We start from the raw sequence: 57,671 nt of genomic DNA, 5'->3' as shown, positions 1-57,671 counted from the left end.
ACGAGCTCAAGGCCCGCTGGACCAACGAGAAATCCGCCATCGACAAGGTTCGCGGCGCGAAGGAGGAACTGGAACGACTGCGCCAGGAATCCGAGATCGCCGAACGCGACGGCGACTACGGGCGCGTCGCCGAACTGCGCTACGGCCGCATCCCCGAACTGGAGAAGGAGGTCGCCGACGCGGAAAAGAACGTCGACAACCCCGGCGAGAACCAGCTCCTCACCGAGGAAGTCACCCCCGACGTCATCGCCGAGGTCGTGTCCGCATGGACCGGCATCCCCGCAGGCAAGATGATGCAGGGCGAGACCGAGAAACTCCTCGCCATGGAGAGCGTCCTGGAGAATCGCGTCGTCGGGCAGCCCGAAGCCGTCGAAGCCGTCAGTGATGCCGTGCGCCGCTCCCGCGCCGGGGTCGCCGACCCGAACCGGCCCACCGGCTCGTTCCTCTTCCTCGGCCCCACCGGCGTCGGCAAGACGGAGCTGGCGAAATCGCTGGCCGAGTTCCTCTTCGACGATGAACGCGCCATGGTCCGCATCGACATGTCCGAATACGGCGAGAAGCACTCCGTCGCCCGGCTCGTCGGCGCACCCCCCGGATACGTCGGTTACGATGCGGGAGGCCAACTCACCGAAGCTGTCCGCCGTCGCCCCTACACCGTCGTACTCTTCGACGAGGTGGAGAAAGCGCACCCGGACGTGTTCGACGTGCTGCTCCAGGTCCTCGACGAGGGCCGGTTGACCGACGGCCAGGGCCGCACCGTGGACTTCCGCAACACACTGCTCATCCTCACCTCCAACCTCGGTGCGGGTGGCACGAAGGAACAGATGATGGACGCCGTGAAGCACGCCTTCAAACCCGAGTTCATCAACCGCCTCGACGACGTGGTCACGTTCAACCGGCTCTCGGAAGAACAGCTCACCCACATCGTGGAGATCCAGGTCCGGCAGCTCGCCGCCCGACTCGCCGCCCGCCGCCTCGTCCTCGAGGTCGACGACCCGGCGAAGGCGTGGCTCGCCGAACGCGGCTACGACCCGGCCTACGGTGCCCGCCCACTGCGCCGCCTCATCCAGCAAGCCATCGGCGACCAGTTGGCGAAGGAACTCCTCGCCGGCACCATCGTCGACGGCGACACCGTGCAGGTCACCCTCGCCGAGGACGGGGAGACGCTGAAGGTCAGCCCGCAGCGGTAAGTGCATTGGTGGTGCCCCGGCCGTTTCAGTGCGGCCGGGGCACCGGTATGAGATGCACTATTCTGTGGCTATGACCTCGGCTCCCGACAAAGAACCCGACGCCAGCGGAGATGGCGTCCAGTCGGAGAATAAGACGACCAACCGCTGGAAAATGTACGCGAAACTGCGAACTGTTCTCGTCGGTACGCCCTTCGTTCTTCTCCCCGCAGGGCTCATCGGAACCGGGTGGGGCCGAATAGTCGACGGGATTCGGGAGATCGGGGAATGGAACGGTGGACTTTACAGCTTCGGGTTCGTGGTTGTTGTCTTGGGTTTGGGATTGTTGCTGTTTGAACCCATTGAACCGAACGACAAATACGGTGCTTCGGGAGCCTCCACGGAGACGGCCCATCCCTCCAGGTTTTCGTGGATCGAGCTCGTTTTTGTTCTCTTCTCCCTTTTGTCAATGGCCGGAGGAATACGCGTACTCACAGTCATGCATGAGGAGGGCAAAGCGCAGCTCGCTGCGGGACTGTTTGCCGCAGGTGGCCTCGCGCTGTCTGTCTGGGCGACCCAACGCCGCTCCCTCGAACAGCAAGAGCGGGAAGACAAGAGACAGAACGATCGACTGGAATCCGAATCACTACGGGAGGGTCGGCAACTCTCTGTCCAGCAGCGTATGGACATGTCGAAGAAGCTGCAGACCTCCATTGATCACCTATCCAGTGGGAGTGAAGTTGTCTGTGCAGCCGCCATCTCCGAACTGATGTTCCAGATTGATGACTGGAATGCCCTCATTCAAGGAGAGATAACGGAAATTGAAACCCGGAAACCCCACGACGCGGAACGGCGGGTGGAGGAGTTCAAAGCTGAGGGATTACGCCGGAGGCAGGAACTCTTCGATCTGGCGATGAAAGACTACGCGGAAAGCAGTGAGGATTCTCAGGAGCCCTCATCAAGTGACAGCGCGAATCACAATGAGAAAAGGGAATTTCGCAAAGGGATCATTGCTGCTCGCCGGAGAGGACTGAAATCAGCCCAGAAGGGATCGTTCGAGGGGGTGAGCTTTGAAGGAGTTAGGCTTCCAGATATTCGTGACAAAGAGGAATGTGAAATGGGGGAAGAAAAGGACGAAGTAAAGAAAAGCCTCGGATCAACATACCTACGAGGAGTTGATTTGGTGGGTGCCCATTTGGAGGGGGCGAACCTGCGGGAGGCGAACCTGGAGGGGGCGGGCCTGTTGCGGGCGAAGCTGGAGGGGGCGAACCTGCGGGGGGCGAAGCTGGAGGGGGCGAACCTGCGGGGGGCGAAGCTGGAGGGGGCGAACCTGAAGGGGGCGAACCTGTGGGGGGCGAACCTGCGGGGGGCGAACCTGCGGGGGGCGAACCTGCGGGGGGCGAAGCTGGAGGGGGCGAACCTGAAGGGGGTGAAGCTGGAGGGGGCGAACCTGCGGGGGGCGAACCTGCGGGGGGCGAACCTGATGGATGCTCGTTTGGAGGGGGCGAACCTGGGGGGTGCTCGTTTGGAGCGGGCGAACCTGGTGGAGGCTCGTTTGGCGGGGGCGGACCTGGTGGCGGCTCGTTTGGAGGGGGCGGACCTGTGGGGTGCTCGTTTGGAGGGGGCGATGCTCGCTTTCAAGGGTGGCGATGGGACAGTGACTGACCCTTGTAGCTTCGATGAAAACACTCGATGGCGGGGTGCCTTTTATAGTTCTTCGACGGTTTTCCCGGAGGGGTTCGATCCGCAGGCCCTCGGTATGATTCTGGTTGATGACCCGGAGCCGAAAGAGGCCTTGGAGGGGGGTGGCTAGTGCTTAAGCTGTGACGCGGCCTGGGTGAGCGCCCGATCCACGACCAGATGGGTTCCTCGACCCTCCACTTGTTGTACCTGTGCCTCACTATTCCGGCTCGTACGCTGGTTGGTTTGTTATCTCCACTCGGCTTCCCTTGTGCTGGAATTTGACTACTGTGTGGGGTATGAGCCTGTTGATTACGCCTACGGAACTTGCTGATGGGATGAAGACTGGGGTGAAGACGACGCTGTTGGCGTCGATGTGGTTGCCTGGTCGGGAGGATGCTGGGTTTCAGTATTATCGGGGGAAGCATATTCCGAATTCGTTGTTTTGTGATCCGGCGCGGGCGTTGACGTCGGCTCCGTCGAGTAAGTTGGGGCGGAATCCGTTGCCTGATCCGGTGATTCTTCAGAAGTGGTTTGAGCGGTGGGGGTTGAATCCGGATCATCGGGTTGTGGTTTATGACGGTGGTCGTGGTTTGATGGCGGCGCGTGCGTGGTGGGTGTTGACGTGGGCGGGTATTCGGGGTGTGCGGATTCTTGATGGTGGGTTGGCGGCGTGGGTTAGGGAGGGGCGTCGTCATGCTGGTGGTCCGGGGAATTTGCCGCAGACGTGTACGTTGAGGGTGAATCCGGGGCAGTTGCCGGTGGCGTCGATTGATGATGTGAAGGGTTTTGATGGTGTGCTTCTTGATGTGCGTCAGGAGAATCGTTTTGCGGGGCGTAAGGAGCGTCTTGATTTGAAGGCTGGGCATATTCCGGGGGCGGTGAATCTTCCGGCGGGGCGTTTGTCGAATGAGGATAAGACGTTTCGGAGTCCGGGGGAGATTCGTGCGGAGTTTGAGGCTGTGGGTGTGGTGGATCCGTCGAGGGTGATTGTGTATTCGGGGTCTGGTTTGCATTCGGCGCGTGCTGTGGCTGCGATGCATTATGCTGGTTTGCCGGGTGCTGCTGTGTATGTTGGGGGTTGGTCGCAGTGGTGTGCTGATCCGAAGAATCCGGTGGCCACAACCGTCTGATCCGCTAGTTTTTCGGTGGTGCCCCGTAGGTCCTTCTTGTAGGGACTGTGCGGGGCATTTTTATGTCTGGGTCTTCCTCTGGGGTCGACCTGGTGTGGAGATGTGGTTGTTTGGGCGGGGCGGTGGGTGTCGATGATGGGTGGCTCGGTGTCGGAGAATTTTTCCGTGGAGCGCCGCCAGCGGGGGGATCTGGGATGCTGTGGTGCCGCAATTGCTGATGCTCGTCCGGAGTGGTCCGGGTATCTCTTTCTCGATCTTCCGGGAAGTGGGCGCGTCACATGGCATATAAATAATATCTTACAGTTAAGTTTTCTATTAAAATGTGCAGCCTTGATTACTCTTTATAGTGCTTAATAAAGTGTGAAGCATGTAACATTAGTAATATTTTACACATCATGTATTTGTCATGAATTGCGGGCTTCTGACCTGCAGGTATCTCCGTTTTATCCTTTTTGTTTGATGTATCACACAAGGGGCAATGTCTATTTGTTGTGAATGGGGTGACAGTAGTGTCCAGTTTCAATTTTTGAATGGGGGGATCTTTTTTGTGAGGGGAATCTCGTTAGATATATTACCTATGTAGGAAATCTGCTCCCGGGTGCTGTGGGTTTTTCCGGTGTCGTGTATCCGGGAATGGATTTGGCGACGAATAGGGACCAGAGGTCATATCCATGTCAATAGTTAATCCACCCCCACCATCTTCTGCGGTGCCCGGCGCTTCATGGCGACTGGTCCGGAGGAATATCGCGGCGATAGTCGCTGCAATATGTGTGATGTTTTCCGTCCTTTCGGTGCCGCCGCGATCCGTGGCGGAGCCGGTGGTGAACCCGGATGCAGTGAGTACTACTGAAGATTCAGCCGGTGATGACGCAGATGCCACCGATGTACGGCCCGGAGATGATGGTGAAAGTGATCGGGTGCCTGCGAGAGAGGTATCGCTGAATGAGGAGACGTCAGGTGCTTCAGATGAATCCCCACTGATCTCCGGTGGTGATTTCCGGGTTCCGGCACCACTCATGACCGGCGAGCAGCCGGAGGGAACCACCGTCGTTCCAGGGGAGAACGGTGCGGCCCTTGGCGTGACCCTCACCCAGGTCTCCGCAGGTAAAGGGCAAGAACCGGGTGTTTCGTATCCCTGTGGTGTCAACGTGAAACACGGTTTCCCCGCAGAGGAATCCGATGAGACGAGGACTGATGGCAACGTATGTGCAGGTGACTCGGCGCAGTACGCTCTCGCGCTGAGCAAGACGGCATCGAATGGCCCCGCGACGTTCCGCATCAACCTGAACTGGATCGATGTCAAAACAGGTGGACCTGCATCGATGCGGAACATACCGACCCGAATTGTGACGACTTCTGGACAGAACGGTGTTGTCATCAGGCCCATCTCACCAAGTCAGGTGGAGGTCACCTTTGAAAACAGTGAACCCTATTCGGTGACGGTACTGGTCAACGTCAGTGCGAGTCCTTTCGACCACACGGAAACATACAGGTTGAAGGGTAGATTTCATCTGATCGGTACAGTGACGCCGGTCGTTTCAGGTGATGATGCCGCTGTTCCCCCGGCCTCCACTGAGCCCGTCCCGCTTGACTCCGACAAGGACCTGAACATCCTCAGGATTGAGCGCTTCGACCTCGGCGTCGCGGCCACCAGTGTCGCGCCCTCCGACGTGGTCATCAACGGAAAGTCCTACCGGGCGATCAGCGCGCAACCCGGTATCACCCATCTCTACTACCCCGGATACAGTGCAGCCGGTCTGAATGGCAAGAACGGTGCGAAGCTTCCGAAGCAATTGTTGAAGTACGTTCTCGACGCCGATTCGCTTCCGGAAGGGGTTGATCCCGGTCAGGTACTGACCTCCTTCGCTGGGAGTGATCCGGTTCCCGCCAACCTGGATGAGAAGGACCCCTACGTCATCGGTGAGATCAGCGGCTCCTACTTCCTGCCTAATGTTCCCTCCCGGTATCCTTCTTTCCGGTTTTTCATCCCCACCGAGAACTTCCCCAAGGAGGATGGAATAGAGGTCTCCTCGAAGTTCCTTGTGGTCGACGATGAACACAACCCCATGAAGGTCAGGGGCCCATCCGGAGAAGAGTCGGTGTTCCCCGAGTTTGAGGGCGACGAAGGCTTCGGAAATAACGAGGTTGATCCCGGATCGAACCAGGGGAAGGACTTCGCCACGGAGAATAAGGAAGCGGGGATCAGGAACGGTAGGTTCTACCCCAACAACAACTGGGTCAGGCACACGCTGAATCTCAGTGAATACGAGTGTGCTGAGGGGCAGGACTGCATCTCGACCAAAGTTGACCAGAACTATGGTCGGGGCCCGGTGGACGAGGCCACCGGTAAGCGGGCTGCACTCGGTAAGGCACCTGTTCAGCTTAAGATCAATCCTCTGCAGGCTCGGGACAACCCGCGAATCTGTGTGGCATGGAAACCCGGTTACCAGATTTTCGGGGGCGACAAGAGGATCCACGTCGGCTGGAGCACGAAGAGTACACCTCGGCTGAACGAGGTGTACCCGAATGCGCGGGTGTACTTCACGAACAGGGACCTGGTCGGGGATGGTGCCGGTGAACCGGACTGCTCGAAGGACAACTTCGTTCTCCCCAGTGACGAAGCCCTGAGTTCCTGGCTACTGGCCGATGTGTTCGGCCCGGGGACAGATTACCGTGACATCAGCGGATTCCTCATTGAGATCGACGGCGACGGGATCTTCACCAATCCGACAGCCCTCACCTATGATGCCGCGGGATTCAACCCGGACAAGATCGTGGGAAATGAAGAGAAGATCAACGGTGGCCGCTACTACGTGACCCGGAACTACCTGCGGGTGGCGTCCGGTGATGGGGAGTACTCGAAGGCGGTCAGTGACATCATCTATCAGTCGACGAAGTCGGCGGTATCTGTGGGGCAGATGAATATGCCCGGCTGGTACGGTCCGCACGACAACAAGAAGAAGAACGCTCCCGGGCGGGGCAGGCAGTCGGTCGAAGTCCGTTCCTACCCGAGAATCAACTTCACCGATGGTGTCACATCTGCACTCAACGGTACCGATGAGAACGGGGAACCCAACCGTTTCTACACCCGCGTTTTCCTGTCCAAGTGTCTCAGCGCGAACGCTGACGATCTCCCGCCGGGGGTTACCTACGTCCGCAACATCGATCTCTCCGAGGACTACAGTGACTGTGGGATCAGTAAAGACCACTACCTCGAACGGTCCTGGTTGCTTGGGGACAAGGAGAACACCACCGGTGACCCACTGAACGATCCTGCGCTTCCCGTCGGTTTCGGGGAACGCATGAAACGGGAGTCCGAGCGGCTCGTCTGGCGGAACAACGAGCCTCCCGTGATGACGGCCAATGTCGAGACCCCGGTCTGGGCTCTGCCCGGGCAGGAGTTTCCCATCCTGGTGGAATCCTTCGGTACCGGTATGAGACACCTGAAGGACCCTGCCGCCGAGTCATCAGACAGGTGGGTACCTCGGAATTACATTGATCCCGAGGCGTACTACCCCGGGGACGGGAACTCCATCAGGGGCACGATCCTCGTGCCGCGCATCGATGTCCTCAGCTCCGATAAATCCGTGGTGGAAGGTGAAGTTTCGCTCAACTCGGACGTAGCGTTCATCACTACGGTGTCGAACAACAGTGAATTGTCTTATCCGGCATTCGAGTACATCGATGTCCTTCCGTACAACGGAGACGAGCGGGGCACGAACTACCACGGAACCTACGCACTGAAGTCTGCGGAACGGCTCGCCGGTGACCAGTCGGATGTGGAGATTTACTACACGACCGATGATCCAGCAAAGGTTTCGGGGTGTCCGGAATCGGTCACGCATACCAATGAGCGTGACGCCTGCGTGGCTTTCTCACGCCAGGACGGTGGGCGTGCGATCGACGCCCAACCGAGTGCAGATACCACCTGGAACATTCTCACTCCTGATGCCATTGCGGCGCAGCATGCTCCCGGTGGTAAGCGGATCACGGCGCTGAAGTATCGGGGTGGGGCGCTTAATTCGGGCGATTCCTCCCAGATCAAGGTGATCCTCGAAACCGAGGGGAACCACAATCGAGACGTTTACGTTAACGCCATGGGTGTGACTATCCTCCCCGGCGAAGGTAAAGCCAATCCGCCGATCCCTGGCCCGGCTTCGGTGCGCGCGGAGGTCTATTCCGGACAGATTACTGGTGTCGTTTACAAGGACGTTGAGAACACCGGCGGCAGAGCGCCCGGGGATGATCCTTACACGGGTGTCACCGTCAGTATCCTCCGAGACGGGAAAACTGTCGCCACCACGACGACAGATGAAGAGGGTGCCTACGATTTCGATAATCTGGTTCCCGGCGACTACACAGTCCGGATCATGCGGCCTGAAGGCACCGTGGTCACTCAGTCTGGCCCGAGCCCAGCCAACGCCGGGCAGGATGAGGTCCGTGATCTCGTGGTGCCCGCCGATCATCGTTCCCTGATTGAAGGTATCGATTTCGGTCTGTTTGAACCCCATCCTGTGATCACCCTCAAAAAGACTGTCAATGACGCGGACACGGTGAAGATCCCTGTCGGGGGCACAGCATCGTTCACCGTCACGGGCGGCAACGTCGGCGACACCGTGTTGAACAACGTCAGATTGACCGATGATTGGAGCGCCGGTGATCTCGAAATATCTTGTGTCATCTCGAATGAGTCAGGAGAAGAGTACACGGGTGACGCTGCAGTATCGCGGGGGGATCTCCTCTCTCCGGCCGGGGCAACCCTCAGTCCGGGTGACACCTACACCTGTGCAGCAACCTATGTCGTGACGCAGGCGGATATCGACGCCCGGGAGAGCCTGATCAACCGCGCAACGATCACCGGTGACTACAATGGGATCTCCGCGTCAGCGGACGACGCAGTCACGGTAACCCTCCCCGACGATGCGGAGATCACCATCGTCAAGTCCGTCAGAGACCAGAACGAGCTGTACGTCGCTGGTGACGAGATCATCTACGAGTTCCGGCTCTCCAACACGGGTTCGTTAACACTGCACGACGTCACCGTCGCTGATCCACTCCTCGGTGACACCCCGAACGACTGCCCGGATACTCTCGACCCCGGTGCTGAAGTGACATGTTCAGCACAGCAGCCCTACATCGTCACCGAATCTGATGCCACCGCGAAGAAGGTGGAGAACACGGCGACGGTGACGGCGAAGAAACCCGTCGACAACGCTACCGTTCAGGATGAATCAACCGTAGAGGTTGCTACAGGTCAGCCCGGACTGTCCATCACCAAGGAAAGTAACATCGCGGAGGGCACGGAACTCCGGGCCGCGGATACCATCGTCTGGACTGTCACGGTCACGAACACGGGTGACACCCCGGTCGAGAACATCCATCTCAGTGATCCCGACCTCGGCGATACCACGCTCACCTGTGGTGTCCCCGGACTCGTGGACACCAATGGAGGAAAGCTCGACGTCGGACAGAGCGCAACCTGCACGGCGGAAACCACAGTCAGGCAGGAACAGGTCGACGCGGAGACCGATATCGTCAACACGGCAACCGTCACGGGTGGATACAGAGCCGCCCGGATCGATGAACTCTCCGCGAGGACCACGGTGCCGGTTACCTCTCGTACGGGACTGACCGTCGACAAAACCGTGCCCGGATACGAGCCCGGAACGATCTACCGTGCGGGTGACGAGGTCACCTACGCGTTCACGGTGACCAATACCGGGGATGTGTCGCTGCGCGACATCACCGTCGTCGACACCAAGTTGGCGAACGCTGGTGGGAAGATAACCTGCGAGAACTCCACGTTGCTTGCACCCGGCGAGAACCGAGTGTGCTTCTCAGGCGTGTACGTCGTCACGGCGGAGGAAGCGGCTGCCGGTTCCGTGGTTAACACCGCCACGGTACGTGGCACGACTCCGATCAGGGGGACTGAGGTCACTTCTGAGGAGTCGGTGGTCTCCGTACCCGCCGCTGATCCGCGCCTGGTGGTCACCAAAACTGCAGATTCCGAGGGGCCCGTCGCGGCTGGTGAATCTGTGACCTTCACGGTGCGTGTACAGAACAGCGGTAACGCCGACATTGAGAATCTGACGGTGACCGATCAATGGCTGCAGGAACGAGGCATTGCACTCGACTGTGGAGACGCCGCCGCACTCACAGGGAAAGGAATCACCCTCCCTGTCGGTGAGGAACGCTCGTGCACCGCGAAGGTTCCCGTCACCACCACTGACATTGTCGGCGACGGTGACCTGGTCAACACCGCCACCGCAGCCGGAACCGTTGGCGGACGCCCCGTCCAGGGTAACGATGCCACCGCTACGGTCACACTGAAGAGGGAAACCTCGATCACGGTGAACGTGGACGTCATCGACCCGCAGGACAGCTACAACGTCGGTGATTCGGTGTCGTTCACCTCCACCGTCACCAATACCGGTGACGTTCCCCTGACTGATATCACCGTCACCGGTGATCCCGGCAATACGATCACCTGCCCACAGACGACGCTCGCTCCGGGTGAGTCGATGGTGTGCACATCCGAGCACGTCATCACAGCGGAAGACGCGAAGAACGGTGTCCACCGTACTTCGGTCACAGCCACCGGGACGATCCCGCAGTCGATGGATCCTGGCCGGGACGACCGCACGGTGTCGGACTCTGATTCTGCTGAAGTCAAGGTGAAGAAGGAAGATACCGGTTCGACCGGCTCTTCTGAGGGGGGAATGATCATCCCGATTCCGGTGCCGGTGCCCGTGCCTGGTGGTCAGCCGGAAGCCGGTGCCACAGAGCCGGTTGATCCTGTCGACACTGTTGGAGGTGTTGATTCGGAGCAGTCGGTCAAGGAACACAGCGCCAAGGACGGGTCCGTGCCGGGTAAACGGCAGCACTCGGTGGGTGGACTACCGGTGACGGGTGCGAATGTTGTGGTCGCGCTCGGGATTGGTGCGTTGCTGTTGCTGGTTGGATTCGGTCTGGTTGTGGTGGCGCGCCGCCGTCGCCGCAATGAGTGATCGGTGAGTGTCTGTGACCCGCCCACCTGATGTTTGGGGTGCGGCGGGTCACGTCATGTTCGGGGGTTGTGGGGCGATTGTCCGGTGCAGTGGCGCGGGCGGCGGCATACCGGGAATGCTGACGGCTAGCCCGCAGCAGTAGCAGGTTTCCGATGGTGATGGCCCCGCCCATCAGGAACCCGGGTGAACAGGGCCATTGTGCGGTTAAAGTGAAACCCATGACCACGGGTGAACAGTCCAGTGCGGCGGACTCCGCTGATGAGCGTGACTCCACGCATCGAAGGATCACGCGCCGTGAGTATTACCTCAGTTGGCGGAACCTCTTGCTGGGGCTTCCTTTCCTGCTTCTTCCCGCAGCGCTGATCGGCAACGGATGGGAGAGCATCTTCGACGAAATGAAGCAGGGCTGGTGGTGGCTTTTGTACGCCGCTGCGGGACTATCTCTCATCGTCGGGCTCCGCACCTGGTTGTCTACGACGATTCCCGTGGAGGCGGACGCGCAGGAGGCATCAGAGGAACCTGGCAGGAGCATCAATGGTTCCGAGCTCGTCTTCGTGCTACTCGCACTTCTTTCCCTGGCCGGAGGGATCAGGGCGGTAGCCCTGAACTATAGTTCCGGCGAACTGGCGGCGGGTCTGTTCGCGGGTGGCGGAGTCGCACTATCCGTGTGGGCCACCCAACGCCGATCGTTGGAGCAACAGGAAAGGGAGGATAAACGACAGAATCGGAGATTGGAGTCCGAGTCAATTCGGGAGAATGAGCGGCTGGAGGCGGAATCGCTGCGGGAAAGTCGGCAGTTGTCGGTTCAGCAGCGTCTTGATCTGTCGCAGAAGCTCGCGATGTCGATCGGTCATCTTGCTCATGATGATGTCACGGTTCGTGCGGCGGCGGTGTCGGAGCTGATTTTCCAGATTGATGACTGGTCGTCTCTCGAAAGGTCCGAAAGAGCGGTGATCGAGGCTTCTTCCGACCAACAAAAAGAGCACAAGGTCAAAGAGCTGGAAAATGAGAGTCTTCGACGGCGCCAGGAGTTGTTTGATCTCGCGTTCAAATCGGATATCCGTGGGCAGTCGGTCTCAGAAGTCAGAACCAGGGGTGCGGGGCCGCGTCTGGTGGATGGTGATCGGGGTTGTTTTGCTGGTGTGGATCTTTCCGGGATGGTGGCCCCGGGGGCTCATGCGCCGGAGGCTCGCCTGAAAGGGATGAAGGCGCGGGGTGCTCGTTTGGAGCGGGCGAACCTGCAGTGGGCTTGTTTGGAGGGGGCGAACCTGCGGGGTGCTCGTTTGGAGCGGGCGTACCTGGAGAATGCTCGTTTGGCGGGGGCGGACCTGGAGAATGCTCGTTTGGAGGGGGCGAACCTGATGGATGCTCGTTTGGAGCGGGCGTACCTGCGGGATGCTTGTTTGGAGGGGGCGTACCTGTTGGGTGCTCGTTTGGAGGGGGCGAACCTGGATATCGCTTGTTTGGAGGGGGCAAACCTGGGGGCCGCTCGTTTGGAGGGGGCGGACCTGGAGGGTGCTCGTTTGGAGCGGGCGGACCTGCGGGAGGCTCGTTTGGAGCGGGCGAACCTGCGGGGTGCTCGTTTGGATGGGGCGTACCTGATGGAGGCTAGTTTGGAGCGGGCGGACCTGCGGGAGGCTCGTTTGGAGGGGGCGAAACTCGCCGACGGGGATCACGATTGGTTTCTGTTCGGTCCCTGTACCTTCGATGAAAACACTCGATGGCGGGGTGCCTTTTATAGTTCTTCGACGGTTTTCCCGGAGGGGTTCGATCCGCAGGCCCTCGGTATGATTCTGGTTGATGACCCGGAGCCGAAAGAGGCCTTGGAGGGGGGTGGCTAGTGCTTAAGCTGTGACGCGGCCTGGGTGAGCGCCCGATCCACGACCAGATGGGTTCCTCGACCCTCCACTTGTTGTACCTGTGCCTCACTATTCCGGCTCGTACGCTGGTTGGTTTGTTATCTCCACTCGGCTTCCCTTGTGCTGGAATTTGACTACTGTGTGGGGTATGAGCCTGTTGATTACGCCTACGGAACTTGCTGATGGGATGAAGACTGGGGTGAAGACGACGCTGTTGGCGTCGATGTGGTTGCCTGGTCGGGAGGATGCTGGGTTTCAGTATTATCGGGGGAAGCATATTCCGAATTCGTTGTTTTGTGATCCGGCGCGGGCGTTGACGTCGGCTCCGTCGAGTAAGTTGGGGCGGAATCCGTTGCCTGATCCGGTGATTCTTCAGAAGTGGTTTGAGCGGTGGGGGTTGAATCCGGATCATCGGGTTGTGGTTTATGACGGTGGTCGTGGTTTGATGGCGGCGCGTGCGTGGTGGGTGTTGACGTGGGCGGGTATTCGGGGTGTGCGGATTCTTGATGGTGGGTTGGCGGCGTGGGTTAGGGAGGGGCGTCGTCATGCTGGTGGTCCGGGGAATTTGCCGCAGACGTGTACGTTGAGGGTGAATCCGGGGCAGTTGCCGGTGGCGTCGATTGATGATGTGAAGGGTTTTGATGGTGTGCTTCTTGATGTGCGTCAGGAGAATCGTTTTGCGGGGCGTAAGGAGCGTCTTGATTTGAAGGCTGGGCATATTCCGGGGGCGGTGAATCTTCCGGCGGGGCGTTTGTCGAATGAGGATAAGACGTTTCGGAGTCCGGGGGAGATTCGTGCGGAGTTTGAGGCTGTGGGTGTGGTGGATCCGTCGAGGGTGATTGTGTATTCGGGGTCTGGTTTGCATTCGGCGCGTGCTGTGGCTGCGATGCATTATGCTGGTTTGCCGGGTGCTGCTGTGTATGTTGGGGGTTGGTCGCAGTGGTGTGCTGATCCGAAGAATCCGGTGGCCACAACCGTCTGATCCGTAACAATCATCCTTGGACAGGGCGGGGTGATTATTGGGGTGCTGCTCGCGGGTGCGGAAAAGAACCGCTGTGCTCTCTGTTGGACACCGCCGCGCATGTACCCGGGCGCGGGGCGAGAGGGCGCTAGACTTGGAGTCAAATGTTAAGTGAAACTCTCATCCTGCTCGCGGCCGCCTCCGCCGCCGGTGCCGTCGCCCTGACTCTTGCCGCGAACCGCCGGGACGCGGTGGCGAGGCGGGCGGCTGCCGCCGAGTCTGGCGCTGTCGGTGCAGCGGATTCCGATGACACCGACGAACAGTCGGTCGGGTGCCCCGTGGACTCTGACTCGGCGCCGGGAGACGGGATCGGTGAGTCTGATTCCATTCCGGGTAGCCGACCCTCCGTGCCTGACCGTGCGGAGCCGCCGGACTCTTCCGTGGAAGCGGACGGCGAGGTCGCTGGTGTCATTGACGTTGAGTCGGAGGCACAGTTACGGGACATTCCCGTCATCAGTGCAGCGGAACGGGAGAACCTCGTACGGGACACGGAGACTCCGGAGGAGATTCCCACCGGTCGGGAGGACCGGAAGGGAGAAAAACTGGGTCCCGGGGTGGCAAACACGATTCATGGAGGCCTGCATTTCCCGGGGTCCGCGCGGCGGCAGCGTCGTCGCTGGGCATCCGTCAACGGGTACAACTACAGCAAAGGTGACGCCTTCCTCACTGATGAATGGACGGGCGGCCCCGCTGGTGCGGGAGCAGCGGCGAAAGACGTCGTCAGTGGTATGGCGTCCAGGTACGAGTTCCATCTGGCGGACCTGGGACAGGATACGGTCCTCGCGTTCAGGAGAGTGACAGGTAGTGCGGTCGTCGTTCAGATGATGCGCGGGGCGGAGAACGGGGCCTCCATTCTCCGGCTTGGGGATTTCGATGTGTTCTGTGGGGAACCCGATGTCGCTCGCCGGTTCGTGGATGAACGGGTCACCGCCGCGCTTGAGGCACTTCCAGTGTCGGTCACGACTGTGTGGACGGAATCCCGCTGGGTCATCGCACAGTTGGCCCGGAGGAGTACCCCGGAAGACTGGGATGCGGCTCTTGAACCGATGGCCCTGCTGGCTGATGCCGCATGTACTCTTCCACCGCGTGAGGGGGACGCCCTGTTCCGTGATGTGGAGGGCCTGGATCCCTCTCGCCCGATGCCCACGCGGCATGAACCATCGGAGGACCCTGGGATGTCCGATTCAGAGCTGGAGCAACCTGGGGTTCAGCCGCAGGTCCGGCGGCCGGATGAACCGGTGGAACTACCCAGTCGTGTCCGTACGGAGCAGCGCGGTACCGTGGAACTGCGCCCGGTGGGTGGAGACGAGGTCGATGCCATCGCCGACGGACGGGACGTGGAGCCGCAGCCCGGTGGGGTGCGGGTGCCGCGGACCTTCCGCAGTGGCCCGAGCATCTTCACCGATTCCGGGAGTGAGGCTGATCCCGATACCCCGGACACCGATAATCCGACTACACCTGAGGAGCCCTGAACCGTCGTGCCCACCCCATCTGTCGAAGCCCGTAAAGAACTCGCTGAACTGGTCAAGGAACTTGCCATCGTACATGGCCGGGTCACACTCTCGTCCGGTCGGGAGGCCGACTACTACGTGGATCTGCGGCGGGCGACGTTGCACCACAGGGCGTCGAAGCTGATCGGTGAATTGCTGCGTGAACTCACCTCCGACTGGGATTACGTCGCCGTCGGTGGGTTGACGCTCGGGGCTGATCCCGTTGCCACGTCGGTCATGCACGCGGAGGGGCGGCCGATCGACGCATTCGTCGTGCGCAAGGAAGCCAAAAAGCACGGAATGCAGCGTCGGGTCGAGGGGCCGGACATCGTGGGCCGGAAGGTTCTCGTCGTGGAGGACACCACGACCACCGGAAATTCCCCGCTCACCGCGGTGGAGGCGCTGCGGGATGCGGGTGCGGAGGTCGTGGGGGTGGCGACGGTCGTGGATCGTGCGACGGGTGCGGACAAGGTCATAGCCGACGCCGGACTCGAGTACCGCTACCTGCTGGGACTGTCGGACCTCGGCCTTGAGTGAGGACGTGACGGCATCGGGAGTGGGGAACGTTGACCGTCCCGGTCCCACTGAGTGGGGCGAGGGACGTGTCGGCGTCGGCCCCTGGGTCGAGGAGCATCCGGGGCTGCCACTCCCGACCGATGAGCGTTTCGATCAGCGACTGCTCGCGGAGGGGGACCGGCGTAACGTCGTCGACGCCTACCGGTACCTCACCCGCGAAGCCATCGTCGCGGACATCGACACCCGCAGGCACCCGCTGCACGTCGCGATCGAGAACTTCGAGAACGACGCCAACATCGGGACCGTCGTGCGCACCGCCAACGCCTTCGCGGTGGACACCGTCCACATCGTCGGTAGACGGAGGTGGAACCGGCGTGGTGCGATGGTGACCGACAGGTACCAGCACCTGCTGCACCATCCGGACGTCGATACGCTCCTCTCCTGGGCGGAGGAACGGAACGTCACCGTGGTTGCGGTGGACAACACCCCCGGGTCTGTACCGCTTGAAACAGCAGACCTGCCCGAGCGGTGCCTCCTGTTGTTCGGGCAGGAAGGCCCCGGTGTCACGGAGGCCGCCCGTAGAGGTGCCCTGATGACGTGTTCCATCGCGCAGTTCGGGTCGACCCGTTCGATCAACGCCGGTGTCGCCGCCGGGATCGCGATGCACAGGTGGATCACCCAGCACGCGGACCTGGGGCGGGCCTGGTAGCGAATCAGGTATGTGAACCTATCCTGAGATGGGATAAGTAACACCTTGTTGAACGCGGGAGATGAACCAGAACGTGGAAGAAAAATGGGCGCACCGTGCTGATCTGGCAGAGGCGGCGATCAATGAGCGGCACGCGAGCCGACTCTGGATGCTCCCGCGCACCAATCTCGCGGTGGTCGCCTGGCCCCCGACGACGCGGGACCGGGTCTTTCTGCGCTGGCACTACTGGTGGCAGGCGCATTACCTGGACTGCCTCGTCGATGCCGCCATTCGTCGGCCGACGCAGGCCCGGCAACAGCGGATACGGCAGACACTCAGGGGAATCCGGCTCCGAAACCTGCGTGGACTGACCGCCAACCGTTACTACGATGACAAGGCTTGGCTCGCTCTGGCCGGGGCCCGCGTCAACGAGGTTAAGAAGCTCCGTACCCCGAAATCGATTGCACCGCTCGAGTGGAACATCATCGCCGGTGCGGACAATCTCACCGGTGTACTGCCGTGGCGCAGCAACGAGACCTTCTACAATGTGCCCACCAATGGCCCGGCGGCGATCATGATGGCCCGGACAAACCGTCTGGAGGAGGCCATCGGCCTCATGAACTGGGTGTTCGACAATCTCATCAACGAGCAGGGCCTGGTCATGGACGGTGTCCGGTTGAGGATGCACGGGCCTGAGATCGTTCGTGACATCCACCCCTACTGTCAGGGAGTCACGTTGGGGGCCTGCCTCGAAATCTCTGAGAAGCTCCGTGAGCGTGCGGGCCTCGATCCGGACCAGTCGATCACGGGTATCGACGACGCGGAGAAGGCCCAGCATCTGATGCTCTGGATCACGCGCCTCCGCGAACTGGTGCACGCAGTGGCCAAGGACATGGCGACACCGGCCGGGGTGATTGACACCCACACGGGTGGTGGCGACGGCGGACTGTTCAAGGGTATTCTCGCCCGCTACCTGGCGGAGATCGCGGTTCGGCTTTCGGAGGACACCCCGTTGAATAGAGCGACGCGGAAAATCGCGGCGCGTCTGGTGCTTGCCTCGGCGGAGTCGGTGTGGCGTCACCGTCTGGAAATCGACGGCCTTCCCGTGTTCGGCGCGGATTGGACGACGGACGCGAACCTGCCCCGGAATGCCGGGGTCGTGGGCACCTCCATAGCGGGTGCGGTGCGGAGTTCCGAGATTCCGGAGCGGGATCTGTCGGTCCAGTTGTCCGGCTGGATGCTCATCGAGGCTGCGGCGAAGGTGTCGGCGGCAGGGTATGAGCACCGGCGCTGATCCGGTGCCTGGAGTAGATTTCCCGACGCCGGTGGTGCACGGGAGGGGTACCGCCCGGACATCCGTTCGGTCAGTGGCGGATCTCACGTCCGGTCGTATCACCTGGGCCTGGTCTCATCACCTGCGGATTTGTCTGGAAACGGAATATAAAGACAGATAATCGGGCGCGAATGCACAGAATCGGGCGCGAAGGGCGGCGGGAAAGCACCGGTGAGGGCATAATTGAGGGTAGGACGACCGCACCGCGGTCCCGGGCCGCTTCTGCGGTCGTGGCCTGACGGTGTGGTCGGCGTACTGAACGTCGCACCACGAAAAGGAGAGCACATGCCCATCGCAACCCCAGAGGTCTACGCCGAGATGCTTGACAAGGCCAAGAAGGAAGGTTTCGCCTTCCCGGCCATCAACTGCACCTCTTCGGAGACCATTAACGCAGCACTGAAGGGTTTCGCTGAGGCGGAGTCCGACGGCATCATCCAGTTCTCCACCGGTGGTGCGGAGTTCGGTTCCGGCCTGGCCGTCAAGAACATGGTCAAGGGCGCCGTCGCTCTGGCCGCCTACGCGCATGAGGCCGCGAAGAACTACGGCATCAACGTCGCTCTGCACACCGACCACTGCCAGAAGGAGAAGCTGGACACCTACGTGCGTCCGCTGATCGCCATCTCGCAGGAGCGCGTCGACCGTGGCGAGGCCCCGCTGTTCCAGTCCCACATGTGGGACGGCTCCGCCATCCCGATCGACGAGAACCTCGAGATCGCCCAGGAACTGCTGAAGAAGGCGCACAACGCGCACATCATCCTGGAGCTGGAGATCGGTGTCGTCGGCGGTGAAGAGGACGGTGTCGAGGCCAAGGCCGGCGCCCAGCTCTACACCTCCCCCGAGGACTTCGCCAAGACCGTCGACGCCATCGGCACCGGCGAGAACGGCCGCTACCTGCTGGCCGCCACCTTCGGCAACGTGCACGGCGTGTACAAGCCCGGCAACGTGAAGCTGCGCCCGGAGGTGCTGCTGGAGGGCCAGCGCACCGCCGCGAAGAAGCTCGGCCTGGACGAGAACGCCATGCCCTTCGACTTTGTCTTCCACGGCGGCTCCGGCTCCGAGAAGGAGAAGATCGAGGAGGCGCTGCGCTACGGTGTCATCAAGATGAACGTCGACACCGACACGCAGTACGCGTTCACCCGCCCGATCGTCGGCCACATGTTCGCCAACTACGATGGCGTGCTGAAGATCGACGGCGAGGTCGGCAACAAGAAGGTCTACGATCCCCGCTCCTACCTGAAGAAGGCCGAGCAGGGCATGTCCGAGCGAGTCATCGAGACCTGCCAGGATCTGCACTCCGTCGGCACCACCGTCTCCAAGTAACACTCCGGCGGGTAAGTGCCCTATCCGCCCTGACCCCGCCCGAACGGCCACGACCGTTCGGGCGGGGTTTTCGTCGTGCAGCCGCTGAGGAACCGTGCGGGACGCTACCGTGACCAGCCCGATGTCCACCTCGCGGACATGTCCTGAATCCGCTCGCTACTGTGGTGCGTGTATCGATGACCCCGACTATCCGAAAGTACCTATCCTGAGAAGATGGCCAGGCGAACACCTCCCGTGCCCAATCCGGTGGACGCAGTGAAGGATCTGCTGCTCCCCGGTCTTCATCGACTGCGGCTCAGTTGGATGTCGATCCTCCAGGGCGGCATCGCCGCAGGATTGTCCTGGTGGGTCGCAGTCAATCTCTTCGGCCACGAGTCGGTGTTCTTCGCACCGATGGCCGCCATCATCGTCATCGGTCTCACCGGCGGTGAGAGGTTGCGGCGCGCAATGGAACTGAACATCGGCGTACCGCTCGGTGTCGGTATCGGTGACCTGCTGGTCAGTTGGCTCGGCACCGGTACCTGGCAGATGATGTTCTTCGTTTTCCTCGCGCTGACGGCCGCCGTGCTGGTGGACAAATCGCCACTGGTGTCGACGCAGGCGGGTATCGGTGTAGTGCTGATCGCCACGATCTTTCCGCCGGGTACATCGGGAGGCATTGACAGGATGCTCGATGCCTTCATCGGCGGTACCGTCGGAATCATCGTGATCGGTCTGCTTCCCGATTCCCCGCTGCGGGGTGGGCGCCACGAGATCGCCACAATCCTCACCATCGCGGGGGATGTGCTGGGAAAGGTTGCCGTCGACCTGACGGACGGAAACACGAAGGGCATCCAGGCGGCACTGCAGGAGGCGCGTGGTACCCAGGCGAACATCAACAATCTGATCGCGGCGGCGAAGACCGGTAAGGAATCCGTGACCGTCTCACCCCTGCACTGGCGGAACCGGCGCAGGGTGAAATCTTTGATGCGAACCCTGAATCCCGTGGACAACGCGATGCGCAACACCCGGGTACTCGCGCGCCGAGCGTTGGTACTCACCGAAGACGGTGACGATGTCACCCCCCGCCAGATCGCGGTGCTCGAGGAGATAGCCGAAATCATGGTCGCTCTTGGAGCACTGTTCGAGAGGGGGGAGCAGATCGGTTCCTCCGAGCGGATACCGCAGCTCGTCCGACGTCTCCGGGTGCTGGGGGCGATGACGGGGCCGGAGGTCGCGGACCAGAAGGTACTCTCGGCACAGATGATTCTCGGTCAGTCCCGCTCGATCATCGTGGATCTTCTACAGATCTGCGGTATGTCCCGGAAGTCTGCACAGGCAGTGTTGGCTCCGACCAGTGCCCACCCGCACGTTGATCCCGAGGTGTAGCTCCGCACGGCCCTACGGGAAAGCCCGGCCTTGACTGCTCCGTTCGGACGGCGACCGCACAGGCTTGCGGAATACCGGGTGCTCGCCGTGGGCCGGGCGCGGCGAGAATGAAATTCTCGAAGGTCGTGGCGAGACCTGATTATTATCGCGGTCGGGAAGGAACATCGCATCGTGCCCCGCGCAGGGGAGAACGGTAAGTGGAACGATGATGGACCGAAACGTCCTCCACTCCCGTCCCGTGTGGGCGGCTTTCGCTGCACTGGTGCTCGTCCTCATCACCAACCTGCTGGTCAACGGCTGGTGGCTCACCGGAGGATTCGTCCTTCTGGCGGCAACTGCGGCGATCGTGCTCATGGCCGTCGTCGCCCGTGCGAAGAAGCAGGAGGATACCGCCTCCTGAGTGCCGGTGGGGCACCACCGCAGAATTCGGGCACGGCCGTCTGCGTCTCCGTCCGTGTCACTGCAGTTCCGGTTGTTTCACCGCTCTGGTCAGGCACGAGGCCGGATGATCTGAAGGTCCCGCAGGTGCCGGTAGAACGTCACTCGCTCCGCGGGCCGGGGGCGGGGGACACCGTCGACGGTGATCCGGAGATTGACACCTCCGGCCTGCAGTGCCCGCCCGGTGCAGATACTCTCCGCGATGACTGTGCCGTGTGGCCGGGTCCGGTGGAGTATCCGGTCGATGACACCACCGGGTACAGGTTCGAGAGGTGAGTCGGCGACCGCTGCAGCGATCCCCGGCGCTTCGAGCATCGGAACCAACCGTGCTCCGTACACGCCACGTCGAGGGCTTTTCCCCGAAGGCTGGTGGTTGAGCAGTGTGTGGTCATCGACGATGACTTCCCCGGTGATTTCCGCCGTGTGGTCGAGGCAGGAGACGGTTGCGCTGCCCGCCACCGCCACCGCTGAGTCATCCCGGATCAACGGTACTGGGTGGACCTGTCCACCGAGCGCGAGGGCGAGTGCGTCGAGTGGATCGGCGGGAAGCCCGAAGTTCGCAGCCGCCGGGGACGCCGGATCAACCGGGACGTATCCGACTTCGACCCACATTCGGTCTGAACGCATCAGCCGGGTGAGTACCGCGGATAGCGCCGCGTCGGTTCCCCCGACGATCACGCGCAGGGCTTCCTCTGGTTCCTGCGGCGCGCGCTGTGGGGCGCCGAGGTGGTCGATGTCGGGGGATGCGGCCAATTCGTTCAGGCCCGGGGTTGGATCGACGGGGAGCGCCGTCCTCGCGGCTTCATCCACGGGGATGAGATCCTTGCGTGAGGGAACCTCCGGAAGGTCCAGGTAGTCGAACCGGGAGACAGCCGGGATGCCCCGGTAATCGTCGAGTACGGTCCGGGATACCGGGGCTCTGTCCGGGCCACCACAGGCGAGGAAGAGTACGTGCATGGTCACAGATGATACGCCCCGGGGTGTGGAGGGTAGAATGGGAAGACGTCTGTGCCGCGCTCGCCGCGGCGAAGCTGTCGAGCTATCGGAAGAGGCGTGTTAAACCATGGCCGCAATTGTTGTAGTGGGCGCCCAGTGGGGCGACGAGGGTAAAGGTAAGGCCACTGACATCCTCGGATGCCAGGTCGATTACGTGGTCAAACCGAACGGCGGGAACAACGCCGGTCACACCGTCGTCGTCGGTGGTGAGAAGTACGAGCTGAAGCTCCTTCCCGCAGGTGTGCTGAGTGAGAATGCCGTCCCCGTGCTGGGGAACGGCGTGGTGATCAACCTGGAGGCCCTGTTCGACGAGATCGACGGTCTTGAGGCCCGTGGGGCGAATGCCTCCCGGCTGCGGATCTCCGCGAACGCCCACGTCGTTGCGCCGTACCACCAGGTGCTTGATCGGGTGCAGGAGCGTTTCCTGGGTAAGCGTGCGATCGGCACCACGGGTCGTGGGATCGGCCCGACCTACGCGGACAAGGTCTCCCGCGTCGGTATCCGTGTGCAGGACATCTTTGACGAGTCGATCCTTCGCCAGAAGGTCACTTCCGCGTTGGATGTGAAGAACCAGATCCTGGTCAAGATGTACAACCGCAAGGCGATCGACCCGGAGCAGATCGTCGACTACTTCCTGTCCTATGCTGATCGTCTCCGCCCGATGGTCATTGAGGCGGAGTTGGAGCTCAACCGCGCCCTCGACGAGGGTAAGCACGTGCTCATGGAGGGTGGGCAGGCGACGATGCTCGACGTCGACCACGGCACCTATCCCTTTGTGACGTCCTCGAACCCGAGTGCCGGCGGGGCGTGTGTCGGGTCCGGTATCGGCCCGACCCGGATCACCTCGTCCCTGGGCATCATCAAGGCCTACACCACCCGCGTCGGTGCGGGGCCGTTCCCGACGGAGCTGTTCGACAAGTGGGGCGATTTCCTGCAGACCACCGGTGGCGAGGTCGGCGTGAATACCGGCCGCAAGCGCCGCTGCGGCTGGTACGACTCGGTCGTCGCGCGCTACGCCAGCCGGGTCAACGGCTTCACCGACCTGTTCGTGACCAAGCTCGACGTGCTGACCGGTATCGGTGAGATTCCGATCTGCGTGGCCTACGATGTGGATGGTCGACGTTTCGACGAGATGCCGACCAGCCAGTCCGACTTCCATCATGCTGTGCCGATCTACGAGACGATGCCCGCGTGGGATGAGGACATCACCGGTTGCCGGACTTTCGGGGAACTGCCGCAGCGCGCGCAGGACTACCTCAACCGCCTGGAGGAACTCTCGGGCTGCCGTATCTCCTATGTCGGGGTCGGCCCGGGCCGGGATCAGACCATCGTCATCAACGACGTGATGGAATCCTAGTCTCCGTATTTCCGAAGCCCTGTTCCCCTGTGGGGGAGCAGGGCTTCATTCATTCCGGATGAAAGGGCAAAAGGGCATTTGTCCTGTTCAGGTGGGGTGGATGATTCGGGCTGGTGATGGTCAGTGTGATGTGTGGGAATGCGGAAGACAATTTTGCGGTTGTGTCAACAAGATGTGAAAAGCGCAGCATCACCGTGCCCTCGGAATATCCCGGGGAACACAACCCAGAACCCATCAAGGAGCCTCCATGACCCGCACCTCGACCGACACCGGTCTCCTGATCATCCGAATCATCTTCGGCGTCATCCTCACCGCCCACGGATTCCAGAAACTCTTCCTCATCGGCCCGGGGCAGGTCGGTGAAACGTTCTCGCAGATCTCCAGCCTTCCCGCCCCTGGGATCATGGCGTGGATCGCCATCCTCGTTGAACTCCTCGGTGGACTGGCCCTCATCGTGGGCATCGCGACCCGGATCGCCGCTGCGGCCGCGGCCCTCGTCATGGCCGGGGCGATGGTCACGGTGCACCTGGGCAACGGATTCTTCAGCATGGACGGTGGAATCGAGTACACCCTCATGCTCACGGCGGTCGGCGTCGCACTCGTCCTGACTGGTGCCGGCCGGTTCAGCCTTGACGCGAAACTGGAGCGCGGTACCCGGGAGCAGGCCGCCACCGTTCACACGACTCAGGAATAGCGCCTGCGGGTGAATCAACCCGCAGGGAAAAGAAAAGGGGAGGCGCCCCGGTTGATCCGGGTGGCGCCTCCCCGCATTCGATGTGATTCCTCAGACGTACTTCCGAACTGTGGCGAAGATCTCCGGCCACGACCTGTCCAGCTTCCGGGTCGACACCACGATCCCCACCAGGAACACGCCGGTCGAGACCAGCACGACCCAGGCGGCACCGCCCAGGAACAGCCCTGATCCGAGGCCGTGGCCCCTACCGATCACCATCATGATGATCCCGGGCAACAGCGGCAGCCAGACACCGAGCAGACCACCGAATGCCGCGATGAACGCGGCCCCGGAGTATCCCGACCTGTCCTTCATCGGGTTCGTTCCCGGACGGGCGGCGGGGAACGGATTGAACACGCTGAGCAATGACCCGAAGCCGAGTGCTGCGGGGATCGCCCCGATCGTCGTCACCGCCGTGAGCACCCACAGCGTCGAGAACCCGCTGATCACCCCGAGTGCGGTGTTGTAGAGGAGGACGGTGGGCACCGAGATGGTGGCGGCCACCGCAGCCCGGGCACGCACCATCACCCGCGCCGGGACACCGGTGGTCATGTGCACCCAGTTCGCCGGGCCGTCGTAGCCGTAGGCGTTGGCGACGTACTGCGTCGCCGCCGCGGCCATCATGTACGCGCCGAACCACTCGATGCTGTTGTCCTCGTTCGTCGCCCCGAGAACCAGGAAGAACACCGAGAACAAGGGCAGCGAGATCAGGCTGTAGAGCAACCGCGAGTCCCGTACCCAGTACAGGAGCCCGCGCGAGTAGACGGCTCCGCCGACCGTCTCCGGAACCCCGGGCAGCATCAACCGGCCCCGCAGCCGCGTCCGGGAACCGGAACCGGTTTCGGTGACCTGGGTGAACGATCTGGTCAGAGCCCGGTGCCACGCCCCCCAGAGCACCGGGAGCAGCACGATGCCGATGGCCGCCTGCAGTACGGCGGCTCCCCAGGCACCGTCCGCGAGACTGCCCGCGGCACCGCCCGCCCCGCCGAAAGGCGTGTAGCCGAGGATCCGGGTGATCCTCGCGGTGTCCACACCGATCGCCGAGTTCACCACCATGTTGAAACCGATGATGATGAGGATGAACACCACACCGCTGGCCATGGACAGCTTCTCCCGCCGGGACCGCCCACCGGACAGCACGCCGAGAAGGATCCACGCCTCGGCGCCGCAGATGCTCAACGCCAGTGCCGCGACGACGGCCAGGAACCAGAACGGGATGACCCACGCGTGACCGGTGAGCACCAGGCCGACGGTGCCGAAGCCGAATGTGATCACCGAGTTCAGCACCGCGAGGTAACCGCGGGACTGGAGGAACGCCGCCAGAATGAAACCCGGGAGTAGCTGCCGTGCGTCCACCGGCAGTGGGGCGAACCAGGCCGGGGTGAGCTGATTCTCACTGGACGGGTAGATGAACGCGAGCACCCAGTACGCGAGCACCCCCACCCCGAGTGACAGGGAGAGCGCGGACTGGTTCCCGTCCATCTGCTCTGTGAGGGACATCCCGCCGAGGGACAGTGCGCCGATCACGCCGTAGACCCAGATGAAGATGATCATGAACCACTGGGACGGCTGCGCCTTCAAAGAACGTTTCCGCAGGGTGCGGTGGAGCTGGATCAGGGTGCGGGTCACCGGGCATCACCCGCGCCGGGCTGGCCCGGGGCTGTCGCCGATCCGAGCCAACCGAGGGAACCCTCGTCGAGATCGCCGCCACCGACCAGGTTGATGAACGCGTCACTCAACGATCCGGAGCCCCGGACGTCATCGACGGTCCCGGAAGCGACGACCCGGCCACCGGCGATCAGCGCGACGTGGTCGCAGAGTCCCTCCACCAGCTCCATCACGTGGGAACTCATCACGACGGTGCCGCCGCCGCGCACGAAGGCGTTGAGGATCGAGCGGATCACCCGGCCCGAGACCGGGTCGACCGCCTCGAAGGGCTCATCGAGGATCAGTATCCGCGGCCGGTGCAGCAGGGCGCCCGCGAGCAGAATTTTCTTGGTCATTCCCGCCGAATAGTCGACGATGAGCTTCTTCCCGGCATCGGTCAACGCCAGGGCATCCAGCAGGCCGTGGGCGCGCTCTGCGATGGTCGCCGGGTCCATCCCCCGTAACCGCCCGAGATACTCGAGATACTCGGCTCCACTGAGCCGGTCAAATGTGGGCAGCCCGTCGGCAAGTAGACCATAGGCCCGCTTCGCGTCGAGGGCACCGCCACCCCAGACCTCGGCGCCGCACACCCAGGTCGCACCCGTGTCCGGGCGGAGCAGACCCGTGGCGATGGTGATCGCCGTCGTCTTCCCGGCACCGTTGGGGCCGACGATCCCGTAGAAACTCCCGTGAGGGATGTCCAGGGACAGATCCGCGACCGCAGGGTTATCCCCGAACCGTTTGGTGACACCCCGCCAGGCGAGTGCCACCGAGGTGGGATCTGGAACTAGGGGGTCGAGATGGGCGTGATCGGGAAGGCGCTCGATGGGATGAGACATGGAACCAGTGTGCGCGCCAGCGGAGACGGGCCGCAAGGCTTCCCGTCAGAATCATCCCGTGGATTGACGGGCGGCGGGAGCCACCCGAAGGTGGGTTGAGGGCGTGTGATCCGTTGATCTGATGACGCAAAGGGAGGGCCTTGCTGGTTGAGTGGTGCTTGCAACAGTCCCACGTAAACGCAGCATTAACTCCCCGCGCCCGGCTGAACAGGTTGAGTCAGATCGACCGAGCCACCGGCGAACCGGTCCGGCGTTATGAACATGACCATTGACCGGGTTCTGTCTGATAACGGCTCCGCCTACATATCCCGGCTTTGGCCAACCGTGTGTGACCAACTCGCCATCACCGTGAAGAAGACTCGGACTTACCGGCCCCAGACCAATGGCAAGATCGGATGTTTCCACTGGACGATGGTCGACGGGTGGGTCTACGCCCGCTGCTCTACCTCCGAACTAGAACGGCGTGATGCTCTGGCTGGGCTGGACCCACTTCTACAACCACCCTCGACCACGTTCAGCCTGCGGGAACCTGCTACCGATCACTCGGTTAACCAACGTCCCCGATCAGTACACCTAGTCCCGTTCGGTGGACGGAACCACGGGCTGTTCGGCAGACCACGGGAACACGATCCACTCGTCGGTGTGCTTCCACACGAAGTCGGGGCGGATCACGGACTGGGACTTGCCGTACAGCACGGCGGAACGACACTCCGCGCCGGCTTTCTTCAGAATTTCGAGGACGAGAGCCAGAGTTCGCCCGGAATCGGCGACGTCGTCGACGACCAGCAGTTTCTTACCGGCGATCGCGGAGGTGTCCAACAGCGGCTCAAGAAGCACCGGGTCGGGCAGGGTCTCATGAACATCGGTGTAAAACTCGACATTCATCGTGTCGGCGAGTTTCACCCCCATCGCGTAGCTCAGCGCACCCGCCGGAAGGAGGCCACCGCGGGCAACGGCGATGATGATCTCCGGATCGAAATCGCTGTCCACCACGATCTGGGCGAGTTCCCGGGAAGCGGCACCGAAGCCCTCCCAGGTCAGAATTTCCTTGTTTTCGAGGTCGGTCGAGTCTGCATGGTAGGCCATGGGTCGATGGTAGCGGTTCGGGTTCGACCATGCCGCACGATCCTCCCCCGGGATGACGGCTGGGAACATCCGTGACACCAAACCCGGCCTGGACAGGTGGGATGTGTGTCCCGGATCGCCCCCGCTCCGCACACCCCTGTGCGATACTTCACGACGAGAACAGTCCATGGAAAATGTGAGGACACAGCACATGCACACCCCCGAGATGATCGGAACTCCGCAGACCGGCTCCGCCACCCGCGTTCTTCTACTGGGTGCCGGTGAGCTGGGTAAGGAGGTGACGATCGCCTTCCAACGTCTCGGAGTCGAGGTGCACGCCGCTGACCGGTACGACGGTGCTCCCGCTGGTCAGGTAGCCCACTCCCGCTACACGCTGGATATGACCGACGCGGCGGCTGTGCACGCGCTCGTCGATGAGATTCGCCCCCACTTCATCGTCCCCGAGGTCGAGGCACTGGCCACTGACGCGCTTGCCGAGATCGAGGAAGCCGGGACAGTCACCGTCATCCCCACCGCTCGGGCTACCCGGCTCACCATGAACCGGGAGGGGATCCGCCGGTTGGCCGCCGAGGAACTCGGACTGCCGACCAGTGCCTACGCGTTCGCCTCGACCCACCCGGAATTCGTTGAGGCCGTCGAAGGGATGGGCTATCCGTGCGTGGTCAAACCCGTGATGAGTTCATCCGGAAAAGGCCAGAGCGTGGTTCGTGGACCCGAGGACATCGATCACGCCTGGGACCACGCCCGTTCCGCGGCCCGCGTTGCGGGGGATCGCGTCATCGTCGAGGCCTTCGTTGAGTTCGACTACGAGATCACTCTGCTCACCGTGCGCTCCATCGACCCGGCCACCGGGAACCCTGCCACCTGGTTCTGCGAACCGATCGGCCATCGTCAGCAGGACGGCGACTATGTCGAGTCCTGGCAGCCGATGGAGATGAGCCCCGCCGCTGCAGACAATGCGCGCTCCGTTGCCGCGCGTATCACGAATGCTCTCGGAGGGCGTGGGGTGTTCGGCGTGGAACTGTTCGTCCTCGGTGACGATGTTTACTTCTCCGAGGTCTCACCCCGGCCCCACGACACCGGCATGGTCACGATGGCCTCCCAACGCTTCTCGGAGTTCGACCTCCACGCCCGCGCCATCCTCGGCTTACCCATCGACGTCACACTGACGTCACCCGGCGCTTCCGCCGTCATCTACGGGGGAATTGAAGCCCCGGCGGTGAGCTACAGCGGTCTCTCCGCCGCGCTGGCTGTCGCGGAGTCGGACATCCGGCTCTTCGGTAAACCGGAGGCGTTCATCCGCCGCAGGATGGGGGTCGCGCTGGCCACAGCGGAGGACACCGATACCGCGCGCGAGCGGGCGACTGCAGCGGCGTCAGCGATTGAGGTTCACGCGACAACCGGCTCTCGTTGAGCGGGCACGCACCGACGGGGTGAACCGAGCTTGGTGCCGGGGGGAAAGAGGTGCTCTCATTCGGGGATTCCCGTGGTGGATGGGCACTTGAGTGCCTTCGTCGGCCGAACCCAGCGCTCACGCACCCGGGGCGAACCCGTATCTAGCAGCCACCCGGGAGTTCGGGGCGTCCGGGTACCGCTGGTTGAACGTCGGATGAGAGCGAATCCGCCCGCTGAGCCGCTCAGGAGGCGGGCCGCACCATGGGCAGATGCATCATCCCGTCCCAGTCGAACTCGTCACCGCAGACGGTGAACCCGTAGCTCTCGTAGTAGCTCCGCAACGGGGTTTGCGCAGTGATCACGACCGCAGCGTCCGGGTTCTGCTCGTGAGCGAGCTTCAGGGTGTCCTCCATGATGCGCTTCCCGAGGCCTGTCCCGCGCGCTTCGGGTGCGATGCAGAACCGACCGAACTGCCAGAGCTGGCTATCATCGTCGATCTCTACGGAACCGCCGCACTTTGACCGGAAGCCGGCACCCGTGTCCGGGTAGATGCGTGCGTATCCTGCCAACACCCCGTTTCGGTCGTTGGCCTGGATGTGGAATGTAGTCGGCAGAGCATCGGTGTCATCGATCTCCGCGTAGGGGCACTGCTGCTCGTTGACGAAGACGTCCACCCGCAGTTTGTAGATACGGTGCACCTCAAGTGCGCTCATCTGGTTGAGGTTGGACACAGTGAAGTAGGTGTTCATCCTTATGAGCGTACGTGCATACGTCGGAATTCGTATCTCCCGCAGGGACGGCAACGCCGCCCCTGGCGGTCATCCAGTATGGAAGCGGCGTGTCGCAGTGCGGAAGTGGTCAGTTTTTCTCCGCTTTGGCGTGGGCGACCATGTCCTCCCACTCGACGATCTTCTTGCGCTCGCGGCCCTCAAGTTCACCGGCTTTTCGTTCGGCGGCATCCAGACGATGCCAGCCATCCCACGTGGTGTATTCGATGCCCTTGGACCCCAGGAAGTCGAGAACAGCATCCTCATCCGGGTTAGCGGCCGGGGTCAGGGTGCCGTTTGCCCAGTCGGCGAGCAACATCTCGGTGGTTTCCTTCGCGTCGCCTTTGGTGTTGCCGATGAGTCCCACGGGCCCGCGCTTGATCCAGCCGGTGGCGTAGTAACCGGCGATCGGTGCGCCGGATTCCGGATCGAGGACATGCCCGCCGTCGTTCGGGATGACATTGCGGACGGTGTCGAAGGGGATATCGGCCACCGGATCGGAACGGTATCCGACTGCACGGTAGACAGCCTGGACGTCCCAGGTGGTGAACTTTCCGGTGCCCCGAACGTTACCGGTCCCATCAAGCTCCGTGCGTTCCGTCTTGAATCCGACGACACGGCCGTCCTCGCCGATGATCTCGACAGGGGACTCGAAGAAGTGGATGAACAGCTTGTGCGGCGCCCCTTTGGGATCGCGGATCGCGTATTGCTCGATGACGGAGCAGACGAGGTCGGTGGTCTTTGAGTTCCGGCGGGCCTCGATGGAAGCCTCGTCATAGTCGATGTCTTCGGGGTCGACGACGACCTCGATGGTGTCGGAGTGATCGAGTTCCTTGAGCTCCAACGGCGTGAACTTCGCCTGGGCGGGGCCGCGGCGACCGAAGACGTGGACCTCGGTGGCCTGGTTGTTCTTCAAGCACTCGTAGACGTTGTCCGGGATCTCGGTGACGTGGAGTTCATCCCCTGTCTTGGCGAGGACCCGGGCGATATCAAGTGCGACGTTACCAACACCGACGACAGCGACGGATTTCGCGGACAGATCCCACTCGCGGGAGAAATCCGGGTTTCCGTCATAGAAGCCAACGAACTCACCGGCTCCATGGTGCTCGGGGAGATCAGCGCCCGGAATGTCCAGGTCACGATCACCGGTGGCACCCGTGGAGAAGACCACTGCGTCGTAGTACTGCTTCAGCTCTTCAACGGTGACGTCGGTGCCGACATCGACGTTGCCGAGAAGCCGTAGCTCTGGCTTGTCCAGCACCTTGTGTAGTGACATCACGATGCCCTTGATACGCGGATGGTCGGGTGCGACTCCGTAGCGGATCAGCCCGAACGGCGCAGGCATACGCTCGTAGAGGTCGATGGTGACATCGGTGTCGGACTTCATCAGCAGATCGGAGGCGTAGATGCCGGCTGGGCCGGCACCGATCACGGCTACCCGGAGGGGACGAGACATATTAGTGGACATCCTTGGTGAAATCGTCGAGGACAGGACAAAAATAGACAGCTCTGACTACTCTACGTGGTTGGTGGGGACCCATGCCAGGATATCCTTCACTGCTGATTTCGGCGGTGATCCCGGTCACCGGGTCGGTGGCGGCGTGCGTGGCGGACGTGGCGGCGACGCTCGTACGGACTGGGGCGGGGGAGGGAGGGGTTCGTTGCGAACATGTGTTGATCACGTCCCGCGGTGGTGTGTGGGGTTGTGTGTAGGGGTGTTTTGGGCCATTTTGGGGTCCGTCCCGTTTCCGATCCGGCCCGGGTGGGTGAGATCGAATGTCTCCCCGGGCTTCCGTGGCTAAACTATGTGGTGAATCACAGACAATGACAGAGGCCAACCTGTGCCACAGCACAGGGCTGTTGGCCGCATGAAGTGTCACGTCGCGGCCTCCTGCGCCCGTGTGGCACACAGAAAGGACTCCACGTGACTTCCTCCCCCCGCCCGGTGTTGCTGACTGCCACCGGCCGCAGCCTCAATGAGATCGACACCACGCCCCTCACCGGGCGTCTAGGGCTGGAAACACGCCCGCTGATCGGCGGGGAGGTGACGGTTTCCGCGGTGATCGCCTCGGACCCGACGGGGGCGGGGCCAGCACTCCTCATCGGCACCGGAAGCATCGACTTCGACGCCCGGTGCGCCGCGGCTCTCGGGGTACCTCTGCTCGTAGCCACCGGCCCGGAGTCGACGCTCGCGGATCTCGCGGTAGCAGAGGCGGAGCGGCACGGTGCAGTCGTCGTCACGCTCACCGATCCTGCGGACGAATCCGCGCTCGACAGTGCGGCGGAAGAACTCACCGCGGCCGTCGCGGAGCCGGTGATGAGTCCCGCACTGTTCGAGCACTGGCTGCTCGGCCAGGCCCGCCAGAAGCGCACCCACATCGTCCTGCCCGAGGGCGAGGATGACCGGATTCTCACCGCCGCGCACCAGCTCCTCGCCCAGGACGTCTGCGAACTCACGATCCTCGGTGACGTCGACGAAATCCAGAGCCGGGCCGCTGACCTCGGACTCGATCTCTCCGCCGCGCACCTGATCAACCACCTGACCGATCCCGATGCCGAGGTCTTCGCCGCGGAGTTCGCGGAACTGCGCAAGGCCAAGGGCGTCACGCTCGAACAGGCGCGTGAGACCATGCGGGACATCTCCTACTACGGCACCATGATGATCCACACGGGCCGCGCCGACGGCATGGTATCCGGTGCGGCACACACCACCGCGCACACCATCAAGCCCTCCCTCCAGATCATCAAGACCGCGCCGGGTGTGAGCTTCGTGTCCTCCATCTTCCTCATGGTGCTGCAGGGCAAGCTGTGGGCCTTCGGTGACTGCGCCGTCATGCCGAACCCCACGGCCCGCGAACTCGGCGAAATCGCCGTGGTCTCCGCCCGCACCGCGGCACAGTTCGGTATCGACCCCCGGGTCGCCGTTCTGTCCTACTCGACGGGTTCCTCGGGCTCTGGTGTCGACGTCGACCGCGCGGTTGAGGCCGTCGCCGCTGCACGCGAACTCGATCCGTCCGTCGCCGTCGATGGGCCGCTGCAGTTCGATGCCGCCGTCGATGAGGGAGTGGCGAAGAAGAAGATGCCCGAGTCCGCCGTCGCTGGCCGGGCCAATGTCCTCGTGTTCCCCGATCTTGAAGCCGGCAACATCGCGTACAAGGCGGTCCAGCGCACCGCCGACGCCCTCGCCGTTGGCCCCGTGCTACAGGGCCTGAAGAAGCCCGTCAACGATCTTTCCCGGGGTGCGACCGTGCGGGACATCGTCAACACCGTCGCCATCACCGCGATCCAGGCAGGAGCCAAGTAATGTCCGATCTCGCACTCGTCCTCAACTCGGGCTCGTCATCCATCAAGTTCCAGTTGGTGGACCCTGCGCGGCACGCCACGGATGAGCCTTTCGCATCCGGCCTCGTCGAGCAGATCGGTGAACCCGAGGGAAAGGTCACCCTGAAGCACGGCGGGGAGACCTACACCACCAGCGCACCGATCCCGGATCACAGCGTCGGCCTCGACATGGCCTTCGAGTTGATGAACGAACACGGCTGCGGCCCCGCAGAGGTGGAGATCACCGCTGTCGGGCACCGCGTCGTCCACGGCGGAATCCTGTTCTCCTCACCGGAGATCATCACCGACGAGATCCTCGGTATGATCCGCGACCTGATCCCGCTCGCGCCACTCCACAACCCCGCCAACATCGACGGCATCGAGGTCGCCCGCCGGATACTCCCCGACGTCCCACACGTCGCCGTGTTCGACACCGGTTTCTACCACTCCATGCCGCCCGCCGCCGCGCTCTACGCCATCAACAAGGACGTCGCCGCGGAGCACGGCATCCGTCGCTACGGTTTCCACGGCACCAGCCACGAGTACGTCTCGAAGCACGTTCCCGAACTGCTGGGGAGGCCCGCCGCCGAGGTCAATCAGATCACCCTGCACCTGGGCAACGGTGCCTCGGCCACCGCGATCCGGGGTGGCCGCGCGATCGACACCTCCATGGGCATGACCCCGCTCGCGGGTCTGGTCATGGGTACCCGGTCCGGTGATATCGACCCCGGCATCGTCTTCCACCTGCACCGTTCGGCGGGCATGTCCATCGATGAGATCGACCGTCTGCTCAACCGCGATTCCGGTGTGAAGGGCATCTCCGGGGTCAACGACTTCCGTGCGCTCGGTGACCTCATCGAGGACAACAACGAGGACGCGTTCCTCGCGTACAACGTCTACATCCACCAGTTGCGGCGCTACATCGGCAGCTACATGATCGCCCTCGGGCGTGTCGACGCGATCACGTTCACCGCCGGTGTCGGCGAGAATGCCGCGAACGTCCGCGCAGACGCGATGGCGAACCTGGAAAACTTCGGCATCCGGATCGATCCGGAACGCAACGCGGAACGCAGCAGTTCCGCCCGTGAGATCTCTACCGACGATTCCCCGGTCAAGGTCTTCGTCATTCCGACGAACGAGGAATTGGCCATCGCCCGCTACGCGGTGGAGCTCGCCAACTGCAACCGCTGACGCGGGACGCCGAGTGTCTAGTTCCTGTCCCCGGTCGTCCACTCACCGGACGGCCGGGGTCTCCGGCCCCGGCGTCAGATACCGACGTCAAGGTCGTTGAAGTCCTCCAACCTCGCGCCCTCCGCAAGTTTCCTCTCGTAGAACCGCTTGCGTGCCCGGTCGATCTCATCGTTGCCGACGCCGATGCGCCAGTAACCGGCGATGCTGACCCGGGATTTATCCATACCGACCTCGTTGCGGAAGTAGCGGCGGATCGCGGTCATCTCCGCGCGTTCCCCGGCCGCCCATACGACGTACGAGGTCGGGTCCGGAAGGGCCTTCGCACACGTGTCCAAGGGTCGGGGATCGTCGGTGTCCGCTGGGTCGATGTGGGTCAGCCGGATACCACCGGGGAGAGGAATTTCGTCGACGGCGGCCCTGTCCCCGGCGACGAGATAAAGCTCGCCGGAGAGGTCACCATCGGTGCGGTCGAAGATACTCACGAGCGCGGGAATGGCGGTGGCATCGGCGAATAGGGCGACAGGTTCGCCGTGGGGGCGGGGCGGGATGGTGAAGTGCACCCGGGGGCCGGTGAGGGAGAACTGCATGCCCACGTGCGCGTCGCGGCTGAACAGCATCATCGGTGAGTCATGCTCGTGCTGCACGATGTCGACGACGATTTCTTCGGTCTCATCCAGATAGTCGCGCACAGTGTAGACGCGGGTGTGGTTGCCGTACCGTTCCGACAGATACAGGCGGATCGCGACGTTGGCACTCGACCACGCCGGATTGGTTCTCGACCCTTGTAGTTTCGCGGTGATCCGGACGATCGATGGGCAAGGTGTGGACACCGAGGTGATCACCGCGGTGTAATCGTCGATGTCCCGGTCGTGTTCACTGTTGCGCAGATGGACCGGGGGCTGCCCGGTGGAGAACCTGTTCGCGGCGCCCGGGGTCTCCGGTGCTGTGGTGGGGGTCCTGCCGGTGTCGGGACTGTTCGTCATGGGGGCCTCTCTGGTTTTCTCGTTCGTCAGGGCGATCAGCGGATCTCCGGTGGTCCGCCTCCTGCGTCGCTGCGCCGGACGCGGGGCACGATGAGCGGTCTGCCGGTGTCCGGGTCCCGCAGGATGTGGGCGTCGAGGTCGAAGACCTCGCGGAGCATGTCGAGGGAGAACACGTCGTCCGGATGGCCCTGGGTGATGACACGGCCGCTCTTCATCGCGATGACATGGGTGGCGTAGCGCGCGGCCATGTTCAGGTCGTGCAGGACCGCGACGAGTGTCCGGCCCCGGTCGTGCAGGGACGCGCACAGGTCGAGGACATCCGTCTGGGTGGAGATGTCGAGGAACGTGGTCGGTTCGTCGAGGAGCATCACCCGGGTGTTCTGGGCCAGCACCATCGCGATCCAGGCGCGTTGCCGCTGCCCACCGGAAAGTTCATCGAGGCGTGCGCCGGCGAGGTCCGCCAGGCCGGTGTGGATGAGGGCGTCGTCGACGGCACGCTCATCCTCGACGGAGAACTGGGACAGGATGTGCTGGTGCGGGTAGCGGCCCCTGCTGACGAGGTCGGCGACGGTGATGCCCTCCGGGCTGATCGGAGACTGGGGGAGGACACCGACGGCGCGGGCGATCCGTTTCGTCGGTATCCGGGACATGTTCGTGCCGTCGATGAGCACCCGGCCTCGGGTGGGTTTGAGCATCCGGGAGAAGGTCTTCAGCAGCGTTGATTTTCCGCATCCGTTGGGGCCGATGACGGCGGTGAACTCCCGGTGGGGGAGTTCCAGGCTGAGATCGCGGATGATGGCGTCCCCGTCGTAGCCGACCGTGACGTTCTCCAGCGCGAGGTGAACCGGCTCCCCGGAGTCCGTGTCCCGGCTACGGGGTGACTGCTGCTCAGGTCCGCCCGGGGCCTGGAGCTGGTGTGGTGTGTGGGGCATCGTGTCATGTCCTCGTTGAAGATCGGGTGAGCAGTATCAGGAGGTACCCGCCGCCGAGGACACCGGTGACGAGACCGACCGGGGAACGGAGTCCGATGTCGATGTTCTGGGTCACGTGATCGGCGAGCAGGAGCAGTACCGCGCCCGTGATGAAGGAATGCAGGATCGTGACCCCGGGAATGCGGGTGATGAAGCGGGCGATGTGCGGACCGGCCAGCGCGATGAACGCGATGGGCCCGGCTGCGGCCGTGGCGATGCAGGCGGCTAGTGTCGCGACGATAATCGCGGCTAAGCGGGTGCGCTCGACCGGGATGCCCAGATTGCAGGCGGTGGCGTCACCGAGTTCAATGGCGTCGACGCCACGGCGGAGCAGGACGAGACAGGGGAGCAGGACGGCGGTGGCGAGGAGCACCGATCGGGCGTGCTCCCAACCCCGCCCGGACAGGGACCCGGCCCGCCACCCCTGGACCTGCGTGGCGAGGCTGATGTCCGAGGTCAGCAGCATGAAGTCGAGAATCGCCGATACCGTTGCCGCGACACCGATTCCGACCAGGACCAGCCGGATACCGTTCGCTGAACCACAGGTCCGGGCGAGCGTGTAGACGATCGCGGCGGTGAGCAGGCCGCCGACGGCTGCGGCGATTGCGACGGGCCAGACATCGGGGGTCACGAACAGAATGGTTATCCCCGCGGCGGTGGCGGCCCCGGCGGTGAATCCGATGATGTCCGGAGAACCCAGGACGTTGCGGCTCAAGGACTGGAACACCGCGCCGGAGACGCCGAGCAAGCCTCCGACACACGCTGCGGTCAGTGCCCGGGGTAGTGCCCGTGACTGAATGGAACGAACCGTTCGCACGTCACCGTCCCCGACAACGGCCCGCAGTGTCTGCACGGGAGAAAACTCGGTGCGCACCGACAACAGTGCGAAGAAGATGGCGGCGCCGAGGACGAGGATGCCGAGGACACCCGCGACGGTGGACCGCGGGGAGTAGGTGAGGGACACCGGCCCAATGCGTACCGCACGGATCACCGCGCCACTGATCCTCGGTTTCCCGGTGCTCACAGGTTCACCGCCTTCCTGGAACGCACAAGCGCGATGAAGATGGGCCCGCCGAGCAGTGCCGTGGCGACACCTGTCTGCAGCTCTGCCGGGGCGATGATCACCTTCCCTGCGACATCCGTCGCCACGAGCAGCGCCGGACCGATAACCATGATCGCAGGGATGAGCACCCGGTTGTCGGGGCCGGTGAGCCGCCTGGCGAGGTGCGGCGCAGCCAGACCCACGAAGGTGATCGGGCCCGCTGCGGCGGTCGCTGCACCGGCCAGCATCACCACCGCAAGAGCAGTGGTCAGACGCACAACGCCGATCCGCACACCGAGCCCCACCGCAGACTGTTCCCCCAGCCCCAGCGCGTTGAGAGGGCGTGCCAACAAGAGCGCGAGCACGCAACCGACGGCGACGAACGGCAGCACCGCCGTCAGCACGTCGACATCCCTGCCCTGGAGCGAGCCAATCGCCCAGAAGCGGAAATGCTCGAAGACGCTGTAGTTGCTGAGCAGAATCATCGAGATGACGGAACTCAACGCCATGGTGAACGCTGCCCCCGCGAGGGCGAGCCGCGCCGGGGAGGCCGCGCCCCGGGACACCGAACCCAACAGGTACACCATCACGGACACGACGCCCGCCCCGGCGAAGGCCCACCACACGTACCCGGACACGCTGGTGACGCCGGCGTATCCGATGGCGACACACACGGCGAGCGAGGCACCCGCGTTGATTCCCAGGATGCCGGGGTCGGCGAGAGGGTTGCGGGTCAGTGCCTGGATGAGGCCCCCGGCGAGCCCGAGACACAGGCCGACGATGAGGCCCAGCGCGATCCGGGGCAGGCGCGACCGCATGATGATGAGATGGTCGGGGTTCGTCTGGTCGAAGGCGGTGATGGCCTCGATGACCGCCGACGGCGGCACCGGATGTGAGCCGGTGAACAACCCGGCGAGGGTCGCGGTGACCACGACGGCGAGGCTTCCGCAGATCACCGCCCACATGCGGCCCCGGCGGTGGTGCGGCCGGGGCCGGGTAGGGGCTGCTGCGGGGACGGCGACTGGGTGGCTCATCAGCATGGCAATTGTTCGCGGAACTACCTGGTCAACTGTTCGACGATGGAATCAATGGTGAGCAACGCCGAGTAGTAATCCAGACGCCACGCGTACTCCCCGAAGATGTAGACGTGTCCTTCCTGCACTGCTGGAACAGTGGACACCAGCGGGTCTTCGGAGAACGCGGCGACGGGTGACTCAGTTCCGGTCTGCAAGAGGAACACACTGCCCACGTCGGCCAGTGCCGCCGCCATGTTCTCCCGGCTGACCATCCGGAGGTCGGGCCGCGTCTGCTGTGACACGGAGTCGTTGACGTCGCCGACGGTGATTCCGAGGTCGCGCAGAATGTCACCGTGCTGGGTACTGGGGGCCGGGACCATCAGGCCTTCCGCCGCGCGGTAGAAACCGATGAGCGCGGGCTCAGGTGGCGCCGTGATCGTCTCGGCTGCCTTCTGTGCCTTCTTCTGATACTCGGCGATGAGTTCCTCGGCCTTGTCCTCGGTCCCGGTGGCCTTCGCGAGGAATCGGGTCTGTTCCTGCCAGGACAGGTCGAGATAGTCGACCATCACGGTTGTGGAGATCTCCCGTAGTTGTGCGTATTCGTTGTTGACGGCATCACCGCCGACGACGGAACCGATGATCAGGTCCGGCGCGAACGAGTCGACCGCGTCCAGGTCGATGTCGAGACGTGGGTAGGCGACCTTCACTCCACGGTCGTGGGCGATCTCGGCCCACTGCATGAAGAAGCCGTCACCGTCGGTGAGGTCCGTCACGGGCGCACCGGCACTCGCCACGACCGGCACCCCGAGGGCCAGCAGGGTTCCCGTCATCGACGGCGACGTCGACACGACACGCTGTGGTTTCGCATCGATGGTGACCTCTCCTTTCGCGTCAGTCACGGTTCGTGGGAAGGATTCCTCCGCTCCCGAGGCGGAGGTCTTCGCTGTGTCCCCGGCGGTCGCCGTTGTGTCGGTTGTCGCGGAGTCGTCACTGCCGGAGCAACCGGTCATGGTGGCGATGCCCAGTGCGGCGACGGTGAGCACGACGGTGGCGCGTCTGCGGATCTTCACCATTGGTTGATTCACACCCCTGTCAGATGTCGAGTTGGTGTCACCCACTGTGGTTCGTCCGGATGGCACCGCGCACGACGGGGCGTCCGGCGAACGCCAGTAGGATGAGTGGAAGGCTCGCCTAACTTTAGGGTGGGATACTCGCACTGTGGTTGGCAGAGCGCGCCAGATTTTTACCATCCGTCATCCGACTGTCCCCGGGGCCGGAGGAGTTGACGAAACGGATGGGGAAAGGCAGAAACGATGGGAGTTCCACACGGTATCCGTCGCGGCCCGATCGAGGGCGTGTCCCGGTGCGCCAGGCGGGCTCTCATCGTGTGGGTCTATGCCGGGACAGCGAGTGTGGAAACAGCGGCGACGATGACGACACTATCGGCGGGGCAGGTTGCACTCGTTGCTGCGGGCCTGCGCTACCGGATCCGTGGTGATGAGGATGCGGTGATCGTTCCCGTTGAACTTCCCGTCGACATGGCGTGTCCCGCAGTTGTCCGAACTGCCGTCGCGGTCCTGCCCGATAGCCTCCGGCTACGTCTCCTGTTCGAGTTCGCCCAGAACCTCGGCTATCTGAAACACGACGCCACACGTACTGACTTCGTTCGTGCTCTCGCGGCAGAGATCATCGCTGCTCAGGAAGATGCGGTGCCGGTGCTCGTGGTGCCTCAGCCGCATTCGGAAGAAGCCACCGCTGTTGCGGCGACGGTCATGGCTGATCTCTCCGTCAACCGAAGCGTCGCCGAGCTCGCGGGCATCGCAGGCGCCTCCGTGCGGACAGTGCAGCGGAGGTTTCGGGCGGAAACCACCTTGAGTGTCAGCCGGTGGATCACCCGGGTCCGGCTTAACGAGGCGATTGCCCTCATAGCCCGTGGCCGTAGCCTGCAGTTCGCCGCCCATTCCACCGGTTATCCCGGCGCGAGCGAACTCATCCGTGCCTTTCGTGCAGAGACGGGAATGACCCCGGCTGCTGCGCTGGCGCGGGAGTCGTGCTCCGAGGTCGCCAAAATCAGTCTCGCGGACCCCGGTGTGCCTGAGAATGAGACGTGGCGGAACATCAACCGTGGCGACATCTTCCTGTGGGTTGTCACCGGGCGGGCAACGGTCACCGCAGGTGGGGTTACCACCGCTGTCGGTGCGGGGCAGGGGGTGGTGCTTCCGGCGAATGTCGCAGTCCATGTGGCGATGGCTCCGCAGACGCTGGTTCTTCCCCTCGGTTTTCGATATCCCGACGACGCGGAGTTGTTCGATTCGGTGCGAGCACTCACCGTCGTCGATCTTTCTGACTTTGGTGCCGCTGATCTACTACGCACGGCTGTCTCGACCTATACCCAGGTTGCCGTCCCGGGTTCCCGGCATGACGACATATTTCGGGTCCTCGCCGAGGAACGGATCATCGCGAGGGTGCCTGTCTGGTCGGGGGCCGGAGAGGGACGGTCCGGGTCCTCACCGGAGTCTCTTCCCGAGGTGTTGAGCAGGCAACGACACAACTATGTTCGCCGGATGACCCTCGCCCGTATCCTCCTGGCGCAGGGAAAGAGTCCCACCGAGACGGCACGCACCCTGCGGTATGCACATGCCGCTGCGTTCACCAGGGCGTTTGCTACCGCGCACAGTATGACGCCCAAGCAGTACTCGGAGATCGCCCATTCCCAACCGGGGCCTGTGATGGTGGGGAAACGCATCAACGTTCCTCCTCGCTACAGTTTGCTGGTCGATCCGGGCGCCACGGGGTGAGTGAACGTGTCGCTGTTGGCGTGCCCGTTGTCCGCGCCGGGGGCGCGGGGCGTCGCACTCTGTTTCGGGTCAGGCGTCCATGATTGGTTTCGGTGGGGGTGGTGCCGCCGAGATTTATCGGGTACTATTTTCAATAGTGTCCTGAAGGTGTTTCGATGGGACGTATATTCGGCTGGTGTTCACGAAGTGTTGGGCACCGGTTACTTCGTAGTGCCATGTTCGGTTAACCCCGGAGTGGTGGACTGGTTGAGCCTTGGGACGACAACACGTCGTCACGTCTCTCAGCTCCGTCACCTCCGACATGGAAAGCCTGACACATGACCGTCAATGAACGTCGAACACACAGCCGCGTGATCCGCGCCGTGGTGGGGGGATTCCTCGCCACAACGCTTGCCGTCACTCTCCCCCTCAGTGCCGCAGCAGACCCCGAACGCCTCCCAGTCGCAGAAAAAGCCCCGGTCACCGGGCCCGGAGGTCAGTACAACGGGCCGGAGAAGTGCAACCCCATCGCCGAGGACGGAACGGTCCGTGCCCTCAAGCCCGGTGAGTGCGCCCAGTTTGGCACCGTCGGCCAGAAGCGGACCGAGGACCACGCCAAGAACGTCATCATCGTCATCGGTGACGGCATGGGTCAGCAGGAGATCACCGCCGCCCGCAACTACCTCAAGGGCGCAGCCGGGCGTTTCGAGGGCCTCGATGCCTTCACCTCCACCGGGGCCTACACCCATCACTCGGTGGACCGGGACGGCTCCTTCAACTACGTCACCGACTCCGCCGCGTCCGCAACATCCTGGACCACCGGCATCAAAACCTACAACGGTGCCGTCGGCGTGGACCTGGAACAGAAGCCGGTCGAGAACCTCCTGGAGAAGGCCAAGAAAGCCGGACTTCGCACCGGCAACGTCACCACCTCGGAGATCGAGGACGCCACCCCGGCGGCCTTCGTCGCGCACGCCTTCAACCGGAAGTGCTACGGCCCGCAGGAGGAGGAGAACTCCAAGGCCTGTCAGGGCGAGGCCTTCGCCGCCCAGTACCGGCAGAACGGTGGACTCGGCTCCATCGCGGAGCAGATCGTCGACGCCCGCGCGGATGTCACGCTCGGCGGTGGGCTCGAGGCGTTCCAGCAGGAGGTGATCCACGAGGGGCAGGGGGTATCGCCGTTCCTGCCCACCAACACGACCTGGACCGCAGGCAAATCGGTGCTGGACAACGCGAAAGACAACGGGTTCACCGTCGTCCAGGATGCTGCGGCCCTCGATTCCGTCACCAGCGCGAATCAGGACGCCCCGCTGCTCGGATTGTTCGACGACGGCAACATGACCACCCGCTATGCGCCCTCCAAGGCCACCGTCGACGGCGCCTCGGGACGCCCACTCGCCTGTGAAAAGCAGGACACGAAAGGCCAACCCGAACTGGTCGACATGACCCGGAAGGCCATCGAGCTTCTCGACGACCCATCCGCTGACAAGGGATTCCTTCTGCAAGTCGAATCAGCATCCATCGACAAGCGTGCCCATGCGGCGGACGCCTGCGGCATGATCGGTGAGGTCGAACGCCTCGATGAGACCGTGAAAGCCGCACTCGACTTCGCGAAAAAGGACGGCAACACGCTCGTCGTCGTCACCGCTGACCACGCGCATTCCACCCAGCTCATCTACGACGGCCAGAACTCCGTCGCCGCCACCACGCGCCTGCGCACCGAGGAGGGATCCTCGCAGACCATTGCCTACGGCAGCCTCCCACTTCAGGAACTGGCCGACAACCCGAAGGCATCCCAGCAGCACAACGGTTCCCAGCTCCGCGTCGCCGCCTACGGCCCCGGAGAGGAGAACGTCATCGGGCAGACCGACCAAACCGATCTTTTCTTCACCGTCGCCAACGCCCTGCAGATCAATGACGTGCCGACCATCGAGCCCTCGGTGACCACGGAGGACTCCGCGAAGACCTATGACGCGGCGACCGCTCACCGCACTGACCCCGCAGACCCCCTCGCCACCTGCTACAAGGTCGGCGACAACGGGTTCGTCTCCGGGCCAGGCGACTGCGCCCAGTTCGCCAAGGAAGGCCAGGGCCTCGATGACGAGAAGGCCAAGAACGTGATCCTGTTCATCGGCGACGGGATGGGCGACAGCGAGGTCACCTCCGCGCGCGACTACCTCTACGGCGCGAACGGCCGGCTCCCCGGGATCGACGCCCTGCCCTATACCGGCTACTACACGACGTTCGCCCTCGACCCAGAACTCGGCGGCCCCACCTACGTCACCGACTCCGCGGCATCGGCCACCGGCTGGGCCACCGGAGCCAAGACCTACAACGGTGGCCTCGGCATCACGGTCGACGGAACCCCCGTCCCCAACATCATCGAACTGGCCAAGGCCAAGGGGATGAAGACCGGCAACGTCACCACCGCAGAGGTTCAGGACGCCACTCCCGCAGCCGTCGGTAGTCATGCACTCAACCGCAAGTGCTACGGCCCGGAATACGATAAGAACAGCAAGACCTGCCAGGGCGAGGGCTTCGAGAAGCAATTCCGCGAGTACGGTGGCCTCGGATCCATCTCCGAGCAGCTCATCGACACCCGCGCCGACCTCACCCTCGGCGGCGGTGCGAAGTACTTCGAGCAGAAAGTCCAGGCGGGCGGCGACTGGGACGGGCACACCTGGACCAAGGGCAACTCGGTCCTCGACAACGCCCGGAACCAGGGTTTCACCATCGTCACCTCAGCCGACGAGCTCGACGCCGTCAAGGAAGCCGACCAGGACGCCCCCGTCCTCGGACTCTTCGCCGAGGGCAACCTGCCGCGGATCTGGGAACAGAGCATCCCCACCGTCGAACCAGCCGTCGGACAGGGTATGCGCTGCACCGAGAACCAGGAACGCGGTGCCGAGGTGCCCAGCCTCGCACAGATGACCACGAAGGCACTCGACCTGCTGCGCAATGACGACGGATTCCTCGTCCAGATCGAATCCGCCTCCATCGACAAAGCCGACCACGACGCCGACATCTGCGGACAGATCGGCGAGGCCCAGGAACTCGATGACGCGATCCAGGCGGCCCGCGAATGGGTGAAGAAAACAGGGGAACCCACCCTCATCATCACCACCGCCGACCACGCCCACACCTCGCAGATCACCGCGAACGACCGGGCGACCGCCGGGCGCACCACCAAACTGGTCACCGCAGACGGCGACGAGATGACCGTCAACTACGCCACCGCCAAGTCCAACGACGATGAAGAGGCGCTCGGTTCCCAGACCCACACCGGCGCACAGTTGCGGGTCGCAGCCGAAGGACCCGGCGCGGCGAACGTCGTCGGGCACATCGACCAGACCGACATCCACTACGTCATCGCCAACGCCCTCGACCTGGACACCGATGGCGCGGGCATCAACCTGGCGGCCCGCTGGGAAGCGACCGAGAAAACCGCCCCCGACACGTCCGCGGCGAAGGAGGCCAATGGCACCCCCACCAGCTCGTCCGCGAAGATGTGGATCGGCCTCGGATTCCTCGTCCTGGTTATCCTGATTGCCGTCACCGCATTCATCTCAGGTCGTCGACGCTCCAGCGCCCGAGGCTAGAAAAGGGACACCATGATCAACCACCCGGACCGGAACGACCACCACGACCATGCCCACGACACACCTGTCGACCATGGCCCGGTGGCCGGTCCGGGTTTCTCGGCCCAGATCATCGCGGTCCTGTGGCTCCTCACCGGAGTGCTCGTCCTCGCGCTGCTCGCCACGGGTCGGCTCGCCACCTACATCAGAACCTTCTGGCACCCCATGACCCTCACCGTCGCGCTTCTCGTCACCGGCCTCGCACTTTCCGTGCTCTGGTTCGGCGCACGTCACGAGAACCGGGCCGGTGGCGAGAAAGCGAAGGTATCACCGATCGCCTGGCTGGTGTTCGTCCCGTTCCTGCTCGTCGTCATCGGCTCCCCTTCCCCACTCGGCGCGGCGATGCTGGACAATACCGCCAGCGGTACGGAACGCGACGCGGCCCTCGCGGGTGGCGCAGGCCGTGCCGCCACGGCGCCCCGCAGCGGAGTGAACTTCGACCCACTGTCCGACACCGGCATCAACGAACTCAACCTCGACGATTTGCACAACCGCTATTCCTACGGTGATCTGGAGGATCTGGCGGGAAAGAAGATCAAGGTCATCGGATTCATCTCCCACGGCGGTGCCGCCAGCTTCGACGACAGCGGGGAGCACTCTGCTGGCGACGGCGGAAAAGTAATGGTCAATCGCTACAAGATCTTCTGCTGCGCCGCCGACGCCGTCGCCTACTCCGCCACACTCGCCGGTGGCTCGGATCTCCCGGATGACACCTGGGTCGAGGTGGTCGGCACCGTTGATGTTGACGCCTCCGCCTCACACCTCGTGCTCACCCCAGAATCAATCACCGCCACCAACGAACCGAGGATTCCATACCTGTGAGTACCACACCGACAGACGCGGGCGTCGACAAGAAGTTCCGCGTCACTCCCCGCCAGCTCGCACTCTGGGAGTTCACGGCACTCGGCATCGTCGTCGTCCTGTGGACCCAGTTCGGCACCGGCCCGACCTCCGCGACCGACCCGCTCTGGAACATGAACGGAACCGTCGAATCCTGGGCCGCCATCACCGTCGCCGTCGCGATCCAGGCCCTGCCCTTCCTGGTCCTCGGTGTAACCGTGTCTGCCCTCATCGCGGCGTTCGCTCCCCCCGGATTCCTCCAACGGATCACACCCCGCAACAGTTTCCTCGCCGTCCCCGTCGCCGGAACCGTCGCCATCGCTCTGCCCGGCTGCGAATGCGCCTCCGTTCCCGTCGCCCAGTCCTTCATGCGCAACGGGGTGTCCAAGGCAGCCGCGCTCGTGTTCATGCTCGCCTCCCCGGCACTGAACCCGGTGGTCATCGTCTCCACCGCCGTCGCGTTCAACGCCCTGCCCGAGATGGCCTGGGCCCGGTTCATCGCATCCTTCCTCGCGGTCCTCATCGCCGGGTGGCTGTGGATCATCATTGGCCGTGACGACGACATCCGGGTCACCGCCCCCGATGGTGCAGGCTTCGGCGGTTGTGCCGATGACCACTGCGCTCCCGCCACCGACCAGGCCGGGAGACGGAGCTGGCAGTGGCGCAGATTCCAAATGACGGCACTCCACGACCTGACCCAGGCCGGAGGATTCCTCGTCCTTGGCGCTATGGTCGCCGCACTCATCAAGGTCAGCGTCCCCTCATCCTGGTTCGCGCAGATCTCACAGACACCACTGCTCGCCGTCCTCGTGATGGTGGGTCTGGCGATTCTGCTTTCCCTCTGCTCCGAAGCCGACGCTTTCGTCGCCGCATCCTTCAGCGCCGTGTCCCCAACCGCGCAGCTCGCATTCCTCGTCGTCGGCCCCATGGTGGACATCAAGCTCATTTCCATGCAAGCCGGTGCGTTCGGTCCGCGCTTCGTCGTCCGCTTCGTACCCATGGTCCTGATCTGCGGGGTACTGTCCGCCGTTGCCGTGGGGACAATCATCTTCGGGGTTCTCTGAGAGATCGTTGTGATCCGGGGGTCTCCGGTAGCCTGTGCTGACCAGGGGAACTTTCCCCTGGTCAGCACAGGCTATCGGAGAGACGGGCATAGTATGAACAGCGTCGGGCGAATGATCCGCCGAAGTACAGTTACTATCGTGCTACTTGCGGGGATGGTAGTCACCGCGCCGGTTGCTGCCACCACTGCTTCGAGAGGTGAACTGCTTGAAGATCTATTGGATCTGTTCCCCGTAGCGCGAAGGCACGACAGCCTTGATCTGCTTTTCGCGCCCCCTGATGTCCAGCCCCCTGCGCCAGGGACTCGACTGTTCGTGGAACCGGACACGAGCACGTTCGTTAGGAGGGTGGATGTCTCCGTATTTCAGGGGGCGCCACGCTACGAAATCACCGTCAGTCCGGGTATCGCGCGGTTCCCGGACTCCGCAGCGGACATTGCTTGGCGGGATGCGACCCATAGAGGTGTACCGAACACCGCGACGCTCCGGAACCAGTTCACCTGCCACTTCCACTACCGTGCGCTTCTCCGTACGAAGCGAACCTGGAACCTCGAGGCGGCACGCCCGGATAAGGGCTATGAGGGTTTTATCCGGGAGCTGTGTAATTAGTTGTACGGTTCCTGTGATTCTCACGCCGTTCATGAGATAATATTATTATTCAGAAAAATTTTTGATAGCCAGTTTACTGCAACTGGTTATGCCACTGTGAAGATATGGTGATCGTTCTCTTATGTCCAATAAACGTCCGGTGATAATCCAGGCACTCATCCTTCCTCTCTTAGCGGGATCTGTCACTGCGTGTGGTAGCGCGACCGTCGACCCTATCCTGGTCCGGAACACGGCCCCAGGTACCGTACATTCATCCTCCCTGAATCCAGGCACGGGTCAGTTTTCCGATGCAGCCGCAGTCGCGACTCCTGGGGAAGGCGGCGTGGTCACAGCTCAGGCCGGGTCCACCCCCGGACACGATTTCTCCCCGGCTACGGCGGATACCGTTACCCTCGCTGGTTCGGCATTCCGTCCGGAACTGCAGACGATGACGTTCCCGATCTCCCATATTGGCCTGGCACATTTCGTGCGCATTAGTGGTTTCCTGGCTGTTTCCGCGCTTTTGCTGGGACTCGGTTCTCTGGTGAGGTCCATGTATACCGGCAGCTCCGACCCCACACCCGGCGCTACTGCCGGGGACCCGGTCACTGGATCGAATGAGGCGACACCGAGCACAGCCGCAACGACCGTGCAACCCACACCACAGACAACGGTGAGCACCACCTCTGCATCCCCAGTGTCCTCAGCGGAGGTTCCCCCAACGACAACCGAAACCCGGACCACCACGACCACATCCACTGAAGCAACCACGGCTGTGGGGCCCGCCACGAGCACCACTGCAGGCACGACCCCGGCGACTGAGGTGCCGGAGGATGATGGTGAATCTGAAACGACGGCAACGACAACGGCTGAGCCGACTCCGGCGTCAACGACGAGTGTTAGTTCGACGACGGCAACGACATCGGCTGAGCCGACTCCGGCGTCAACGACGAGTGTTAGTTCGACGACGGTAATGACATCGGCTGAGCCGACTCCGGCGTCAACGACGAGTGTTAGTTCGACGACGGTAGCGACATCGGCTGAGCCGACTCCGGCGGAACCAACGGTTCAGCCGGAGCCGAAGTCCGAGAGAGAACTCGCACTGGAGGAACTTCAGAAACAGGTCAACCGTGCTGAACAGTTGATCCCGCGAATGGGTGTCTACGGTGAGTCCTTGAAGGGGCTTCTTCGGGCGCCCAAGGCGATCCTCGCGAATCCTCAGCACACCAAGGCTGACGGCATCCGTGCCGCATCTGCACAATTGGAAAAATTTACCACCCAGTTTGTCGGATACGCTGGGATCGATGAAACCAGTGATGAGACGGCAGAGGAAGCCCGCCGAGCGAAGATCCGGCAGATTGTCGAGCAGATTAGGACTCAGTATGAGCCGCAGGCCCGGGGGATCGGCCTCCGTGTGAATATTGATAACGCATTATCTCGTGCACAGGCAGTGCTTGATGACCCCGAGGCAACGCTTGAGGCACTCGCCACGGAAGAACGCACAATCGCTATTGACCGTGACCGTATCGGTGAACAGTTCGATGCGGAACAGCAGAAGATTCAGCAACACGATGAGCAGCAGGCTGCTGCGAAAGCAGAGCTCGCCGCCCGTCCGATCACCCCGTGGACTCTAGACGGAGAAACACAGCATATTACCGTGAAAGAGATCTACGATGTTGCGCAACTGGTGAAGAAAACGTTGCCTGACGGCCGCACTGCGGACAGTGACCCGGAATACGATGACTTTGACAGTATTGATGCGGTAGTCGGTGGTTTTGACGGGCCGGGGTACCGTCAGGCGAAAGCACTGATGGATGACATTCACGCAACGATCCGTGCCGAGATCGATGACGGGAAAGGCTATTTCTACACGAAGGACAAAGACCAGTGGGTTCAATATGTCCTACCCGCAGAGGACGTTGCGACGCTGCAGCCAATCATGGCTCTCAACGACCGGTATAGCCAGCGCATGCTGGTGAACATCAACACTCTCCGCCGCAATCTAGGATTGAACGAGTACACGCTCGCGCCCTTGTCCGACTACCAGAAGGCGCAGATGATCGTGCACGGAATCGCTGAATACGAACAGGGGCTGCACGGTGGAGCTGACGGTGGACCGGCGACTGGGCACACCCGGACTAAAGCGATTCAACTCGTTCCCCACGAACAGGCGAACGGATGGAATGAGAATTACTACGGTTCTTACAACAACCCCGAGACCGCCAGTCACATGACTCCCGAGTTCTTGGCAGATGAGTTCTTCAATCTCGTGCTCAACGAATCCGAGAATTTCAGGGACAATCCCGATGACTTAGCTGCCGCAGGGCATTTTCTAAATGCCGTGAGCTACGGCTTTGAGTATTTCTACGGTGCGATCACACCCGGCGAGATCACCGATCAACCGCACGGACAGAGGAAATACCGTGTTTCCATGACGGATTTTTTCTATAAATTGGCGACGGAGAAGGACAAGGAATTTCTGGAGAACCTGTAACTCACGCGGTTTATGCGCAAGCTCGGAAGTCGTCGACTCCATCGGCTTCCGGACCTGCTGTCAATTCAGAACCACGTCGGTGGTCGCACAGCATTAGCCATGTCGACGAGTGCATACCGGTGCCTGGCGGACGGCGCCATGCGGGCCTGACTGCGTAGGGTGTCCGCGAGCGCGGCCCGCAACCCTCGCTGGGAGAACGGGAACCCGAATAGTGTGTTCGGGCTGGCGGAGCAGTCGAGGGCTGTGGCCCGCAACCAGTTCAATCCCGCACTGAGTACCCCGATCTTGATTTGCAGGAGACGGGGCTCGTTTGTGGGAATCTCCTCCAGACGACGTGCCGCGCGCCGGATCCTGGACTCGGTGAGCATGCGTGGTTCGCCGGAGACAAGGAGCAGAATCGTGGTCAATTTAGCCATCCGTTGATGCCGGGACGCTTGCGGTACGCGGTCGAGGGCGCTCACTGCGAGCTCCACCTGTTTTTCGGCCATGAGCTGTCGGGCCATGCCGAACGCGGAGGACACGGTCGTAGGGTTCGTAGCCCACACGAGGGCATAGAGCCGCATGGAGTGGAACCGGAGCGCAACGGGGTCGGAGGTCAGATGCGACCAGCTTTCCCCCAGGGTGGACAGAACGTCCATGTGCAGGGCCGCGTCGGTGCCGGCGGAATGTGCGGCGGTGTGGATGGCATCCTGGTCAAGAAGCGGACGGTGGGTGTATCCGAGTTGTTGCAGGAGCATCTCATCTACCGCAGCGAGTGCGAGCTTGGGGGCGGGTTCACCGGGGACGATGTTGAGAACGTTGTTGAAGTGATCTTGTGCGGCTGCGTAATCGTCGAGGAGGAGATCGGTGACTCCTGAGTACCACTGGTGTCTCCAGTCAAGGCCGAGTCGTTCGGATAAGGAATCGAGCCATTGCTTGGCTTCCAGCGTGAACCCGAGGTCGAGGAGGGCGCGGACGACGCCGAGGGGGATCTCGGTGGATGCTGAATATTCTTCGGTCTGCATTGCCTGCCGCATTGTTTCCAGGGCTTCGAGCGGTTCAGCGTAGGACGACCCAGACAGGAGACCTGCGCCGACGTCACTTCGGTCGATGAGGGGAACGGGCAACGCGGCGACCACTTCGGGAGCAGTGATCCGGACCTCCCGTTCGATGCCGTCGATGAGCTGGTCGGTACGGAAAACCTGGTGCTTGGTGCCGAAGGTTGTACGCTGCGGAGAGAACAGGGAATGCTGCGCGGGGAATTGTTTACCGTCGCGGATCGCAAGGATTTCCCGGAGTACACCGTAGAGTTGGGTGGACAATTCGTTGACGTCGCGGAATCGACGGGTGGGGTCGTCGTGGGTGGCACGCAGGAGTAGTCGGTAGAAGGACAGATGCCTGCGGAGTACCGGTTCACCCGCGGGGGAGGGGATGCCGGGTGCGTAGGCACCGTCGACGACTGGAAGGTTGCAGGTCATGGCTGCGAGGGTACGGCCGATGGTGTAGATGTCACTGGCTACACTGGGGCCCTCGGTGGGAACCTCGGGGGCCTGGAAACCCCGGGTACCATAGATGAATCCGAACGCGCCGACACCGCTGACCGCTCCGAGATCGATGAGTTTCACCTGATCCTCGGTGACGATGATGTTGTCCGGCTTGAGATCGTTGTAGACGACGCCCCGGGAGTGCAGGTAGTCGAGGGCGGGCAGAATCTCGAGGATGTATCCGATGGCGAGTGCGACATCGAAGATGCCGTCCGGTTGTTTACGGCGCCGATCCCGGAGTGAGGGACCACCGACGTATTCCATGACGATAAAACTGGAGTTGGTTCCGGGGTCGTCGATGAAGTTGAAGATCTTGACGATACCGGGGTGTGTGATGTCAGCGAGGAATTCCCGTTCGGCTTCGGCAACTGAACGGTGCTGGTTGTTTGGATCGGAGATCATCCCCTTGAGGACGACCCACCTGCCTGACACGTTGCGGTCCTGGGCGAGGTAGACCCAGCCCATGCCCCCGTGGGCGAGGACCCCTGCAACCTCGTACTGTTCGGCGATCATGTCACCGGGGGACAATGCGGGAGGTTCGACGCCCCTGGCGATGTCTTCGGTGGGGTCCATGATCGCCTCCATGGGGTCACGGAGCCTGATAAACGGAAGCTGGACCATCCCGTCGGCGACGAATCGACCTCTGCGTGCCGACGACCGCCGCTTCCGAAACGTTGAGAGTGCCTGTTGACGAGATCGAGTTCCGGCGTCTTCGACGGGCATCGAGGATGCAGCGGTCTGGGTGGGGGTGGGGGCGGTGGCAGGCGCAGTGCCGGGGGCTGGCGCCGTAGCTGTGGCGGCGTCGTCGCGCATACTCTCGAGATCATCGAGGAGCGCGTGAATCGTGTCGTCGTCCTCGTAGTCGTCGTCCTCGAAAGGGTTGTAGGGGACGGCTTCGGTGCCCATCTCGTACTCGGCCATGCTTAACCCTTGTCTTCCTGCAGCTTGTTTCGGTCTGGCTCCGGGCGGTAATCGAGGGCCGGTGGCCCATCGGTCGACTGGTAGGGGCCGAGCCACTGGTTGTACAGCCGCCACCAGGTGCCGTCACTACGTATCCGCTCGATCGTGGCGTTCACCTGGCGGATCAGGCCGTCCGTGTCGTGCCGGTACCCGGGAGAGGCGATGCCGACCCCGTACTGTTCCCTGCCGAGGGAAGGCCCGACGAGGCGGGTGTAGGGATCCTGCCCGGCTATCCCGGAGAGGATCGCGTCATCCGAGATGATGGCGTCGGCCTGGTACTGCTGCACCGCTACGAGGCAGTCGGCCCAGTTGCGTACCAGGAGTAGATCAGCTTCCGGGGCGAGAATCCGGGTCCGCTCCGCAGCGGTCGACCCCTCGGTGACACACACCGTGCGGCCCGCCAGATCATCGGGGGAGGAGAGATTCGAGGACTCCATCACGAGCATCCGTGTCCGGGCCGTGAAATACGGAGTGGAGAACGCCACCTGGTCCTGTCGACTCCGTGTGATGGCCATGGAGCGGATCACGATATCCACCGTCCCTGATTCGAGTGCCAGGACACGGTCAGCGGAATCCACGAACCGAAAGTCAACCTTCGAGGGATCCCCGAAAATATCCCGGGCTATCTCGCGGGCGATGTCCACCTCGAAGCCCTCTAACTCGCCCGTCGTGGAGTCCCGGAAGCTCAGGAGATTCTGAGATTGACCGACACCGACGATCAGGCGGCCACGTTCGAGAATCTCCGGAACCCGTTCGGCGACGGTCTCTGCGCCGGGCCGTCGGGATCCTAGGAGACCGTCGACCATGAACGGTCGCCCCGGTTTGCTGCCGGCCTTTTCCACCACAGCGCCGGGAGGCAGTGGCAGTGGCGAATCGTTCGTTGAGGTCCACACCGGCTGTGCCTCGTGATGCTCGGGCATCGAGCAGGCTGCCAGGACGGACGCGACTGCGAGTACAGCCACTGTCAGGGGCTTGGGAAGGCGCATCACAGATACTCCTGAAGCCGAGGGCGGATACCCACCATGGTGGACACCATCGCCAGTAGACTGAGCAGTAGAACCATGGAGGACACCCGGGTCGTTGCCTTCAGACCGTCGGCGATATAACTCCGCAGTGACGCCCGTGCGTCGTCGATCATGGATGCCAGTGCGGAGTCGAGCGAATCGAAGGCACTCGCGGCAGTTCCGTCGCTGGGTGAACGTTCCACACCTCGGGTACCCAGCGCCGTTTCCAGGGCACCCGCATAGTCTCCGGCCGCCTGGTCATCCGTGAGTATCGAATGCGCGAGCCGCCAGTAGGCCAGGGACTGGCGGGCGATATCGGCGTTCGCGGAATTGACGTCGGTCTGGCTCAGCACCGAGGCCTCGTAGGAGTCGAGAGCGTGGTCGATGGAACGGGTGGATGTCAGGAAGCTGGCGCCACTGCTGGCACTCTGGCGACGGACCAGCGCCAGCGTCTCCTCCGTACGGGCCTTCTGCGCCGCGATCCGTGCGGTCGTGAGGGACTGGAGCGGTTGTGACGCCTCCTCGAATCCCTTCGTGCCTGCATTCCAGGTGACGAAGTTCGCGCCCCCGACCCACAGCAGGGCAACGGTCATGAGTACCGTGGCGATGACGAATCCCTTGTTGAACCAGCGTCGCGTCCGTACCGCGAGCCAACGCTGGGCGAGCAGAAGCAGCAGGATCGCGGCCGCGAGTCCGGAAAGCGGTATCCACTGCGGCTGCGTCAGCCGCGACTGCTGTTCCCGGACCTCCTCCGACGTCAGCTCGAACAGTTCCGCGGCAGCGGGGAGAATCGAGGTGCGCATGAGTGCGGAGGCCTCCGCGAGATACGCTGCACCGACCGGGTTACCCACCCGATTGTTCGTGCGTGCGGTCTCGATCAGCCCGGTGTAGACGGGCAACTGGCGCTGGATCTGCGAAATGAGCTGACCTGAGCGACTATCCAGATCGGCCACTCCGGCGGCGGCCCTGCCTGCAGCCGTACTCGCCCGTCGGATCGAATCATTGTATGCCTGCCGGGTCTGGGGGGGTTCCACACCAGCCTGTGCGAAACCGGTGGTTGCGGTCGTATCCGCAACGGACAATGAGGTGTAGAGGTTGTGTGCGGCGTACGACGTCGGCTCGGTGTTGGTGATCAGCGTCCCGAGAGCCTCCTTCCGGGCGGCCGAGGACTGCGACATGGAGAAACCGGCCGCAAAGATCGCCACGGTGATCACCATGGTCATCGCCGTCATCTTGCCGGGAGAAGTACGGAGGAAACCGAAGGTTCTGCGCACCCAGTGGAATGGCTGACCGAAGGTCTCCTGGGCCAACGCGAAGAAGGGATGCCGGTTGCGCTGCCGCTCTGCACCGCTGACCCGGTCCAACCAGTGGTCCTGGGTGTCCTCGGTCAACGCGGTGGGCTCGGGTGCGCCGGTCATTTCACAAGAATAACCGACCTGTGTGCGGTTTCACTGGCACTGCGGTGGCGTAGCAGATTCCGTCACCCCCGGCACCGACGGCGGTACTACTGTTGGGGAGCATGAAAGGTGACGGCAATGGTTGGTCCGCGGGGCCACAGGGCACACGCTGTTGGGGAGTCCACGGTGCGGCCGGGTTGCTGCTCGTGGCGGATGGTTCCGATGAGTCCGGTGGAGGGGATGCACATCCGTTACGTGTCCTCATGCAGCACCGTGCCGAATGGACGGCGAACGGTGGTACCTGGGCTCTTCCGGGCGGAGCGCGTGACTCCCACGAGTCCTCTTCCGAGGCTGCTCTCCGGGAAGCGGAGGAAGAGTGCGCCATCGACACAGATCGCGTCGAAGTACTCGGAGAACTGGTCACCACAGGGCCACACGGTGCCGACCCCGAGCGCCCGGAGCTTCCCGGTGGCTGGACCTACACCACCGTCGTCGGCAGAGTCGGCCAACCCTTGCCGACTCAGGTCAACCGGGAATCGGTGGAACTTCGGTGGGTCCCCGTCGACGAGGTCACCGATCTGAATCTCATGCCAGCCTTCGCCGCGTCCTGGCCAGGACTACGCGAAGAACTTGCCCGACTCCTGGGAGACAACCGGTGACCACCATCGATAACGCACATCTCTATCTAGTGACCGATGCCCGATTCCGCGCCGACGGAACCTCCGGTCTGACCGGCCTTGCCGAAGCCGCGTGCACGGCCGGGGTTGACATCATCCAGCTCCGGCAGAAGAACCCCCGGATCGAAGCGGCGGAGGAACTCGACCTCCTCGCCGCGCTCCGTGAGATCTGCGACCGGCACGGCACCCTGCTCGCGGTCAATGACCGGGCGGATATCGCCCGCGCCGCCGGTGCGGATGTTCTCCACCTCGGCCAGCAGGATCTACCCGTCGCCGTAGCCAGAGATATCGTCGGCCCGCAGGTGATCATCGGACGATCCTGCCACGACCCGGGCCAGGTCGATGCTGCCATCGACGATCCGGAGATCGACTATTTCTGCACCGGACCTGTGTGGGCGACCCCCACCAAACCCGGACGCGCCGCCACCGGTCTCGACCTCGTCCGGTACGCGGCATCCACAGGTACAGACAAACCCTGTTTCGCGATCGGCGGCATCAACCCCGACAATGCCGCAGACGTGATAGCAGCCGGTGCGCGCCGCCTCGTGGTGGTCCGCGCCATCGCGGACGCCACTGACCCGGCGGCGGCGACCCGTGCGCTCAGAGCGGTGGTGGCTGGGAGATGATCTCCATCGACGGCGCTCCCGTGAGCATCATCGGCGGATCCGTCATCGGCCTGGCCTGTGCCTTCCGACTGGCCCACGCCGGAGCCGACGTCACGCTGTACGCGCCATCGGCGAGCCCCCGCGACGGGGCCGGATGGGTCGCCGGCGGCATGCTCGGCGGACTCACCGAAGCCTGGCCGGGGGAGGAGACGATGCTCCACCTCGGGGTCGCGTCCCTCGATTCCTGGGAACAACTGCTCGCCGACCTCGCGGTCGGCGGTGCGGACGACATCGTCACCGGAACAGGCACGATCCTGACGGGTGCGGATGACGCGGACGCCACCGACATTGAACGGACCTTCGGATTCGTGGAATCGCACTACCCGGGGCGCCTCAGCCGCATCAGTCGACGGGAGATGCGCCAGCTCGAACCCGCGCTGCGGCGGGGCCTGCGCGCCGGGATACTGTGCCCGGAGGAACACGCCGTCGACAACCGCGTTCTGCTCCACCGGCTGACCGAGGCCTGCGACCGTCTCGGTGTCCGGAGGGTGGAGCAGATGGTGACCGACCTAACGGACATCCCCGGTGAGCGTGTCGTCGTCGCGGCAGGTGCGGGTGCCCGGGAACTTCTCGGCCTCGACATCCGCGAGGTCAAGGGCGAGGTCGTGCGCCTGCGTCGGCAACCCGGATCACAGCCCGCCCCGGCCCGTACGATCCGTGCCCGCGTCCACGGCCGACCCCTCTACCTCGTGCCTCGTGCCTGGGGAGTGGCCGTCGGTGCCACCGAATACGAGCACGGCCACGACACCGCACCCACGGCGGGAGGCGTCCGGCAGCTTCTCGACGACGCGGCACTCGTGTTCCCCGGAATCGACGACTACGTGTTTGACGAAGTGATCGCGGGGCTGCGCCCCTACAGCCCAGACAATGTCCCGGTCATCGGTTCTCTCGGTGATGGCCGCCTCATCGCCGCCTGCGGGCACGGACGCAACGGGGTCCTGCTCTCCGCCATCACCGCCGACGCCGTCCTCGCCGAGGTGCGCGGAACGCCACTCGACATCACCCGGCTCACCAGGCCGGACCGACCCACCCTGCCAGGAGTAGTACATGAGCCAGTTCACTGAACCTATCCCCAACGACGGACCACGCACAGTCACCGTCAACGGTGCCCCCCGCGACCTCACTCCCGATACCACCATCCGCCACCTCGTCCGTGAGCGCTCCGAGACCGACCGTGGTTTCGCCGTCGCCGTCAATGGCCTTGTCGTGCCCGCCGCATGCTGGGACGAGACGATCAGACAGCTTGATGCTGCGCAGATCGACATCCTCACCGCCGTCCAGGGAGGGTAGCCGTGTCGGAGCCACTCGTCATCGCTGGAAAGACACTCACGTCGCGCCTGATCATGGGCACCGGCGGGGCGGCCAATCAGCAGGTCCTCCGCGAGGCGCTCGTGGCCTCCGGCACGGCGATGACCACTGTCGCCATGCGCCGTGTCGACGCTGGGGGGCACACCGGGCTCCTCGCGATGCTTGATGACATCGGCGTGGAAGTCCTCCCTAACACCGCCGGCTGCCGAACCGCCGCCGAAGCCGTCCTCACGGCTCGTCTCGCCCGGGAAGCGCTGGGCACCAACTGGATCAAGCTGGAGGTCATCGCCGACGACCGGACGCTCCTGCCCGACGGTGTGGAGCTTCTCGACGCCGCCGAGCAACTCGTCGACGACGGCTTCGTCGTCCTGCCCTA

General features: G+C 63.1%; 43 protein-coding genes and 1 pseudogene (2 of these 44 only partly in view). 30 read left to right on the top strand and 14 right to left on the bottom strand.

Annotation, left to right across the window (positions count from 1 at the left end):
• The 13 genes from clpB to QWU43_RS10375 form a co-directional block, all read left to right on the top strand.
• Positions 1-1,190, top strand: partial view of an ATP-dependent chaperone ClpB gene (gene clpB / locus QWU43_RS10435; protein WP_370917808.1) — the 3' portion only. The gene continues 1,372 nt to the left of window position 1, outside the view; 1,190 of the gene's 2,562 nt are visible here — the last part of the coding sequence; its start codon lies off the left edge, out of view; its stop codon occupies positions 1,188-1,190.
• A 70-nt stretch (positions 1,191-1,260) separates the two neighbouring features.
• Positions 1,261-2,979, top strand: a complete 1,719-nt coding sequence (locus tag QWU43_RS10430; RefSeq protein WP_370917807.1) for a pentapeptide repeat-containing protein — start codon at positions 1,261-1,263, stop codon at positions 2,977-2,979.
• Positions 2,980-3,145: 166 nt separating this feature from the next.
• Entirely contained in the window at positions 3,146-3,979 is an 834-nt protein-coding gene (locus tag QWU43_RS10425; RefSeq protein ID WP_370917804.1) for a sulfurtransferase, read from the top strand.
• Between the two features lie 836 nt (positions 3,980-4,815).
• Positions 4,816-10,986 carry an SdrD B-like domain-containing protein gene (locus tag QWU43_RS10420; protein WP_370917806.1) on the top strand — a complete coding sequence of 2,057 codons (6,171 nt, stop codon included), beginning with the start codon at positions 4,816-4,818 and terminating at the stop codon, positions 10,984-10,986.
• A gap of 218 nt (positions 10,987-11,204) precedes the next feature.
• Positions 11,205-12,827, top strand: coding sequence for a pentapeptide repeat-containing protein (locus tag QWU43_RS10415; RefSeq protein ID WP_370917805.1), 1,623 nt, complete (start codon positions 11,205-11,207; stop codon positions 12,825-12,827).
• 166 nt (positions 12,828-12,993) lie between these two features.
• The gene (locus tag QWU43_RS10410) at positions 12,994-13,827 is read left to right on the top strand and encodes a sulfurtransferase (protein ID WP_370917804.1); all 834 of its coding nucleotides are present in this window, start codon (positions 12,994-12,996) and stop codon (positions 13,825-13,827) included.
• 143 nt (positions 13,828-13,970) lie between these two features.
• Complete coding sequence (locus QWU43_RS10405; protein ID WP_370917803.1) at positions 13,971-15,338, top strand: hypothetical protein; 1,368 nt, start codon at positions 13,971-13,973, stop codon at positions 15,336-15,338.
• A gap of 6 nt (positions 15,339-15,344) precedes the next feature.
• Positions 15,345-15,893, top strand: a complete 549-nt coding sequence (gene pyrE / locus QWU43_RS10400; protein ID WP_370915498.1) for an orotate phosphoribosyltransferase — start codon at positions 15,345-15,347, stop codon at positions 15,891-15,893.
• 4 nt (positions 15,894-15,897) lie between these two features.
• Positions 15,898-16,581, top strand: coding sequence for a TrmH family RNA methyltransferase (locus tag QWU43_RS10395; RefSeq protein ID WP_370917802.1), 684 nt, complete (start codon positions 15,898-15,900; stop codon positions 16,579-16,581).
• Positions 16,582-16,654: 73 nt separating this feature from the next.
• Positions 16,655-17,854, top strand: coding sequence for a glycoside hydrolase family 76 protein (locus QWU43_RS10390; protein ID WP_370917848.1), 1,200 nt, complete (start codon positions 16,655-16,657; stop codon positions 17,852-17,854).
• 324 nt (positions 17,855-18,178) lie between these two features.
• A complete protein-coding gene (fbaA, locus tag QWU43_RS10385) occupies positions 18,179-19,213 on the top strand; it encodes a class II fructose-bisphosphate aldolase (RefSeq protein ID WP_370915500.1) in 1,035 nt (344 codons plus the stop codon).
• Positions 19,214-19,426: 213 nt separating this feature from the next.
• Positions 19,427-20,581, top strand: a complete 1,155-nt coding sequence (locus QWU43_RS10380; protein ID WP_370915501.1) for an aromatic acid exporter family protein — start codon at positions 19,427-19,429, stop codon at positions 20,579-20,581.
• 205 nt (positions 20,582-20,786) lie between these two features.
• On the top strand, positions 20,787-20,981 hold the full coding sequence (locus QWU43_RS10375) for a hypothetical protein (RefSeq protein ID WP_370917801.1): 195 nt from the start codon (positions 20,787-20,789) through the stop codon (positions 20,979-20,981).
• Between the two features lie 89 nt (positions 20,982-21,070).
• On the opposite strand, the gene QWU43_RS10370 is transcribed toward QWU43_RS10375, so the two are convergent.
• Entirely contained in the window at positions 21,071-21,976 is a 906-nt protein-coding gene (locus QWU43_RS10370) for a hypothetical protein (RefSeq protein WP_370915503.1), read from the bottom strand.
• A 106-nt stretch (positions 21,977-22,082) separates the two neighbouring features.
• Here QWU43_RS10370 and QWU43_RS10365 point away from each other — a divergent pair, with 106 nt between their 5' ends.
• Together QWU43_RS10365 and QWU43_RS10360 are read left to right on the top strand one after the other, a co-directional pair.
• On the top strand, positions 22,083-23,372 hold the full coding sequence (locus QWU43_RS10365; protein ID WP_370917800.1) for an adenylosuccinate synthase: 1,290 nt from the start codon (positions 22,083-22,085) through the stop codon (positions 23,370-23,372).
• Between the two features lie 247 nt (positions 23,373-23,619).
• A complete protein-coding gene (locus QWU43_RS10360) occupies positions 23,620-24,066 on the top strand; it encodes a DoxX family protein (RefSeq protein WP_370915505.1) in 447 nt (148 codons plus the stop codon).
• 90 nt (positions 24,067-24,156) lie between these two features.
• On the opposite strand, the gene QWU43_RS10355 is transcribed toward QWU43_RS10360, so the two are convergent.
• Together QWU43_RS10355 and QWU43_RS10350 are read right to left on the bottom strand one after the other, a co-directional pair.
• A complete protein-coding gene (locus QWU43_RS10355; RefSeq protein WP_370917799.1) occupies positions 24,157-25,734 on the bottom strand; it encodes a hypothetical protein in 1,578 nt (525 codons plus the stop codon).
• Entirely contained in the window at positions 25,731-26,591 is an 861-nt protein-coding gene (locus QWU43_RS10350) for an ABC transporter ATP-binding protein (protein WP_370917798.1), read from the bottom strand. Before QWU43_RS10350 ends, QWU43_RS10355 begins: the two co-directional genes overlap by 4 nt.
• A 264-nt stretch (positions 26,592-26,855) precedes the next feature.
• Between QWU43_RS10350 and QWU43_RS10345 the strand changes: the two are divergent.
• Positions 26,856-27,168, top strand: a pseudogene (locus tag QWU43_RS10345) (integrase core domain-containing protein); the annotation flags it as partial.
• Here the strand turns inward: QWU43_RS10345 and QWU43_RS10340 are convergent.
• Positions 27,165-27,677: a phosphoribosyltransferase gene (locus tag QWU43_RS10340; protein ID WP_370915508.1), complete on the bottom strand. Its 513-nt coding sequence runs from the start codon at positions 27,675-27,677 to the stop codon at positions 27,165-27,167. The pseudogene QWU43_RS10345 and the gene QWU43_RS10340 overlap by 4 nt on opposite strands.
• 190 nt (positions 27,678-27,867) lie before the next feature.
• On the opposite strand from QWU43_RS10340, the gene purT reads away from it, so the two are divergent.
• The gene (purT, locus tag QWU43_RS10335; RefSeq protein WP_370917797.1) at positions 27,868-29,091 is read left to right on the top strand and encodes a formate-dependent phosphoribosylglycinamide formyltransferase; all 1,224 of its coding nucleotides are present in this window, start codon (positions 27,868-27,870) and stop codon (positions 29,089-29,091) included.
• A 223-nt stretch (positions 29,092-29,314) separates the two neighbouring features.
• On the opposite strand, the gene QWU43_RS10330 is transcribed toward purT, so the two are convergent.
• Both QWU43_RS10330 and QWU43_RS10325 read right to left on the bottom strand, forming a co-directional pair.
• Positions 29,315-29,821 (bottom strand): GNAT family N-acetyltransferase, encoded by a 507-nt coding sequence (locus tag QWU43_RS10330; protein ID WP_370915510.1) that lies wholly within the window; start codon positions 29,819-29,821, stop codon positions 29,315-29,317.
• Between the two features lie 109 nt (positions 29,822-29,930).
• Positions 29,931-31,295: an FAD-dependent oxidoreductase gene (locus tag QWU43_RS10325; RefSeq protein WP_370917796.1), complete on the bottom strand. Its 1,365-nt coding sequence runs from the start codon at positions 31,293-31,295 to the stop codon at positions 29,931-29,933.
• Positions 31,296-31,763: 468 nt separating this feature from the next.
• On the opposite strand from QWU43_RS10325, the gene pta reads away from it, so the two are divergent.
• The gene (gene pta / locus QWU43_RS10320; protein WP_370917795.1) at positions 31,764-33,143 is read left to right on the top strand and encodes a phosphate acetyltransferase; all 1,380 of its coding nucleotides are present in this window, start codon (positions 31,764-31,766) and stop codon (positions 33,141-33,143) included.
• Positions 33,143-34,351, top strand: coding sequence for an acetate kinase (locus tag QWU43_RS10315; RefSeq protein ID WP_198736781.1), 1,209 nt, complete (start codon positions 33,143-33,145; stop codon positions 34,349-34,351). Before pta ends, QWU43_RS10315 begins: the two co-directional genes overlap by 1 nt.
• A 74-nt stretch (positions 34,352-34,425) precedes the next feature.
• On the opposite strand, the gene QWU43_RS10310 is transcribed toward QWU43_RS10315, so the two are convergent.
• The 5 genes from QWU43_RS10310 to fepB are packed head-to-tail and all read right to left on the bottom strand — an operon-like array spanning position 34,426 to position 39,436.
• Entirely contained in the window at positions 34,426-35,334 is a 909-nt protein-coding gene (locus tag QWU43_RS10310; RefSeq protein WP_370917794.1) for a siderophore-interacting protein, read from the bottom strand.
• A 35-nt stretch (positions 35,335-35,369) separates the two neighbouring features.
• Positions 35,370-36,266 carry an ABC transporter ATP-binding protein gene (locus QWU43_RS10305; RefSeq protein WP_370917793.1) on the bottom strand — a complete coding sequence of 299 codons (897 nt, stop codon included), beginning with the start codon at positions 36,264-36,266 and terminating at the stop codon, positions 35,370-35,372.
• A gap of 4 nt (positions 36,267-36,270) precedes the next feature.
• A complete protein-coding gene (locus tag QWU43_RS10300; RefSeq protein WP_370917792.1) occupies positions 36,271-37,329 on the bottom strand; it encodes a FecCD family ABC transporter permease in 1,059 nt (352 codons plus the stop codon).
• On the bottom strand, positions 37,326-38,381 hold the full coding sequence (locus tag QWU43_RS10295) for a FecCD family ABC transporter permease (RefSeq protein WP_370917791.1): 1,056 nt from the start codon (positions 38,379-38,381) through the stop codon (positions 37,326-37,328). Before QWU43_RS10295 ends, QWU43_RS10300 begins: the two co-directional genes overlap by 4 nt.
• 23 nt (positions 38,382-38,404) lie before the next feature.
• Positions 38,405-39,436 carry a Fe2+-enterobactin ABC transporter substrate-binding protein gene (gene fepB / locus QWU43_RS10290; protein WP_370917790.1) on the bottom strand — a complete coding sequence of 344 codons (1,032 nt, stop codon included), beginning with the start codon at positions 39,434-39,436 and terminating at the stop codon, positions 38,405-38,407.
• Positions 39,437-39,676: 240 nt separating this feature from the next.
• Here fepB and QWU43_RS10285 point away from each other — a divergent pair, with 240 nt between their 5' ends.
• The 6 genes from QWU43_RS10285 (at position 39,677) to QWU43_RS10260 (ending at position 49,761) form a co-directional block, all read left to right on the top strand.
• Positions 39,677-41,161: a helix-turn-helix domain-containing protein gene (locus QWU43_RS10285; RefSeq protein ID WP_370917789.1), complete on the top strand. Its 1,485-nt coding sequence runs from the start codon at positions 39,677-39,679 to the stop codon at positions 41,159-41,161.
• Between the two features lie 317 nt (positions 41,162-41,478).
• A complete protein-coding gene (gene phoA, locus QWU43_RS10280) occupies positions 41,479-44,739 on the top strand; it encodes an alkaline phosphatase (protein ID WP_370917788.1) in 3,261 nt (1,086 codons plus the stop codon).
• 12 nt (positions 44,740-44,751) lie between these two features.
• Entirely contained in the window at positions 44,752-45,600 is an 849-nt protein-coding gene (locus QWU43_RS10275; RefSeq protein WP_370917787.1) for a TIGR03943 family protein, read from the top strand.
• Complete coding sequence (locus tag QWU43_RS10270) at positions 45,597-46,682, top strand: permease (protein WP_370917786.1); 1,086 nt, start codon at positions 45,597-45,599, stop codon at positions 46,680-46,682. Before QWU43_RS10275 ends, QWU43_RS10270 begins: the two co-directional genes overlap by 4 nt.
• 111 nt (positions 46,683-46,793) lie before the next feature.
• The gene (locus tag QWU43_RS10265; RefSeq protein WP_370917785.1) at positions 46,794-47,288 is read left to right on the top strand and encodes a DUF2599 domain-containing protein; all 495 of its coding nucleotides are present in this window, start codon (positions 46,794-46,796) and stop codon (positions 47,286-47,288) included.
• Positions 47,289-47,409: 121 nt separating this feature from the next.
• Positions 47,410-49,761 (top strand): hypothetical protein, encoded by a 2,352-nt coding sequence (locus QWU43_RS10260; RefSeq protein WP_370917784.1) that lies wholly within the window; start codon positions 47,410-47,412, stop codon positions 49,759-49,761.
• 65 nt (positions 49,762-49,826) lie between these two features.
• Here the strand turns inward: QWU43_RS10260 and QWU43_RS10255 are convergent, their stop codons facing one another.
• The 3 genes from QWU43_RS10255 to QWU43_RS10245 are packed head-to-tail and all read right to left on the bottom strand — an operon-like array spanning position 49,827 to position 54,666.
• Complete coding sequence (locus tag QWU43_RS10255; protein WP_370917783.1) at positions 49,827-52,205, bottom strand: tetratricopeptide repeat protein; 2,379 nt, start codon at positions 52,203-52,205, stop codon at positions 49,827-49,829.
• 2 nt (positions 52,206-52,207) lie between these two features.
• Entirely contained in the window at positions 52,208-53,230 is a 1,023-nt protein-coding gene (locus QWU43_RS10250; protein WP_370915525.1) for a glutamate ABC transporter substrate-binding protein, read from the bottom strand.
• Positions 53,230-54,666: a hypothetical protein gene (locus tag QWU43_RS10245; protein ID WP_370915526.1), complete on the bottom strand. Its 1,437-nt coding sequence runs from the start codon at positions 54,664-54,666 to the stop codon at positions 53,230-53,232. The genes QWU43_RS10250 and QWU43_RS10245 overlap by 1 nt, the downstream gene beginning before the upstream one ends.
• Positions 54,667-54,767: 101 nt before the next feature.
• Here QWU43_RS10245 and QWU43_RS10240 point away from each other — a divergent pair, with 101 nt between their 5' ends.
• The 5 genes in view from QWU43_RS10240 to QWU43_RS10220 are tightly spaced (at most 2 nt apart) and all read left to right on the top strand, a layout consistent with a single transcriptional unit that may run on beyond the window.
• Complete coding sequence (locus tag QWU43_RS10240) at positions 54,768-55,304, top strand: NUDIX domain-containing protein (RefSeq protein WP_370915527.1); 537 nt, start codon at positions 54,768-54,770, stop codon at positions 55,302-55,304.
• Positions 55,301-55,948: a thiamine phosphate synthase gene (thiE, locus tag QWU43_RS10235; RefSeq protein ID WP_370915528.1), complete on the top strand. Its 648-nt coding sequence runs from the start codon at positions 55,301-55,303 to the stop codon at positions 55,946-55,948. Before QWU43_RS10240 ends, thiE begins: the two co-directional genes overlap by 4 nt.
• Positions 55,945-57,051, top strand: a complete 1,107-nt coding sequence (gene thiO / locus QWU43_RS10230; RefSeq protein ID WP_370917782.1) for a glycine oxidase ThiO — start codon at positions 55,945-55,947, stop codon at positions 57,049-57,051. The genes thiE and thiO overlap by 4 nt, the downstream gene beginning before the upstream one ends.
• Positions 57,035-57,277 carry a sulfur carrier protein ThiS gene (gene thiS / locus QWU43_RS10225; RefSeq protein WP_370917781.1) on the top strand — a complete coding sequence of 81 codons (243 nt, stop codon included), beginning with the start codon at positions 57,035-57,037 and terminating at the stop codon, positions 57,275-57,277. The genes thiO and thiS overlap by 17 nt, the downstream gene beginning before the upstream one ends.
• Before the next feature lie 2 nt (positions 57,278-57,279).
• On the top strand, positions 57,280-57,671 hold the 5' portion of the coding sequence (locus QWU43_RS10220) for a thiazole synthase (protein WP_370915531.1). 373 nt of this gene lie beyond the right edge of the window; 392 of the gene's 765 nt are visible here — the first part of the coding sequence; its start codon is at positions 57,280-57,282; its stop codon lies beyond the right edge, outside the window.

Source organism: Corynebacterium sp. CCM 9204 (assembly GCF_041357695.1).
Classification (GTDB): domain Bacteria; phylum Actinomycetota; class Actinomycetes; order Mycobacteriales; family Mycobacteriaceae; genus Corynebacterium.
The sequence above is the reverse complement of the archived record's forward strand: the minus strand, read 5'-3'. Positions and strand labels throughout refer to the sequence as shown.

Excerpts from the sequence above, each read along its gene's own strand:
- QWU43_RS10430 (WP_370917807.1), top strand. The coding sequence starts at position 1,261 with ATGACCTCGGCTCCCGACAAAGAACCCGACGCCAGCGGAGATGGCGTC.
- QWU43_RS10425 (WP_370917804.1), top strand. The coding sequence starts at position 3,146 with ATGAGCCTGTTGATTACGCCTACGGAACTTGCTGATGGGATGAAGACT.
- QWU43_RS10415 (WP_370917805.1), top strand. The coding sequence starts at position 11,205 with ATGACCACGGGTGAACAGTCCAGTGCGGCGGACTCCGCTGATGAGCGT.
- QWU43_RS10410 (WP_370917804.1), top strand. The coding sequence starts at position 12,994 with ATGAGCCTGTTGATTACGCCTACGGAACTTGCTGATGGGATGAAGACT.
- QWU43_RS10405 (WP_370917803.1), top strand. The coding sequence starts at position 13,971 with ATGTTAAGTGAAACTCTCATCCTGCTCGCGGCCGCCTCCGCCGCCGGT.
- fbaA (WP_370915500.1), top strand. The coding sequence starts at position 18,179 with ATGCCCATCGCAACCCCAGAGGTCTACGCCGAGATGCTTGACAAGGCC.
- QWU43_RS10380 (WP_370915501.1), top strand. The coding sequence starts at position 19,427 with ATGGCCAGGCGAACACCTCCCGTGCCCAATCCGGTGGACGCAGTGAAG.
- QWU43_RS10375 (WP_370917801.1), top strand. The coding sequence starts at position 20,787 with ATGATGGACCGAAACGTCCTCCACTCCCGTCCCGTGTGGGCGGCTTTC.
- QWU43_RS10370 (WP_370915503.1), bottom strand. The coding sequence starts at position 21,976 with ATGCACGTACTCTTCCTCGCCTGTGGTGGCCCGGACAGAGCCCCGGTA.
- QWU43_RS10365 (WP_370917800.1), top strand. The coding sequence starts at position 22,083 with ATGGCCGCAATTGTTGTAGTGGGCGCCCAGTGGGGCGACGAGGGTAAA.
- QWU43_RS10360 (WP_370915505.1), top strand. The coding sequence starts at position 23,620 with ATGACCCGCACCTCGACCGACACCGGTCTCCTGATCATCCGAATCATC.
- QWU43_RS10350 (WP_370917798.1), bottom strand. The coding sequence starts at position 26,591 with ATGTCTCATCCCATCGAGCGCCTTCCCGATCACGCCCATCTCGACCCC.
- QWU43_RS10340 (WP_370915508.1), bottom strand. The coding sequence starts at position 27,677 with ATGGCCTACCATGCAGACTCGACCGACCTCGAAAACAAGGAAATTCTG.
- purT (WP_370917797.1), top strand. The coding sequence starts at position 27,868 with ATGCACACCCCCGAGATGATCGGAACTCCGCAGACCGGCTCCGCCACC.
- QWU43_RS10330 (WP_370915510.1), bottom strand. The coding sequence starts at position 29,821 with ATGAACACCTACTTCACTGTGTCCAACCTCAACCAGATGAGCGCACTT.
- QWU43_RS10325 (WP_370917796.1), bottom strand. The coding sequence starts at position 31,295 with ATGTCTCGTCCCCTCCGGGTAGCCGTGATCGGTGCCGGCCCAGCCGGC.
- QWU43_RS10315 (WP_198736781.1), top strand. The coding sequence starts at position 33,143 with ATGTCCGATCTCGCACTCGTCCTCAACTCGGGCTCGTCATCCATCAAG.
- QWU43_RS10310 (WP_370917794.1), bottom strand. The coding sequence starts at position 35,334 with ATGACGAACAGTCCCGACACCGGCAGGACCCCCACCACAGCACCGGAG.
- QWU43_RS10305 (WP_370917793.1), bottom strand. The coding sequence starts at position 36,266 with ATGCCCCACACACCACACCAGCTCCAGGCCCCGGGCGGACCTGAGCAG.
- QWU43_RS10295 (WP_370917791.1), bottom strand. The coding sequence starts at position 38,381 with ATGAGCCACCCAGTCGCCGTCCCCGCAGCAGCCCCTACCCGGCCCCGG.
- fepB (WP_370917790.1), bottom strand. The coding sequence starts at position 39,436 with ATGGTGAAGATCCGCAGACGCGCCACCGTCGTGCTCACCGTCGCCGCA.
- QWU43_RS10285 (WP_370917789.1), top strand. The coding sequence starts at position 39,677 with ATGGGAGTTCCACACGGTATCCGTCGCGGCCCGATCGAGGGCGTGTCC.
- phoA (WP_370917788.1), top strand. The coding sequence starts at position 41,479 with ATGACCGTCAATGAACGTCGAACACACAGCCGCGTGATCCGCGCCGTG.
- QWU43_RS10275 (WP_370917787.1), top strand. The coding sequence starts at position 44,752 with ATGATCAACCACCCGGACCGGAACGACCACCACGACCATGCCCACGAC.
- QWU43_RS10265 (WP_370917785.1), top strand. The coding sequence starts at position 46,794 with ATGATCCGCCGAAGTACAGTTACTATCGTGCTACTTGCGGGGATGGTA.
- QWU43_RS10260 (WP_370917784.1), top strand. The coding sequence starts at position 47,410 with ATGTCCAATAAACGTCCGGTGATAATCCAGGCACTCATCCTTCCTCTC.
- QWU43_RS10255 (WP_370917783.1), bottom strand. The coding sequence starts at position 52,205 with ATGGCCGAGTACGAGATGGGCACCGAAGCCGTCCCCTACAACCCTTTC.
- QWU43_RS10250 (WP_370915525.1), bottom strand. The coding sequence starts at position 53,230 with ATGCGCCTTCCCAAGCCCCTGACAGTGGCTGTACTCGCAGTCGCGTCC.
- QWU43_RS10245 (WP_370915526.1), bottom strand. The coding sequence starts at position 54,666 with ATGACCGGCGCACCCGAGCCCACCGCGTTGACCGAGGACACCCAGGAC.
- QWU43_RS10240 (WP_370915527.1), top strand. The coding sequence starts at position 54,768 with ATGAAAGGTGACGGCAATGGTTGGTCCGCGGGGCCACAGGGCACACGC.
- thiO (WP_370917782.1), top strand. The coding sequence starts at position 55,945 with ATGATCTCCATCGACGGCGCTCCCGTGAGCATCATCGGCGGATCCGTC.
- thiS (WP_370917781.1), top strand. The coding sequence starts at position 57,035 with ATGAGCCAGTTCACTGAACCTATCCCCAACGACGGACCACGCACAGTC.